This window comes from Planifilum fimeticola (assembly GCF_003001905.1).
Classification (GTDB): Bacteria; Bacillota; Bacilli; order Thermoactinomycetales; family DSM-44946; genus Planifilum; species Planifilum fimeticola.
Genome location: NZ_PVNE01000029.1, coordinates 1 through 48,455, shown reverse-complemented (window position 1 = coordinate 48,455; position 48,455 = coordinate 1). Strand labels below are relative to the sequence as shown.

Sequence of the window (48,455 nt, the reverse complement as noted above, 5' to 3'; positions counted from 1 at the left end):
AACGAAAATCATTTCGATCACCTATGAATCCATTCGACCATGAGGTAACATTTTCCTTCGGAATTTCCCGATCTAAGTTAGTCGACGGGGCACTAGATGGAACGGTGCAAGGCTTTTTCCCCGTGGGACCGGACAGGATCCTCCCTCCCGTAGGCCAGGGGAACGCCGGTCAGACGGGCGGTTTCCGGGTCGAGGGCGACGAGGTCCTCGCGGTTTATGTCGGAGATGGCTTTTTTTCCAAGGCAGATGACCGCCAGTTTCATCTCTTCCACCGATGCCTTGAGCAGATTGGCGACGTATTGGGAGGACATTTCCACGTCAAACCGCTCGGCGACCGATCCGCCGGACCAGATCAGCTGAGTCAGGGGTTCCCAGGGGAGGACCTTCGTGATCTGGGTGTGAATCGCGGCCAACAGGGCGGCGGTTCCCAGGGCGACGGCATCGGCCCCGAGAGCGAGGGCCTTCAGATAGTCCCCGGGGGTATACAGCCCGCCGGAGGCGATCAGGCTGACTCGTTGCCTGGCACGGCGCTTTTCCAGGTGTTCAACGGCGCGGCACAGCCCCCGGATGGTCGGCAGGCCGAAATCATCCTGGAGGATGGTGGCCGTTTCCCCCGTTCCCGCCTGGGCGCCGTCGATGGTGATCACATCGACCCCCGCATCAAGGGCCCGGTCGATATCCTCCTCCACCCGGGAGGGGAGGATCTTCACCCCGATCGGTACGCCGCCGGTTTCGATCCGCAGCTTTTCCACCAACTCCGCCCAGTCGTCGGGATGTTCCACCCCCGGAACGCGGGAGCGAATCCGCGCCTCTTCATCCGGATTCAATCCCATCAGATGGCGCAGGCGTTTGGTGAGCCGCCGCGAGGGGATCACCTGGGAAGAACCGGCGTCTCCTCCCCCGCCCACGGCGATTTCCACCATGTCCGCCTGTTTCAGTTCCTCCGATGTTTTGGCCCAGGGAGCGCGACTGTATTGCAGGATCAGTTTGTCGGCCGCTTTGCGCTCTTCCGGAAGCAGCGGTCCCTGTCCGGTGTTGGTCGCGGTTCCGGCCAGGGAGGCTCCTTTGGCCAGGGCGATTTTGACGGGTTCCGTCAGGGGAACACCCGCCCCCATGCCGCTGATCAATAACGGAATCTCCAGCCGCAAGGGCCGTTTCGCCTGCGGGCCGATCACCGTCCGGGTGTCCACCTTGTGGGTTTCGCGGGTGGTGAGGGTGGCCAGTTGGGCTGGCAGGAAGATCAATCCCTCAAAACCGGCCAATTTTTTGGGAGTGCCCAGGGGACGGGACAAAATTTCCCCGTATTCCGCCCGCAGACCTCCTTCGGCGATCTTCAGGGGTTTGAACCGGCGGACAGAGGAGACGAATTCCCACATGTTTTTCGCGTAGGATTCGGTGAGGAGCAGGCGGAGGACGAACCCCGTCACTCCTTTGAGGATCGGCCGGTACAGGAAAACCAGAAAGACTCCGGCGGCCAGGGCGACGAGAAGCGCGGCGAGCAGGGCCGAAACAAACACATCCATGCTTTCTCCGTCCTTTTTTGGTCTCTGGCTGTTTCGATCCTAGTTTTTCGCTTTTTGCGGGAAAAGATGAATTCCTCAAGTTTTTTCGGGGGAAGGGGATGATAAAGGGGAAGAAAAGGTGGGGATGGGAGGGATGGAGGTGACCTTCGTCTGGATGACGGCGGGCGTCGCCGCCGCCGCTTTGATCGTTGCCGCGGCCGTCCTGCTTCTGGTCCGGCCGACCATCGAAAAACTGGTGGACACGGGGTTGGCCCTGACGGAAACGGAGACCTACTACAGAAACATCATGACGATGGTTTCCCTCTTCCAGCGCATCGATCCCCAAATCCTGGTGGAGAACAGCCTGAGGGCCGACAGCGGAAAAATCCTGAAGCGTCCCTTGGGAAGCCCCAAGAAATTCCCCCATTTTGAAGGAATCATGTTTCTTCCCTGCCAGATGGACCGGCTGCCCCTGAAGGATGCGGAAAAGGTGGATACCCGGACGGTGATCGGTCCGAGGGCCAGGCGACCGCTGGAGCTTAAGATCCCGCTCATCATAAGCGGGATGGCGTACGGTTTGGCCTTGTCCGAAAAGGTGAAGTTGGCCTTGGTCAAGGCGGCCAACATGGCAGGGACGGCCGCCAACTCCGGCGAAGGTCCCGTTCTCCCCGAGGAGCTCCGGGAGGCGAACAAGTACATCATCCAGTACAGCCGGGCCGACTGGGCCAAAGATCCCGAGATCCTGAAACAGGCGGACATGATCGAGATCCACATCGGGCAGGGCTCATCGGCGGGGGCGCCCAGTCAGGTTCCCGCCAAGCACCTGCGGGGAAAGGCGGCCCGGCTGATGGGGGTGGCGCCCGACGGGGAAGCGGAGATCCGCTCCCGGTTTCCGGGGGTGTCCCGGAAGGGCGATTGGCGCCGGTTGGTCCAGGAGCTGCGCTCCCTCACCAAGGGGGTTCCCATCGGGATGAAACTGGCCATCGGCCGCGTGGAGGAGGACTTGGACATCGCTTTGTACGCCGGGGTGGACTTCATCACGCTGGACGGGGCCCAAGCGGCCACCAAGGGAACTCCACCCATCCTCCAGGATGATGTCGGGCTGCCGACGGTGATCGGCTTGTGCCGTGCGGTGGAGTATCTGGAGAAACGGAAGAAGCGGGACCGGGTGAGCCTGATCGTCTCCGGCGGGATTCACACGCCCGGGGAGTGCCTCAAGGCCTTGGCCTTGGGGGCGGATGCGGTCGCCCTCGGCTCTCCCCTCCTGTTCGCCTCCAGCCATACTCAGGGTTCCCAAAAGGTGTTGCCCTGGGAACCGCCGACCGAATTGGCCTTTTACACCGGGGAAAAGAAAGAGCTGTACGATCCGGATGAGGGGGCCGTCTTCGCCGCCCGGTTCCTGCGGTCGACGGTGGAGGAGATGAAGCTGGCCGCCGCCGCCCTGGGCAAAACCTCTTTGCAGGAGGTGGGGAGGGAGGATCTGGTCGCCCTCGATCCCGTCTCGGCGCAAATTACGGGATTGCCGCTCATGTGAACGCTGGTCAGCCTCTTATTCCGGGGCGTTTTTTCCCGTGGTCCCGGGATTTTTTCGATTCCTCCGAGCGCTGAACCAGTGCGATCCCCGTCAGCACGAGGATGCATCCGGCGACCGTCTCCCAGGTGATCGGTTCGTTCATCTGAAGCCAGTCGAACAGCAGGGCGAAGACGGGGACGAGCAGCACGGAGACGGCGGTCTTTCCGGCCGGAAGGCGGGAGAGGGTGTAAAACCACGCGAAAAAGCTGAAGGCCGAGGCCAAGATCCCGGTAAATAGGATGAGGGCAATCAATTCCGGCGTCCACCGCTCCGGAAGCGGAGACGGTTCGAAGAGGAGGGTCAATAGGAACAAACCGACGGCCCCGAAAAACATCTGAATTCCCGTGACCGCCAACATGTCGTACTTGGAAAACCGGGCTTTGGTCAGCACATTGCTGGCGGCCCAGGAGATGGAGCCCAGGAGAACCAGAAAGGCGCCGGACAGATCCTGGCCCGAAGCCGCCGAGGGGCCGGCGATCAGGGCGAGCCCTCCCAGGCCGGCCGCCAAACCCGCTCCCTTTTGAACCGTCAAGGGTTCACCCAGGAACCGATGGGCGAGGAGCATCGTCCACATGGGCATCGTGTAGGCGATCAGCGCGGCGGTTCCTGCCGACACGTCCCGCATGCCGACCATCCAGAAGGAAAAGGTGGCGGTGGTCATTAAGAGCCCCAGCAGGATCAGGGCGGGCAGGTCCTTGACGGCGACGGTCGCGTTTTTTTTCAGCAAGATAAGTCCGATGAGGATGAGGGAGCCGAGGCCGAAGCGAAAAACGGAAAATGAAAAGGGGCCCATGTAATGGAGTCCGAGCTTTTGGGCCACCCACGTATATCCCCAGATGACTGTCACCGCAAGGAGCATCAGATACGATCCCTTGTTTTTCGCGGTCATGGGCGGACATCCTTTCCGACGTTTTGAAAAAGACGGAAACATTCGGAGAGGGGTGTTCCCGCAGTTTCGCCCTATTCCTTTGGCGAAACAAGGGAACACCCCTCGCTTGATTCATCTGAAGAATACGGCGCTATTGAGCTTGTACAAGGGATGAAAATCTATGCGTCAAGCCGCGTCTTCGGTTGCGGCCGACTTCCGGTTTTTCATGGATCCTGCGGCCAGGACGCCGGCGATGATCAGGACGATGATTCCCCATTTCAACAGAGGTTCATCCATCCATTGCTGAAGCAGTTTTTCGTCGGTGATCATCTTGGCGGAGGTCCAAGCGAGCACTCCCCCGCCGAGATATATGATGACCGGAAAGCGGTCGACCAGTTTGATGAACAGCCTGCTTCCCCACACGATGATCGGCACGCTGATCAAAAGGCCCAGGATGACCAGAATGAAATTCCCGTGGGCCGCGCCGGCGACCGCCAGTACGTTGTCGAGGCTCATCACCGTGTCGGCGATGATGATGGTGCGGATGGCCGATCCGAGGGTGGTACCGGCCTGAACCGAGTCGTGCTCTCCCTTTTTCTCCACGAGAAGTTTATAGGCGATCCAGATGAGGAGTATGCCGCCGATCAGCAGAAGGCCGGGGATTTTCAAAATCCAGACGACGAAGATGGTTGCGAGGGAACGGACGGCGATTGCCCCTGCTGTTCCCCAGAGGATGGCCTGCTTCTGTTGTTGCTTCGGCAGGTTCCGGGCGGCCATTCCAATGACGATCGCATTGTCCCCTGCCAGGACCAGATCGATGATGACGATGGAGAAGAGTGCGATGAGAAAATCCAACGAGAACCATTCCATTTGACCATAACACTCCTTTTGATTCGGCGGATTGACCCGGATCCACAAAATAAATAAAGACCTTCACTACCAAGAGTAAAGGTCTTGCCAACAACGGGTTTCCGTTGCCAACAAAGCCGGGGACAAAGGTCCCGAACTGACGACTTTGTTTGTACGGCTACTCCCCTTAGAAATTATGACATTGTCATCCTTTACTATCATATTATGAAAGGGACGATAGATCTGTCAAGACATTTTTTTTCGGGCATGCGCTGGAAAGGTCGAAAGTTCCGTGAGAAATTCCTTTAACGGAAGCAGGGCGGGGCTCGGAGGTGCCCCGCCCCAAAAGGGAACCTTTTTCGTCAACGGTAAAGGCGGGCTCCCGTTTCGCGGAACTCTTTGGCCTTTTCCTTCAAGCCGGTTTCCACGGCTTCTTCGAGGGTGAGCCCCTTTTTCGCGGCGTATTCCCGGAGGTCCTGCGAGATGCGCATGCTGCAGAACTTGGGGCCGCACATGGAGCAGAAGTGGGCGGTTTTCGCCGGTTCCGCCGGCAGGGTTTCATCGTGATAGGCCCTGGCTCTTTCCGGATCGAGGGACAGATTGAATTGGTCCGTCCAGCGGAATTCAAAACGGGCTTTGGACAAGGCGTCGTCGCGAAGCTGGGCGCCGGGATGCCCCTTGGCCAGATCCGCGGCATGAGCGGCGATTTTGTAGGCGATGACCCCTTCCTTCACATCTTCCTTGTTGGGCAGCCCGAGGTGTTCCTTCGGCGTGACGTAACAGAGCATGGCGGTGCCGTACCAGCCGATCATCGCCGCGCCGATGGCGGAGGTGATGTGGTCGTAACCCGGGGCGATGTCCGTGGTGAGGGGGCCGAGGGTGTAGAAGGGCGCTTCGTGGCAGATTTTTTGCTGAATCTCCACATTTTCCCGGATTTTGTGCATCGGAATGTGGCCGGGGCCCTCGACCATCACCTGCACGTCATGTTCCCAGGCGATCTTCGTCAACTCGCCGAGGGTTTTCAGTTCGGCAAACTGCGCTTCGTCGTTGGCGTCGGCGATGGAACCGGGCCTCAGCCCGTCCCCAAGGGAGACGGCGATGTCGTATGTCCGCAGGATTTCGCAGATTTCCCGGAAATGGGTATAAAGGAAATTTTCCTGGTGGTGCGCCAGACACCAGGCGGCCATGATGGACCCGCCCCGGGAGACGATTCCGGTCACCCGGTTGGCGGTCAGGGGGATGTACCGGAGCAGGACGCCGGCGTGGATGGTGAAGTAATCCACGCCCTGTTCCGCCTGTTCGATCAGGGTGTCCCGATAAACTTCCCAGGTCAGCTCCTCCGGTTTGCCGTCCACCTTTTCCAGAGCCTGATAAATGGGGACGGTCCCCACGGGCACCGGAGAGTTGCGGATGATCCACTCCCGGGTGGTGTGGATGTTTTTGCCCGTCGACAGATCCATGACGGTGTCGGCGCCCCAGAAGGTGGCCCACCGCATTTTTTCCACTTCTTCCTCGATGGAGGAGGAGACGGCGGAGTTGCCGATGTTGGCGTTGATCTTGACGAGGAAATTTTTGCCGATAATCATCGGTTCGCTTTCGGGGTGGTTGATGTTGGCCGGAATGATTGCCCGTCCCCGGGCCACCTCCTCCCGGACAAATTCGGGGCTGACGTTCTCCCGGATGGCCACGAATTCCATCTCCGGCGTGATGATCCCCCGGCGGGCGTAATGCATCTGCGTCACCGCCCGTCCCGGCTTGGCGCGGAGCGGGCGACGCTTGAGTCCGGGGTACGGTTGAGAGGGACTTACGGACTTCGAAGAATACCCGTCGTCAATCGGTTGCGGTTGCCTTCCCTCGTATTCCTCCACATCCCCGCGCATTTCGATCCACCGGCGCCGAAGGGGGGGAAGCCCCTTCCGGACATCGGTCTCCACTTCCGGGTCGGTCCAGGGACCGCTGGTGTCGTACACGCGGACCGGGGGATTTTCCCTTTCGCCGAACCGGCCGGTGGTGGGGGAAAGCCGGATTTCACGCATGGGGACGCGGATGTCCGGCCGGGACCCCTGGACGTACACCTTCTTGCTCGCCGGGAAGCTGAATTCTCTGGCCATACCTTCTCCTCCTTCTGCTTGAATGGTTTGAGCGCACACCAACGGAAGGGGCTTGAAAGCCGGATGCTCCTTCCCAGAGGGGAGAAGGCGGTCCATCGGGTTTGGTTCCGAAGGAAAAAGGGTCGATTTTTTTGTTCTTAAAAGAACGGAAACCGCGTCGTGTCCCGCGAAGCAAAGGTCAATAAAAAACCGCATACCCGCAGGGTATACGGCGGCGGAACCCGCATCTCGCCCCTGAACAGGGGGTGCGAGTCCCCTTGGCTCCATCCCTACGCTGGCATTACCCAGATCAGGTTAAACGGTCGGCGGCAGATCTCCCGCCCTCTCAGCCTGGCTTTCCCCAAGCTCCCGTTGATATGCAGTTGCTCGCTTCGAAGGTAACATATTCTCCGCGCAGGGTCAATCGGCCAAAACCTCCTCTATCGACCATAAAAAAATTGAAAGCGCGAAAAAGAGATTTAACAGTGCGAATTTTGGACAAATGCGGAGAAAGACGGCTTTATCCGATGAATCAAGAGATTGGAAAAGCCCCTTCTTTCTGTCCGGGTTTTCGGGTATGCTTAAAGATAGGTGTATCGGAATGAAAGGATGGAAATTCCTTGCGGATTGAGTGGTCTCATCTCAACAAAGTCTATACCTCCCAAAACCGTCCCCGGGCACGCCGGATCGGACTTCTCGATTTTACCGCCGCCGCGAGGAAAGGCATCACTGCGGTTCTCGGCCCCGAAGGTTCCGGGAAAAGCACGCTGTTGCAGCTGACGGCCGGACTTCTGGTTCCTGACGACGGGCGAATCACCTACCAGGTGACGGAAGGGGAGACCGTGATCTGGTCCAAGGGGCGCGCGGCCGCCGTGGGAACCTCCGCCCTGGGAAGTCTGAAATCCCGGATTACATACATCCCGCCCATGCGCCGGATGAACAAGTCCATCTCTTTAGAAAAGTATCTGTTGTACCATGCCCAGCTCGGCCAAATGCCCTACCCGAGGAGGCGCGTCGCCGAGCTGATCGCCGAATGGGGATTGGCCGCCGTCCGGCGCGTCCCCCTCTCCGCCATTCCGGGGGAGATGATGAAGCGGGTGATGCTGGTCGAGATGTTGCTCCGGGATCCTTTGATCGCGCTGTTGGACGAACCCACGGCGGGACTGGACCAATGGGGAAAAAGGCTTCTCTGGCGGGAGTTGCGCCGTCTTGCGCCTCACCGGATCATCCTGATCGCCACCCGGGATCTCCGATGGGCGGAATGCGCAGACGATCTGCTGTTGATGGAGTCGGGTTCCTGTCGCCGGTTGGGACCCAAAAAATTGTTGACCGCCAACGTGCCGGAGGGGACGGTGGCTGCTTGGTACGAAATGATGCAGACTTTTTCCAATCATCGTTCCCGTCCCCGTCGGGGGACCTTTATCGCCGATCGACGGGAAAAGGGGTACTGATCGGATCGCTTCCTCAACGCGGAAGACCCGGCTTCAAGGGGCATGAAGAAAAACATTCCGACCTTGACCATGAGTTCAACAAACCAGCACAACCCGTGCTGGTTTTTCTTTGGAAAAATAAAACCAAATGACCACGGATTCAAACAAATTTCAATTGAAACGATCATAAACAATCAAATATAATCAAAGTAGGTCATCCTGGAGGGGGGGAGGATATATTTTCGCTGAGGAACGGCAGAGGCGCATGATGGAGTACATCTACGAGCGCAAGCGAGCCACCGTGGCGGAATTGAGCGAAGTCTTCCGGGTGTCCGAAGCGACGGTTCGGCGGGATCTGAAGGAATTGGAGGAGGCCAATCGGATCCGGCGAACCCACGGGGGAGCCATTCCCCGGGAGCGGGTGGGTTTCGAACCCAGCATCCAGGAGAAAAAGGATCAGTTCGCCAAGGAAAAACAGCGCATCGCTGAAAAAGCCGTCGAACTGATCCGGGACGGGGAAACGATCCTGCTGGATTCGGGAACCACCACCCATCAACTGGCCCGAATGCTCGGCCGGTTTTCCCGTCTGACCGTCGTGACGAATTCCAACAGCATCCTTCAGGAATTGCAGGGGATGGAGCATCTGGAGCTGATCAGCACCGGCGGCATGGTGCGCCGGGGAATCGAGTCGATGGTGGGGCCGATTGCGGAACAAACCCTGGGAATGATCAAGGTGGACAAAACGTTTTTGGGAACCAACGCCCTGGACCCGGAGGAGGGAATCAGCACGCCCCACCTGTTGGAAGCCCAGGTGAAGAAAGCGATGATTCGCGCGGCGAAGGAAGTGATTCTGCTCTGCGACCGCAGCAAGATCAACCGGGTTTCCTTCGCCAAGGTGGCTCCGCTGTCCTCGGTGAATGTTCTGATCACGGACCAGAAGGCGCCCTCTGATATTCTCGAGCGGATCCAGGAACAGCATGTCCAAGTCATTCGCGCGTGAAAAGGAGTCGGCAGCATGTGCAAAATTGTAACCGTTACCCTCAATCCCGCCGTGGACAAGACGATCCACCTTCCCCGGCTCCGGCCGGGAGATCTGAACCGGGCGGGGCGAGTGCGTCGGGATCCCGGCGGAAAAGGAATCAACGTAGCCCGCGCCCTGAAGCAGTGGGGTGAAAACCCCCTGGCCATCGGATGGGCGGGAGGGTACCCCGGCCGGTGGATCCTGGAGCGGTTGGAGGAATGGGGGATTGAACATCGCTTCGTCGAATTGGAGGCGGAAACCCGAACCAACCTGAAGATCGTCGAGGAAGAGGCCGATCGGGTAACGGACATCAACGAGCCGGGAAATCCCATCGACGAGGAGGCGATCAAGCGCTTTTTGAAGGTGTACGACGCCGCGATAGAGCGGGCGGAGATCGCGGTGTTGTCCGGAAGCCTTCCTCCGGGAGTTCCGTCGGACTTTTACGGAACCTTGATCGACCGGGCCAAGCGCCGCGCGGTGAAGGTGTATCTGGACGCCGACGGGGCTGCCCTGAGCGAAGGAATCCGGCGCGGCCCCTATGCGGTCAAGCCCAATCTGGCGGAGTTGGAGAGGCATGTCGGCCGTCCCCTGAACGATGAGGACGATCGGTTTATGGCGGCGAAAGGGCTGCTGGATCGGGGGGTTCGACTGGTCGCCCTGTCGATGGGGGGCGAGGGAGCGTGGTTTTTCACCGACGGAAAGGCCATCCGGGCCCAGGCCCCCCGGGTGTCGGTCTCCAGTACGGTGGGAGCGGGGGATGCGATGGTGGCGGCGCTGGTGATGGGGCAGCTGCGGAAGTGGCCCCTGGACGAGGTGATCCGCTTTGTCGTGGCCGCCGCATCCGCCGCGGCCTCCAAAGAGGGAACCCAGTTCGCCACCCTGGAGGAAACCCGTTCACTTATGGATCAAGTGAAGTTGTCCTGTCGGTCGATGATCTCCTGCTTAGGGGAAAGGGGGCAGTGAAATGAAAAAATTGGTGGCTGTCACCGGTTGCCCGACCGGAATCGCCCATACCTACATGGCCGCGGAGTCCCTTTCGCGGGCGGCGGAGAAGCTGGGGGTCAGCATCAAGGTGGAAACCCGGGGGGCATCCGGTGTGGAAAACCGGCTGACCCAAGAGGAGATCCGGGAAGCTCACGCCGTGATCCTCTCGTCGGACGTCGATGCGGAGGAGGACCGTTTTCAGGGAAAAACCGTAATCCGCTCCTCCCTGGGGGATGCGATCAAAAACGCGGAGCGCCTGATCGAAGAAGCCCTGTCCAAGCCGTCCTCCTCCTACGAAGAACAGGTGAAGGCCGTGAAACAGGAGCGCGAGCAAAAGCGGAGCGGTCCCTACAAACATCTGATGAACGGCGTTTCCTTTATGATCCCCCTGGTGGTGGCGGGAGGGCTGATCATTGCGCTGTCCTTTACCTTCGGCATCCATGCCGCGGAGGTGGAAGGGTCCCTTGCCGCCAATTTGATGAAGATCGGCGGGGAGAGCGCCTTCGCCCTGATGGTGCCGGTTCTCGCGGGATTTATCGCCTATTCCATCGCAGACAAGGCGGGATTGGCGCCGGGGCTGGTCGGAGGAATGCTGGCGTCCAGTACCGGTTCCGGTTTTCTGGGAGGAATTGTCGCCGGATTTTTGGCGGGATATGTGGCAAAGTGGATGAAGGAGAAGATTCGTCTTCCAAAATCCCTGGAAGGATTGAAGCCGATCCTTCTGATCCCCTTTCTGGCCACCCTCATCGTGGGCCTGCTGATGATCTACGTCATCGGAGCGCCGGTAAAGGGCGTGATGGATTCCCTGACGGCATGGCTTCAATCCCTGGGCACGGCCAATGCGGCCCTGATGGGCCTTTTGCTCGGGGCGATGATGGCCTTTGATATGGGAGGACCGGTAAACAAGGCGGCTTACACCTTCGGCGTCGGCCTCTTGGGGAATGAGATCTACGGCCCGATGGCCGCGGTGATGGCCGCCGGGATGACGCCTCCCCTGGGCTTGTGGCTGGCCACCCGGATCGCCCGTCGGAAGTTCACCTGGGAGGAGCGGGAAGCCGGTAAGGCGGCGGGAATTCTCGGGTTGTCCTTTATCACGGAGGGGGCGATTCCCTTTGCGGCGGCGGATCCTTTACGGGTCATCCCCTCCATCGTCGTCGGATCCGCCGTCACCGGAGCGCTGGCGATGGGGCTCGGATGTACCCTGCGCGCTCCGCACGGCGGGATCTTCGTGTTGCCCATCCCGCACGCGGTGGGGAATCTCGCGGGCTTCCTACTGGCCATCGCCGCGGGTACGGTGGTGACGGCCCTTCTCGTCTCCCTGCTGAAGAAAAATGTTGTCGCACAGGAGGTTGGAGATGGAGATCAATGACCTGATCCGATCGGAATGGATACGGCTGGACATGGAAGGTGAATCGAGGGAGCAAGTGATTCGCGCCTTGGCCGGGATCCTGGACGGAAGCGGGATCTTGAGCGACATGGAGCAGTATCTGGCGGACGTCTTCGACAGGGAAAAGATGGGGTCGACCGCGATCGGCTTCGGTGTGGCCATTCCCCACGGCAAATCCGCGGGGGTGAAAGAGCCGGCCGTCGCCTTCGCCCGCCTGTCGCGGCCGATTCGCTGGGAACCGGAAAAGGATGAACAGGCGCGGTTGGTCTTTTTGATCGCCGTTCCCAAGGAAAAGGAAGGAAATGAACATTTGCAGATCCTGGCGGCCCTTTCCCGAAAGCTGATCGACGAATCGTTCCGTCAGCGGCTGATGGAGCTTTCTTCCCCGGAAGAAGTGGTTCAGGCGTTGCAAAACGGATCGTAACCCCGTAACATTCAGTCATGAACGTCCAAAGTACAGCGATTGAAGGGGTGTCATGAGGATGGAACATTTCAGCGGTGTGGGTGCCGCACCCGGCTTGGCCCTGGGACGCGCGGTTCACTGGAGGAAGGTTCGCCCCCGCGTCGAGGAGAGGCCGGTGGAGGAACCGGAGCAGGAGATCGCCCGCCTGGAACAGGCGGTAGAACGGACGAAGGAACAGATCGGACGGTTGCGCCAGGCGACGGTGGAGCGCATGGGAGAAGCGGAGGCGGCCATTTTCGACGCTCACCTGGCTTTCCTGGACGATCCCGCCTATGTGGGCGAGATGAAAAACCGCATCCGCGATCAGAAGAAAAACGCTGAAGCCGTATGCGCATCGGTGACGGACGAAATGCAGGCCATGCTGTCCTCCCTTCCCGATGAGTACATGCAGGCCCGCGCCGATGACATCCGGGATGTCGGCGACCGTCTGCTGCTGAACCTTTCCGGCGAGGAGCCCTTCGATCCGTCCCTGATCGAGCCGGGAAGCGTCGTGGTGGCGGAAGAGCTGGCTCCCTCCGACACGGCGCAATTTCCCGCGGGGATCGCGGCGATGGTGACGGCCAGGGGGAGCCGGACGGCCCACGCCGCCATCATGGCCCGAACCCTGGGGATTCCTGCGGTGTTGGGCTTGGGACGGACCATCGAGCAGATCCAGGAGGGAGACCTGCTCATCGTCGACGGGGAGGCGGGCCAGGTGACGCTTCGCCCCGATCCGGACACCGAGCGCAAAGCCCGCGAGCAGATCGAAGAGCAGGAAAAGCGGCGGATCGAAGCCGTGAAAAGGGCCGGCGAGGATGCCGTAACGTCGGACGGCCAGCGGATCGAAGTCTTCGCCAACATCGGCAACCTGCAGGATGTGGAGCCCGCCCTCAAGAACGGGGCGGAGGGCATCGGCCTGTTTCGCACGGAGTTTCTCTATCTGGAAAGCCGCGATTGGCCCGGCGAGGAGGAGCAATATGCGGCCTATCGCCGGGTGCTGGAGGCCTTCGGAAAGCGGCCGGTGATCATCCGCACCCTGGACATCGGCGGGGACAAGGATCTTCCCTACGCCGATTTTCCTGAGGAAGAGAATCCCTTCCTGGGCCATCGGGCGATCCGGTTCTGCCTCGATCGGCGAGACATCTTCAAGACCCAGCTCCGGGCCCTTCTCCGGGCGGGGGTGCACGGCAACCTGTGGATCATGTTCCCGATGGTGTCCAGCGTGTCGGAGGTCCGGGAAGCCAAGGCGTTGCTTGCGGAGTGCCGGGAGGAGCTGAAACGGGAAGGGATTCCCGCGGCCGAGAACATCTCCGTCGGCATCATGGTGGAAGTGCCGGCGGCGGCGGCGATCGCCGACATCCTGGCGCGGGAAGTGGATTTCATGAGCATCGGCACCAACGATCTGATTCAATACACCTTGGCCGCCGACCGGGGGAACGAACGGGTGGCCCATCTGTATGACGCCGCGCACCCCGCCGTCCTCCGCCTCATCCGGCAAACCTGTGATGCGGCCCGGAAGGCGGGCATCCCGGTCGGCATGTGCGGCGAATTGGCGGGAGATTCCCGGATGACGGAGTTGCTGGTGGGATTGGGACTAAGCGAGCTTTCTATGAGCGCCGGCGCCATTCCGGAAGTGAAGGAGCGGGTTCGCTCCGTCGACACCTCCGCCGCCCGGGCGCTGGCGGACCGGGCCCTGCAGGAAGCGGATCCGGAAGGAGTTCGCCGGCTGATTCAAGAAGGATGACCGGTAACAGACCGGCTTTCTCTTGACTCCGGTTGAGTACGATTTTTTGCGGGAAGCGATGTCCCGCAGGTCACTGTTAAGACTGCTGATAGGGGTAACAGGTCAGCAGTCTTTTTTTGTCGAAGTAAAAGACAAAATATTATCAATTGAAGGGTTGGTTTGATGAAAAAGAGGAGGAAAAATGAAATGGATATCAATTTATCGGAATATGAAGATCCGATTCTTTATGATCTGGAAAACCCGTCTTCAAGCGAGCTTCCCTTTCTCTTGGATCTTGCTGAAAAGTATGTAAAAAAAGGAGAAAAAATTTTGGAACTGGGCTGTGGAACTGGGAGAATTACCATTCCCATGGCAGAGGCAGGGTATTCCTTGATCGCTGTCGATATACATGAGGAAATGCTCAACAGAGCAAAAGAAAAAATGTCACCCTGTCATTCAATTGATTGGCATTTGCAAGATTGTCGCCAATTACACTTGGATGTGAGAGTACCTTTTGTTTTTATGACCGGACATGTTTTCCAACATTTTCTAACCAATGAAGAACAGGATCAAGCGTTGCAATCAGTATACCGGTGTTTAAAAGATCATGGGGTTTTCGTTTTTGATACGCGTTTTCCTTCCTTTGGGGAACACGCATTGTCAGATCATGAAACATTCTGGCGCACTGTGATTGATGCACAGGGGAGAACAGTACAAATCTATACTAAGGAACAATATGATCCAATTAAACAAATTGAGCATTGCAAAGTGATTCGACGTTTTTTCGATGCAGGACGGTTCGTTGAGGAAAAGGAAAGTTTTATCGATCTTCGCTATACATATCCGCAAGAGATGAAACACCTTTTGGATAAAAATGGATTTACATTGCTTCGCATTTGTGACGGTTGGAAAGATCGGCCAATGACCCAGTACACTGAGTCTATGGTAGTGATTTGCAAAAAGGAGAACAGCAACGTGTAAACCCAGTGGAAAAGCTGCTGGATATGTCCATTCGTTCAACTGATCACGAATCAAAACGATGTGATTTAAGTCTACGCATCGAAAAGCGCCTGAGGGTTCCCGACCGGCCCGTCACGTTGAAAACAGCGTCAAGGGGAAGAAAAGCCGCGTTGAGGGCCTCTTTAAAAACAACAAGTAAAACAGGGGAATCCCTTATAGGGGATTCCCCTGACATCTGCACTTGAAGGCACTTAATCTTTCTGCTCGATCATCTCCACCCGGTTGCCGAAGGGATCCCGGAACTCGAAGCGGTCGTATCCCGGAATCGGGATCGATTCCAGCACGGAGATGCCGTGTTCCGCGAGCTTCTTTCGCCAGCCGGCCAGATCGGTCACTTGATAGGCCAGGTGGGCTTTGGTTTTGCGCCGGTCCACGCCGTCCTCCGTGCCCACATGCACTTCCCGGTCGCCGACCTGAAGCCAGAAGCCCCCTCTTGCCCGGAGAGAAGCGGGCTTTTCGATTTCGGTGAGGCCGAGGACGCCGCAGTAAAATTCCCTCGCCTGCTCTTCCGCTCCCCGAGGAATGGTGATTTGCGCGTGGTGCAAACCGACAATCCGCACGGTGATCCCTCCCGGAAAAGGATTTGTCGAAAAAAAGGCCCGCTTGGATAGCGGGCCTTTCGGATGGGCGGATCAGACGGTCACTTCCTCCTTGTCGTTCAGGATCTGGCGGAGAACCGTCTGCAGAATGCCGCCGTTCCGGTAGTATTCGATGTCCACTTGGCTGTCGAGGCGGAGAATGGTGTCAAATTCGACGGTGGAACCATCCTTTTTGGTGGCCCGAACCTTGATCCGCTGTCCGGGTCGGATTTCATCGTGAAGGTCGAGGATGTCAAAGGACTCTTCGCCCGTCAGGCCGAGGGACTTCCAGCTTTGGCCGTCCGCGAACTGCAGGGGCAGGACGCCCATACCCACCAGATTGCTCCGGTGGATCCGCTCGAAGCTCTCGGCGATGACCGCCTTGACGCCGAGGAGGTTGGTCCCTTTGGCCGCCCAGTCGCGGGAGCTTCCGGTTCCGTACTCCTTGCCGGCGAGGACGACGAGGGGCGTGTTCTCCTGTTGATACTTCATCGCCGCGTCGTAGATGGTCATCGTCTCACCGGTGGGCACATACTTGGTGTAGCCGCCCTCCACGCCGGGAACCATCGCGTTGCGGATGCGGATGTTGGCAAAGGTGCCGCGGGTCATGACGCGGTCGTTTCCGCGCCGGGAACCGTAGGAGTTGAAATCCTTCGGCTTCACCCCGTTTTCCTGCAGGTACTTGCCGGCGGGGCTGTCCGGCGCGATGCTTCCGGCCGGGGAGATATGGTCCGTGGTGACGGAATCGCCCAGCAGGGCCAGAGCCCGGGCTCCGTGAATCTCCTCGATCGGATCCACTTCCGCCGACAGGTTGACGAAGAAGGGCGGTTCCTGGATGTAGGTGGATTTTTCGTCCCAGTCGTACAGGTCGCCCTTCGGAGTGGGCATGTTGTTCCACCGCTCGTTGGCGTCGAAGACGCGGGCGTATTGCCTCCGGAATTGATCCGGGTTCATCGCTTCCTTCATCACCTGGATGATTTCCTCGGCCGAGGGCCAGATATCCTTCAGATAGACGGGCTGGCCGTCGGATCCGGTGCCGATCGGGTCTTTCTCCAGGTCGATGTCCACCGTGCCGGCCAGGGCGTAAACGATCACCAGCGGAGGGGAAGCCAGGTAGTTGGCCTTCACCAGCGGGTGGATCCGGCCTTCGAAGTTCCGGTTTCCGCTCAATACCGAGGCGACGGTGAGATCGTTCTCTTCAATCGCTTTGGCCACATCCTCCGGCAAGGGACCGCTGTTTCCGATACAGGTGGCGCACCCGTAACCGGCCACGGTGAAGCCCAATTTCCCCAGAGGTTCGGTCAGGCCGGCGGTCTCCAGGTATTCGGTGACCACTTTGGAACCGGGGGTCAGGCTGGTTTTGACGTAGGCCGGAACGGACAGGCCCTTTTCCACCGCTTTTTTGGCGACGAGACCGGCCCCCAGCATCACGCTCGGGTTGGAGGTGTTGGTGCAGCTGGTAATCGCCGCAATGACGACGGAACCGTTTTTCAGTTCGTAGGAAGTGCCGTCCGCCCGCTTGACGCTCACGGATTTGGCCGCTTCCTCCTCGGACAGCCCGAATCCGCCCTGATCGATGGGTTTTCTCAGGGTTTCGTTCCAGGCTTCCTTCATGTCCTTCAGTTCGATCCGGTCCTGAGGACGCCGCGGTCCGGCGAGGCTGGGAACGACCGTCGAAAGATCCAGCTCGATGGTGTCGCTGAAGACCGGGTCCGGCGTGTCGTCGGTCCGGAACATGCCTTGGGCCTTGTAGTAGGCTTCCACCAAGCGGATGAGGGATTCGTCCCGTCCCGTCAGGCGCAGGTAGTTGAGGGTTTCCTCGTCCACGGGGAAGAAGCCCATGGTGGCACCGTATTCGGGAGCCATGTTGGCTACGGTCGCCCGGTCCGCCAGGCTCATGTGGCTCAGTCCGGGACCGTAGAATTCGACGAACTTCCCGACGACGCCCTTTTTGCGGAGCATTTCCGTGACGGTGAGAGCCAGGTCGGTGGCCGTCGCTCCGTCGGGGAGTTGGCCGGTCAGCTTGAACCCGACCACTTCCGGCATCACGAAGTAGAGGGGTTGCCCCAGCATGCCGGCTTCCGCCTCAATGCCGCCGACACCCCAGCCGACGACGCCCAAACCGTTGATCATCGTCGTGTGGGAGTCGGTGCCCACCAGCGAATCCGGGAAGACCTGGGTTTCGCCGTCCTGCTCCTTGGTCATGGCCACCTTGGCCAGGTATTCCAGGTTGACCTGGTGGATGATCCCCGTCGCGGGAGGAACGACCCGGAAGTTGTCGAAGGCTTCCTGGGCCCAGCGGAGCAGGCGGTAACGCTCCTCGTTCCGTTCGAATTCCACGTTCATGTTGTATTGCAGGGCATCCGGCGTGCCAAACCGGTCCACCATCACCGAGTGGTCGATGACGAGATCGACGGGAACCAGGGGGTTGATCCGCTTCGGATCGCCGCCGACCCGGGCCATCGCGGACCGGAGAGCGGCGAGGTCCACCACCGCCGGAACGCCGGTGAAGTCCTGAAGGACGATCCGTGCCGGTTTAAAGGGAATTTCCTTCTTCACCCGCTCATCCGCCCAACGGGCCAGCATGCGGACGTGCTCGGCGGTAATCGCTTTGCCGTCGTACTGCCGGGCGGCCGCTTCCAGCAGCACCTTGATGGAGAAGGGAAGGCGGGAGATGTTTCCGAGCCCCTGCTCTTCCAGCCCTTGCAGGCGCCAGTAAACATAGGTGCGGCCATCCACGTCCAGGGTGGAGCGGATGTTGAACCAATCGTCTCGGTTTGCCATGGGGTTTACCTCCTTTGTCGGTGATCGCAAGAAAACAAAAGGAAAGGGAACAGTTCGTTCCACTGTATGAAACAAAGTTTCTTTTTTCGATACCCATTATACAATGGATTGCCGTCGTTGTATAGCCTTATTTTTATCAAAAACCTCTCTTATGATCGCCGCGGAACGTGTTATAATGAAAATTAAAATGAATTTCAACCAGTGAAACCGGAGGATGCTCCTCGATGGAAGATAAGAAATTTACCGTCCGAGCCGCTGAACGGGCATTGGATATCCTGCTCTGCTTTGTGGAGAAGAGCGAATGGAGCCTGACGGAGATCGCCCAGCATACGGGTTTGAACAAAAGCACCGTCTACCGCCTGCTGGTCACTTTGGAGGGGAAGGGCTTCCTCCGGCGCAACCCGGAGACAGAGAGATACCGGTTGGGATTTCGCATTTGGGAACTGTCCGCCAATCTGAGTCAGTCCGATGATCCGGCCGTGCTGTTTCTGCCGGAAATGGAACGGTTGCGGGACGAGTTGGAGGAGACGGTCAGCCTTTACATCCGGGACGGGATGGAGCGGGTCCGCATCCAGGCGGTGGAAAGCCGCCAGACCATCCGCCGCGTGGCACCCATCGGCGACCGGATGCCCTTGACGGTCGGTGCTTCCAGCAAAGTGCTGGTGGCCTATGCTTCCCCGGAGACGCAGAGGATCGTCCTGAACGATCCTTCCTGGCCGGAATCGATTGATCGGGAGCACTACCGCAGGCAATTGGAGGAGATTCGGCGCAAGGGATACGCCACCAGCATGGAGGAGAGGGAAGCGGGCGCCTCGGCCGTAGCGGCTCCCGTGCTCAACCGTTCCGGTGAGATCATCGCCGCCCTGGCCGTATCCGGACCGGTGGGCCGCCTGACTCAAGAGAAGATGGAGGCCTTCGCGCCGCGGATCATGGAGGCGGCCCGAAGAATGGGCAAGATGGTGAAGGGCGGCGCAACGGCCCGGTGAGGGAGGTTCCCGACGAGGGGAATCCATGCATTCATTTGGATAGAGCAAGCCCAAAAGGGGTGTATCGTCAGCCTTTCCGGCGAAGGGTTGCGGTGCGCCCGTTTTTTTGTTCGCCCGGGATTTTTTTCAGATTCCGGGGAATGGTAAGGATGGCGGGGGTCATGGCCGGGAGGGGGGGGTAAAGGCAAAAAAAAGCGAGTCCGCTAAGGACCGCCGAAGGAATGGGGTTGAATCAGGATTGGCAAGGCCCGACAGGGAGCCTTATGCGTAACAGCGTTCAATCTGAAGACGGATCCACTGATCGTTGCAGCAATCGTTTTGGGCCTGTTCGTGGGAATGTTGGATTTCCGAACCGCATTCCGGGCACATCCGGGCATCCGTTGCCGTTTCCGCTTTTGCTGTGACCGCCATTTTTTGACCTCCTCGCCGGGTTTAATTCTATTATATTATAACAATACCCATTTGTTAACGTCTGTATTATAACAAATTTTGTCGGGAGTGCGATTACACGATAGGGGTCGAGTGGACCCCGATTCTTATTTCGGATAGAATGAAAAGAAAAAGGAGGGGTGGTCAATGGTTCAGGATTTTTATTTTCAACAGATGCAAATGATGGTACAACCGATGCGGGATGAACTGACGCGCGTCGGTTTTAAGGAACTTCGCACACCGGAAGAAGTGGTGGAAGCCCTGGAAGGCGAGGGGAAGAAAGGGACCGCGCTGATTGTCGTCAATTCCGTCTGCGGTTGTGCGGCGGGGTTGGCCCGGCCGGCGGTGGCCAAGGCGCTCACCCATGACAAAAAGCCGGATCATCTGTACACGGTTTTCGCCGGTCAGGACAAAGAAGCCACTGCCAAGGCCCGGGAATATTTTGAAGGAGAGCCACCATCCTCCCCTTCCTTTGCCCTGATGAAGGACGGGAAATTGGTGCACATGATTCACCGTCATCAGATCGAAAACCGGGGGTTGGATGAGATCGCCGCCGATCTGACGGCTGCCTTTGACAAATATTGCGGCTGATGGATGTGCCTCCCTCCCGGTCCGGGAATGGGGGGCGTTTGTTTTCGGTGGTATTGTCAAAAGGTTGTTTTTTGTTTGACCGGGAGCGGTTGGAGCTTCTCCGGCGTCAAAGGAGGCGGAATTTGGTGAAAACGGTGCTGTTCTTTTCCCTGGCGGCCGTCGTCATCGCACTCATTGCGTGGATCATCACCGTGCGGCGGGGCAGAGGGTGGAAGAACCGCTCCTGGGAGCTTCCGGAGTTGGGAATCCAGCTTCACGACCAACAAGTGGACCGGGATCTGAGAGACATGATCGGGCGCTTGCAGCAGGTGCTGCCTGAGGGGTATAGTGAACGGGTAAAGCGCCGTATCATGGAAAATTCGGGGATCGGGGAGACGGAATGGCGAAACCGCTGGTTTGAACTGAAGCGGTTTTTTGTGCTGACGGCGATCCTGAGAAACGTCCCCATGTACAGCCGGGACGTGGACAGCGTGTGGCATGAGATGCTCCTGTTTACCCGGGATTACGAGCGTTTTTCCAGGAAGTTCCTCGGGACGTACCTTCACCACAACCCTCATGATCAGCCTGTTTTTGATCCGGGGGAGAGGGCATGGTTTGACTGGACCTACACCCTGTTGTTCCGTCCGACGCCCTACAGCCGGACCGCCTGGGGACCTTTCTTCCGCCATCCCATGCCCCGGGAGCTCCTGAGGGAAATTGAGACGTCTTCGGAGAATCAGCTCCTGGAACGGTATTTCAACCGGGAGAGCGCCCGCCATTTTGAAGAAGCGGAGCGGCTGTGCCGCTTTGTCATCGGCGCGTTCCGCCGCGCCATCCGTGATGCCAGACAGTATGCGGATCTGTATGGCCGGGATGTGAAAACCCTTCGTTCCCACATGCTATCCCGGCGGGGACGGGAGACGGAGCCGTCCGTGTGGATGCTCGGCGCGTTGGCTTATCTGTCGTTGTATCATTCCGCTGACTTTTTGGCGGCGCAAAAGGAATTGTTGAGACGGGCAGCGGACACGGATTCCCGGTATGTGACCCCTTACTGCGCTTCCGGGGGAGTGTGGGGAGGTTTGGACTCCGATTCCGGTTCGGGCGATGCCGATGGCGGCGGCAGCTGCGGCGGGGCCGGATGCGGCGGAGGGGGTTGCAGCGGCGGGTAGTGAACGGGGCTGTGACGATGATGGAGCGGACGGAACGTGAACCCCCCTCTTCCGTCCGCAGCGGAACGCCTTGTGGACGATTCGGTCCTTCCTTGCGGTTCCCATCTCCCGGCCTGAAAAGGAAGCAGACATCGAGAAGGAGGAAGATGGCCGATGAGCCAAACGTTGAGGGATTTGATGCAGCAATCCGGCGAGAAGGAGGCCAAAGAGTCGTTTGTTCTGCAGAACAGCAAGATGCTCAAAGTGCGCGTCACCGATGAGATCTACTGTCGGGCGGGGAGCATGATCGCCTATCATGGAGATTTCAAATTCGAAAGAACTTCGGGCGGGATCGGCAAGTGGCTGAAAAAGACCGTGACGGGAGAGGGGATTCCCCTCATGAGGGCTTCCGGCAACGGAGACCTGTTTCTGGCTCACCAAGCGTCGGATATTACCGTTTTGCGACTCAGTGCGGAGACGCTGTTTGTGGAAGGGCGGCATCTCCTCGCCTTTGAAAATACGGTGGACTGGGATGTTACGGTCATCCGCGGGGCGGGAATGACCTCCGGGGGGTTGTTTACCTGTCGATTGACGGGGACGGGCTTCGTCGCCATCACTTCCCACGGCCCCGTGGCCGTTTTGGAAGCGCCGGTGACGGTGGATCCCGATTCCCTGATCGGTTGGACGGAAGGGCTCGCACCGCAGGTGAAGACGGATGTCAATCTGAAAACCCTGTTGGGGCGCTCGTCGGGTGAAACGTTCCAGCTCCGTTTTGACGGGCACGGCAAAGTTCTGGTTCAGCCTGACGAGCCGGTATTGAAGGAATGAGAGGGGCGCATGTTTTCGGGAAGATTTACACGGATATAGGAGAAAAGACAACGGTTCCCCGTCCATCGCGAGGGGAACCGTTGTCTTTTGAAGCATCGAAAAGGCATCTGCGCCGTGAGACGGTCTTACCTCCCTCTCTTTTCCGATCAGGGTGATGAATCCGCTGTTTTTTCCAAAAAGTAGGTCAGGGCATCCGGAAGATCCTTTTGCCACAGCCCCCAGGTATGCTTTCCTTCCTTCTCCACATATCGCAGAGAGGCTCCCTTCTCCCGCAGCGCCCGGGAAACCTCCCGGTTCCGGGCCAAAAGGTCCAGATTGCCGACATGGGTGGGAACCGCATACTCTTCCAGCCCGATCAATTGGTACACGTCCAGCTCCTCCAGCGAAGGAGTCTGCCGGATCCGGTCCAGGGTCGCTTTGAAAAAGGCGCCGGACTGGGACAGGACGCGGCGGAAACGGTCGGGAAAATCGAGGGCGATGTGAAGGGAGACGGTGGCGCCGAGGGAGGAACCTCCGATCACCCGCCCTTCGGGATCCCGTCTGGCGGCGAACCGGCTCTCGACCCGGGTCAGGACTTCTTCGGCGACAAAGCGGCAATAGGCTTCAAACCGTTCGCCGCCGGGTGCGTATTCTTCGTTTCGCCGCTCTTTATCCACGGGGATCATCACGATGATCGGGGGGTGAATCCGTCCTTCGGCGATCAGCTGGTTGGTCTGTGTGGCGATCCTTCCCAGCGTGAGATAATCGGATCCGTCTTGGAGAAACAGCACCGGGTAGCGGTTTTCGTCGGAATATCCCGGCGGAAGATAGATTTGCAGGACGCGCGTTTCGCTCAGATAATCGCTGGACAATTCTTCCCGGACGATCGTTCGCTTCAGGTAATTGGATTGCAACGGAATCACCACCCGAAGGAATGTCTTTCCCCGTCGGCACGATGGGGTTGTAAACCATTATATCCTATTTGTCGGGTGGTTTTTCCGTTTTTTCTTCGCTCAGGTTGAAACGGACTCTTCCAGGGCCGGCTTTCTCTTCAGGAACCAGCGGTTGACGGTCAGGTACAGGATGGTTCCCGCCGACACCAAGAGGAGTGCCAACCCGATAAAGAGGGGTTTGCCCCCCCAATGGGACAGGATGAAACTCCCGGTGACGGGACCGATGATGTTGGAAACGCTGCTGTTCATGTCGAAGATGCCGAAGAAGCGGCCGCGGAGCGCCTTGGGTGCCAGGATGGAAACCGTCTTTTGTTGATGGGGGCGGACCAGCACGTCCGCGAACGTGTAACAGATCTCCGCGATGATCAGGGTCCAGATGAAGGGAGCCAGCCCGTAAAGCAAGGCGAACAGGGCGAAAGAGAGATACGTGATGAGCAGGATCACCGCGGGACTCGACGATTCCGTCTTTCGGGTGAGGGGCAGCTGGACGAAGACGATCAAGGCCCCCGTGAAGGTTCTCAGAATCCCGTATACCGTGACGTATTCCACAAAATGCTCCTTCAGATAGAGCGGGAAGACGGTATAGATCTGGGTATCCAGCAGGCTGATGGGAATCGCCAGGGCGGTGAAGGCGATCAGGGGAAGGTACACGGAAAAACCCCACCGGGGTTGAACGGCCTTCTCCTGCATTGCCCCTCCGTCCTGCCTGCTCTTGGATCTATTCTCAGGCAGGGTTTCCGGAATCTTGAAATAGGCGAGCACGCCGAAGAGAAATTGGGCCAAGGCTTGGGATAAAAATAAAAAGGTTGGATCGAAATTGTAGACGAATGCACCGAGGGCAGGCCCGATTGCCGCACCCATGTTCCAGCCCATTTCAATCAATGCGAAGGCCTCAGCCCGCCGGTTTTCAGGGACGACGTCGGCCACCTGGGCGTTGGCCGCCGGAAAGAACATGGACTGTCCGAGGGCGTTCAGGGAGTATAAGAGATAAATATGCCAGGCTTTGGTGGCGAAAGCCATGCCGATCATGACGAGGCTTTGGAAAAAGAGGGAGAATAAGATCACCGGCCTTCTGCCGAAGCGGTCGGCGAGGGATCCCACCCACCATTTGCAGGAGAGGCCGACCAATGCGGGGAAAATGGTGGTTGCGGCCGCTGTGACCATGTCCACGCCCATGTGCTCGTGGAGATAGAGCACCACGAGCGGGAACAGCATGAAAGAGGTGGTGGAGACCATGATGGATCCCCAGAAGCGGACCCAGATTGCCGGGTCATACCTCTTCATTATTTTTTCCAGACCTTGCAATGAATACGCCTCCTGAATATTCAAAATCACATTAAGAAGTATATCACTTGAAGTATTTTTCTGCAATATTTCTTTTTTTGATTATACAAGATTTTGTTTCCGTTCTTGTTTTTCTTTGGATAAATATTCATAAACGCTTCCGGGGTGAAGCGCTTTCAAAGGTTGTGCTATACTTTGATTGAGCGCATCGGGCAGGCGATGATACCTGTCTGCGGAGATGAATCGCTGGCCATGCGTCCGGTGCAAAAGCATGCGCCCGGATCCTGGCATTCCGTTTTTTTCGTCTGTAATCGTTCTGAGGATCAAATGCGGGGGAGGGTGCCCATGAGCGAAGCGGTCTGGTTTCCTTCGGAGGAAAGTTCGAAAAAGACCCGGATGTATCGATTCATGCAGAAGTTGGGGTTTTCCGATTATGACGACTTTTACAAGCGTTCCATCCGGGATGTCGGGTGGTTTTGGGAGGAAGTGGTCCGCGATTTGGATTTTCAGTGGATCCGTCCCTACCGACAGGTGATGGACGGATCGAAGGGCGTGCCGTGGACCCGTTGGTTTGTCGGCGGCAAGTTTAACGTCGCCCAGAATGCCCTGGACCGTTTCGTCGAAGATCCCCAGGCGCGGCATCGTCTGGCGCTGATCTGGGAAGGGGATGACGAGACCGTTCAGAAATACACGTATCGGGACCTCTGGGCGGCGGTGAACCGGTTCGCCCACGGGCTGAAGCGGCTCGGGGTGAAGCCGGGGGACCGGGTGGCCATCTATTTGCCGATGATCGCGGAAAACGTGATCGCCATGCTGGCGACGGCACGGATCGGCGCCATTTTCACCCCCTGTTTCTCGGGGTACGGTGCGGAGGCGGTGGCCACGCGGGTGAAGGATTGTGAGGCGAGGGTGCTGATCACGGCGGACGGATTCTTGCGCCGGGGGAAAGTGGTTCCGATGAAGGAGGAGGCCGACCGGGCCGCCGATCTGTCTCCCAGCGTGGAGAAGGTGGTGGTGGTTCGTCGGCTGGGCCGGGACATTCCGTGGAATGAGAAGCGCGACGTGGACTGGAGCGACCTGACGTCGGAATGGAAGACGGTGGCGCCCCAAGAAACCGACGCGTCCGATCCGATGATGATCATATACACTTCCGGAACCACGGGCCGACCCAAGGGAACGGTGCACGTCCACGCCGGTTTCCCCGTCAAGGCCGTCTTTGACGCGGCCTACGGGATGGATGTGGGGCCGGGGGACGTTCTGTTCTGGGTGACGGACATGGGGTGGATGATGGGGCCGTGGATGGTGTTCGGCGCCTTGCTCTCGGGAAGCACCATGTTGGTGTTCGAGGGAACCCCGGATCACCCCGGCCCGGATCGCCTCTGGAAGATCGTGGAGAACCACGGGGTGACCCATCTGGGGCTCTCCCCCACGGTGGTCCGGGCGCTGATGCGGTTCGGGGAGGACCCGGTCCGGCGGCACGATCTCAGCTCCCTGCGCGTCTTCGCCTCCACCGGGGAGCCCTGGAATCCCGATCCCTGGCACTGGTTGTTTGAAAAGGTGGGGGGCAGGCGGGTTCCGATTTACAACTATTCGGGCGGAACCGAGATTTCCGGCGGTATATTGGGAGGAAACCTGCTGAAGCCGATCGCTCCGTGCTCCTTTTCCGGTCCCCTCCCGGGGATGGATGTCGAGGTGTATGACGAAAACGGACAGCCGGTTCGCGGCGAGGTGGGCGAACTGGTGATCCGGCAGCCCTGGGTCGGCATGACGCAGGGATTCTGGAAAGATCCCGAGCGATATGAACGGACGTACTGGGATCGCTGGCCGAACATCTGGGTTCACGGGGACTGGGTCCGTGTGGATGAGGATGGATTCTGGTACATCACCGGACGGTCGGACGATACCCTGAAGATTGCCGGCAAACGGTTGGGGCCTGCGGAAATGGAGTCGACCCTCGTCGATCATCCGGCGGTGCTGGAATCGGCGGTCGTCGGCGTGCCCGACGAGACCAAGGGGGAAGTGGCGGTCTGCTTCGTCGTGACGAGGCCGGGGCACGAGCCGACGGAGGCCTTGCGCGATGAATTGATGGACATGGTGGGACGCCGCATGGGGAAAGCGCTCCGGCCGAAGCAGATCCATTTCGTCGCGGAGCTGCCCAAGACGCGCAACGGCAAAATCCTCCGCCGGGTGATCCGGGCGGCTTATCTGGGACAGGAGGCGGGAGATCTTTCTTCCCTGGAAAACCCGAAGGCGGTGGAAACCATCCGCGGACATCAATTCGGTTGAATTAGGGTCAAGAAAAGGCCCGGCGCGCGCCGGGCTTTTTCGCGGAGGGCTTTACGGCCAACAGGTCCGGGGGGCGGCAGCGGTCTGTTCCCCGGGCAACAATTTTTTGATTCAAAAACGGTTAACTGTTATTCTCCAAAAATAAACATAAATATCGGAATATGGTGATTATTAAAAACAAAAACACCGGAGGCATTCCCATGCTGAAAAAATCCTTGTGGTGGTTGTTCGTTTTTGCGTTGACCTTGTCGATGTCGGTTCTGGATGACCTGTCGACGGCTCAGGCGCTTCCCCCGGGAACTCCGTCCAAGGCCGTCGCCCAATCCGAACTGGACTCGTTGACGGTGAAACCCGAAGATCCGATGGATGGTTACTCCCGCGACAAATTTCCCCACTGGATCGATCAAGGGGGCGGTTGCAACACGCGCCAGGTGGTGCTCAAGCGCGACGCCGATTACTATGAGGGCGACTGCCCCGTCACATCCGGAAAGTGGTACAGTTATTATGACGGCGTCTCCGTTTACTCGGCCTCCGAGATCGATATCGACCACATCGTGCCGCTGGCCGAAGCCTGGCGTTCCGGCGCGAGCAGTTGGACCACCGAGAAGCGGCAGGCCTTTGCGAACGATCTCAGCGGCCCGCAGTTGATTGCGGTGACTTCAAGCGTCAACCGGAGCAAGGGCGACCAGGATCCGTCGACTTGGCAGCCTCCGCGGGCCGGTGCCCGCTGCGCCTATGCGAAGTGGTGGATTCACACCAAGTACCGCTGGGGATTGCACCTGCAGTCCTCGGAGAAGGCCGCACTGCAGAGCATGCTCAACACCTGCTCCTACTGAATTATTGTCGAGAAAGGAGCTCTACGGATGGAAGTGAAGACCTCCACCTTCACCGCGACCCACGGCGTGATGACCGATGAGGTGGGCGTGATCAGCGGGGAGCTCGAACTGCGCACCACCTGCAGTGACGACGGCAGACTGACGCTCGCCATCAGGTATGTCGGCGCTGAGGAGTGGTACACCCTGCCGGGGAAAAACTACCGTCTGCACGATCCGCGTGACCATGAGGTGGTTCACCGCATGCTCGTGGCCGTTTTGAAAAGACCTTGATGGGCGGGCTATGGAGGTTCTTACACGGACGCCCTCCGGCGTCGAACATATGGGAGTTTCTTCCGACAGGACTTGTCTTCGTAGGCTTGAGGCCGTGCGGCCGGTTACGGAATTTGAAGGGAACGAACCGTTCAGGATGCCGGATGCCCATCCCGGAGGAGGCAAAAATCCTGAGCAGGAGCCCGCCGGTGATCGGAATGCATCGTTGGTGCCGTATCATCTATGAGTATCCGTCGCCGCACGAAGGCCGGGATGATATCCCGGCCTTAAACATGGAGGCGGCTCCCTCCCGTGAGGGACTTTATTTTTGGAAACACGCCTCTCATTCGCTTTGAAGCTCTGCCAAAAAGCTGTCCAGATGGTTCCAGGTTTGGTTCACGCCTTCAATTATTCCCATGTCCAGTACCGACTGGAGTGCTTCTTCCGTCGCGTATTGCGTACGGTTGATCAGCTTCGTTCTGCCTCCCAGATCGACGAAGTCCAGGGTAACCCGAGCCTCCGGCATGTTATTGTTGACGTTGCCGTCCGCATCGGAGAACGCGTCGACATACACGATCCGCTCCGGTTCGGCGATTTCGCGGAAAACCGCCTTGCTCCACGATTCTTGACCGAAATATTCCTGGCTTTCGTCATTGCATTTCATGCAGTAGTGCCATACGCCTCCGGGGCGAAAATCGATGTTGCAAACCGTAAGCGGCCAACCGTCTGTTCCGAACCAGCGCATCAAATGTTCGGCCTTTGTGAACGCTTCAAACACCAAAGGGCGCGGCGCGTCAAAAGTCCGTTCGAGTATAAGCTCGCGACCTTCCACATTTGAGACCAGTTTGTTCGTTGCGCGATCTGCCATGATGGTCCTCCTCGCATTTCGAATTGGGACCCGCGCCCCTCCGGGATCCCTGAGGTACCGCTCGAACACCGGATTCGTGACGGGGTGCGGTCTTCTTCTGCCTGGACCAACTTCTTCAACCAAGCCATCTCGACTTTCAACTTCGTGGAAGGCGATGAGAAAAACGCATGTTTTGGTTCCATCGCTTGTAGGGTGGTTGACAAGAATAGGGCAAGCCGCACCGACGAGGCAGAAGATGATGGTTCCAAATTCCACTCATGAAAGAAATATATCACAATGGAAATATTTCTGCAAAGAATATTTCCAGGGATTTTGTTGGTGTACAATCACCTATCATTGGACAGCTTGGCGGGGAACAGCAAAGGAGGGAGCGGCCGGTTTGTTTTCCGCGGACTTTTTTCCTGCCTTTTGAGAGGGACAATCAGGGGGGACCGGGGACGGACAATCGAGGTTAGCGATTGACCAAAAGGGGTGGGCGTCAAAGGAGAAGGATTCCTTCGGATCATCCCAGAAAAGAAAGATATTGGGCGGGGCAGGCTGCCCTCCCATACACGCCGGGAAAGGGGATGGTTATGAAAAGCATCGGTATCGTGCGCAAGGTGGATCATCTCGGTCGCATCGTGCTGCCCAAAGAGCTGCGCGATATGATGAATCTGCGACCTCACGACGGTGTGGAGATTTTTGTCGATGACAACGCGATCGTACTGAAGAAGTATAATCCCAGTTGTGTGTTCTGCGGAGCCGTGGAACATCTGCTCGACTTCCGCGGGAAAATCATTTGCGAGTCCTGTCTGGCGGAAACGCGACGGTACGTATTGTGAACGGTCGCCGGCCGCGAAAAGCCTTCATCGGGAAGGCTTTTTTTCTTTTACAGCGTTAAAGCGAATTCCTGACAGGAGAAAGAAGCCTCTGATAAAATAAAAATGAATATTGTTTCTGAAAAATGGTTTCTTTTTGTTATGTATAAATAAAAGCGCTTTCAAGACGAAAGGGGGAGTGGAATGTACGTCCGTGTGACTAGGCCGGAGGAGGGGATCGGGCGGATTCAACTCCATCGACCGGAGGTGCTCAACGCCCTCAATTTGCAGCTCATGGAGGAGTTGGTGTCGGCGCTGGAGTCGATGGATCGGGACGAGACGATCCGCTGCATCATCCTCACGGGGGATCGGAGGGCCTTCGCCGCCGGGGCGGATATCGACGAGATGAGTGATGCCACTGCGGTGGACATGCTTTTGAAGGACCAGTTCGCCACGTGGGATCGTATCCGTCACGTATCCAAGCCGATCATCGCCGCGGTCAGCGGTTACGCCCTCGGCGGAGGCTGCGAGCTGGCGATGGCCTGTGACCTGATCATCGCCTCCGAGACGGCCAAGTTCGGTCAACCGGAGATCAATATCGGGGTGATGCCCGGAGCAGGGGGAACCCAGCGCCTGACCCGCGCGGTGGGGAAAGCCCGCGCGATGGAAATGGTGCTGACGGGGAATCCGATCAGCGCGGAGGAGGCTCTTGAGGCGGGGCTGATCAACCGGGTGGTCCCCGAAGAGCTCCTGGAGGACGAAGCCCTCAAAATGGCCCGGGAAATCGCGGCCAAGCCGCCGGTAGCCGTCCGACTGGCCAAGAAATCGGTTTTGAAGGCGTTGGATACAACCCTTGAAACGGGACTCGCCTACGAGCAGATGCTCTTTTACCTCCTGTTTGCCACCGAGGATCAGCGCGAGGGAATGAAGGCCTTTTTGGAAAAGCGGAAACCCCGGTTTCGCGGCCGGTAGAGGAGGGATGAAGGATGGAGGAAACGATCCGCACCACCCGGGAGGACGGCGTGGCCGTCATCACGCTCAACCGGCCCCAGGTGTACAACGCCTTCAACAATCAGATGAGCAAGGAGCTGTTGAAAGCCCTGCGGGATGTGGCGCGGGATTCCGGCGTTCGCTGCGTCGTCCTGACCGGTGCGGGAAAGGCGTTTTGTTCAGGACAGGATCTGGGGGACCGGAGCGATCCCAACATCGAAAATTTTTCCCTGGGGGACAGCGTTCGCGGGCGGTATAATCCCCTGATCCGGGCGATCGCGGAGATGGAGAAGCCGGTGCTCGGAGCCATCAACGGGGTGGCCGCCGGTGCCGGATGCAGTCTCGCCCTGGCCTGCGACCTTCGAATCGTGTCCGATCGGGCGCGATTCATCGAAGCCTTCGTCCGGGTGGGCCTGGCCCCGGACAGCGGGTCCAGCTACTTTCTCCCGAAGCTCGTCGGATTGGGGCGGGCGATGGAGTTGGCCATCACCGGACGGGAAGTGTCCGCGCAGGAGGCGGTGCAGATCGGGCTGGCGAACCGCCTGGTGCCCCATGAACGGTTCCAGGAGGAAACTTTGGCCTGGGCGCGTCAGCTGGCCGAAGGGCCGACCCGCGCGATCGGCCTGATCAAGCGGTCCCTGTACAAGGGAGCCGATGCCGCCCTGAAAGAGGTGCTGGAATACGAAGCTTACATGCAGGAAATGGCGGGGCGCACCCGGGATTTCCGGGAAGGGGTCTCCGCCTTCATGGAGAAGAGACCGCCCCGGTTCCGGGGAGAGTGACCGGCCGGGCGGCGCGCGAGGATCGCCCGGGGGAAGGACGGCTCTCTCTGCCGGGTTTCCGGCGGGCGGGGGAGGCGGGAAATGAACCCTCTATCCTCGTTGGGCATATAGTTGAAGTTGACAATCGTTCGCGTTCGGATCACTGCCGGAGGGGCGTTCTCTTCCGGAACTGTCTTCAGGTGATGGACGGAAGCCGGATTTTCAATCATCCTGAGGAAACGGAATGATGGGTATGAAACAATTTAAAGCCGATTGGCCGGTGAAAGAAACGGTAATCCGACCGGTGGATCAAAGGGATTCCGAGGAAACCGCCGGTAAGGACGTCTTTGAAATGATGGATAAGTACGGGCACGAGCAGGTGATCTTTTGCCGTCATCGCGGGTCCGGGTTGAAGGCGATCATCGCCATCCACAACACCACGATGGGGCCCGCCCTCGGGGGATGCCGGATGGCACCCTACGGGTCCACGGATGAGGCGCTGGAGGATGTGCTTCGCCTTTCCCGGGGGATGACGTACAAGTGCGGGGCCGCCGATGTGGACTTCGGCGGAGGAAAAGCGGTGATCATCGGGGATCCGAAGCGGGACAAGAGTCCGGAGCTGTTCCGGGCGTTCGGCCGGTTTGTCGGGGGGTTGAACGGCCGATTCTACACCGGAACCGACATGGGGACCTCTCCGGAGGATTTTGTCCATGCCGCCCGGGAGTCCAAATGCTTCGTCGGCCTCCCCGAGAGTCACGGGGGGAGCGGGGATACATCCGTTCTGACCGCCCTTGGCGTGTTGCAGGGGATGAAGGCGACGGCCGTGGTGCTGTGGGGATCCGAAAGCCTGGCCGGCCGGACGGTGGCAGTCCAGGGAGCGGGGAAGGTGGGATCCCGGCTCGTCCGCCTGCTGGTGGAGGAAGGAGCCCGCTGCTTGGTCGCCGATGTGGACGGGGGGCGCGTCGACGCGCTGCGGGAGGAGTTTCCGGACGCGGTCGAGGCGGTGGATGTGGCGACGGTCCATGCCGTCAGCTGTGACATCTTTGCTCCCTGTGCGGGAGGCGGCGTCATCAACGACAAGACGGTCGAGGAACTGAAGTGTCGGGCCGTGGTCGGGTCTGCGAACAATCAGCTGGAGGACGACCGGCACGGCGATCGCCTGCACGAGCTGGGGATTTTGTACGCCCCGGACTATCTGGTGAACGCCGGCGGTCTGATTCAGGTGGCCGACGAATTGTCCGGATACAACGAGGAGCGCGTCATGGCCAAGACGCGGTCCATCTACGATATGCTTCTGAAGATTTACCGCCTGTCTCGGGAGCAGGACATTCCCACTTACCGAGCGGTGGACCGATTGGTGGCAAAACGGATGGAGCAGGTGGCCGATCTCCGGAGAATCTTTTTGGGGCTTTGACCAGGTCGGTGAGTGGGAGGGGATCGAGATGTTGCAACAGGTGGAAGAAAAACGGCTCAGCTTTTCGTGCATCCTTCCCGACGGCACGCTGACGGATGAAGGGCAGGCCGTGTGGAGAAGGATCGACGACGAGACAAAACGCCTGTTTTACCGATGGATGACGATGGTGCGCCTCTTCGACCGGCGCGCCGTCATCCTGCAGCGCCAGGGGAGAATCGGCACCTTCGCCCCCCTGGAGGGCCAGGAGGCGGCACAGGTGGGGAGCGCCATGGCACTGTCGAAGGAGGATTGGATCTTTCCCACGTACCGGGAGCACGGGGTCCAGATGGTCGTGGGAATGCCGCTGAACCTGATCCTGCTCTACTGGATGGGACGGGTCGAAGGCTGGAGGCCGCCGGATGGGCTTCGTCTCCTGCCGCCCTCCGTTCCCATCGCCACCCAGCTGCCCCACGCCGCGGGGGCGGCCTGGGCGTCCAAACTGAAAGGGGAGCGTTCCGTTGCCGTCGCCTATTTCGGCGACGGGGCCACCTCCGAGGGGGATTTCCACGAAGCGTGCAACTTTGCGGGAGTCTTCCGCCTGCCGGTCATCTTTTTCTGTCAGAACAACGGGTATGCGATCAGCGTGCCCTTCTCCCGCCAGTCGGCGACGCCCACCGTGGCGGAGAAGGCGGCGGCCTACGCGTTTCCGGGCATTCGCATCGACGGAAACGATGTGCTGGCGGTTTACGAGGCGATGGTTCGGGCGATCGAGCGGGCGAGAAGCGGCGAAGGGCCGACGCTGATCGAAGCCGTCACCTACCGCCACGGAGCCCACACCACCGCCGATGATCCCACCCGTTACCGAAGCGAAGAGGAGGCGCGCGAGTGGGTGGAACGGCGCGATCCCCTCAAGCGGTATCGCGCGCTGCTCCGGGCGGAGGGTCTTCTGACCGAAGATGAGGAGCGGGAATGGGAGGAAGAATGCCGCCGCCGGATCGACCGGGCGGTGAAGGAGGCGGAATCGGAAGAGGCGGCTCCGCCGACCCACATGTTTGACCATGTGTTTGCCACACCGGTGGAATCGCTCAGGCGACAGCGCAGTGAATGGGAGGGTGGTAGCGGTGCCGGAACGGACAATGGTTCAAGCCATCAATGACGCACTTTCCGTGGCTCTGGAAAAGGACCCGCGCGTGGTCGTCCTGGGTGAGGACGTGGGCAAAAACGGCGGAGTCTTCCGGGTGACGGAGGGCTTGTGGCACCGGTTCGGGGACGATCGGGTGATCGACACCCCCCTGTCCGAATCGGGCATTATCGGGACGGCGATCGGCCTGGCGGTGGGAGGCATGCTCCCGGTGGCGGAAATCCAGTTCATGGGATTCGTCTATCCCGCCTTCGAGCAGATCGTCAGTCACGCCGCGCGGTTTCGGACACGGAATCAAGGAACCTTTCCCCTTCCCCTCGTGATTCGTGCTCCCTACGGCGGGGGGATCCGCGCTCCGGAACTCCATTCCGATTCGACGGAGGCCCTGTTTGTGCACACCCCGGGTTTGAAGGTGGTGGCTCCTTCGACGCCCTACGATGCCAAGGGGCTGTTGCTGGCTTCCATCCAGGATCCCGATCCGGTCATCTTCCTGGAACCGATGAAGATCTACCGCACCCATCGTCAGGAGGTGCCCGAGGGATGGTACGAGGTTCCCATCGGGAAGGCCCGAAAGGTGCGGGAGGGGGAAGATGTGACGATATTGGCCTGGGGCGCGATGGTGCCGGTGGCCGAAAAGACGGCGGATGCCTGGGAGAAGGACGGGGTCAGCTGCGAAGTGATCGACCTGCGTTCCCTGTATCCCATCGACGAGGATGCGATCATTGAGTCCGTGAAGAAGACCGGCCGCGCGGTGATCGTCCACGAGGCTCCCAGGACGGCCGGGTTGGGCGCGGAACTGACGGCATTGATCAACGAGCGGGCATTCCTCTGGTTGGAGGCGCCCGTTGCCCGGGTGACGGGATACGATGTTCCGGTTCCGTACTTTGCCCTGGAGGATGCCTTCCGTCCCGACGTGCGCCGGGTTTCCGAGGCGGTGCGGCAAGTGATCACCTTTTGATGCGGCGGTGCCCCCGGAAACTTCCGGTTCGGTGGACAAGCCAAAGGATCGATGATTCGACGTCTATTATCGGGAGCATATAGATGGACCAACATCGTTTTTTCGGAAGGGAGGGCATTCTGTGGCCGTTGATTTCAAACTCCCCGATGTGGGAGAAGGGATGGCCGAGGCGGAGGTGGTCCGCTGGCTCGTTCGGGTTGGAGATCGGGTGGAATTGGATCAGCCGGTCGTGGAGATGCAGACGGACAAGGCGGTTGTGGAGCTTCCGGCTCCCGCCGCCGGACGGGTGACGGAGATCCGCTGGCGGGAAGGGGACACGGTGCCCGTCGGCGAGGTGCTGTTGGTGATCGCCGATGAGTCGGGGGAGAAAGGGAAGGAGGAGACGGAGAAGGGCGTACGGACGGAAGCGAACCAAAAGGCTTCCGGTGCCGCTTCGTCCGCTTCGACCTTCACCCGTCGCAGGCGGGTTCCGGCGGCTCCTTCCACCCGTCGGCTCGCCCGGGAGCTGGGGGTGGACATTACCCAAATCAAGGGGACGGGTTCCCAGGGGAGGGTGACGGACGAGGACGTGCGCCGGGCGGCGGCAGCCCTTCAGGAACCGGCGGCGGCTTCTTTGAGGGAGCCCGTCTCCAAGCCGGCGCAACAGGTCGCCGTGTCGGCCGTTTCAACCGAAGCGCCGGCCGATCTTCCCTACCGGGAGGAACCCCTTACTCGAACCCGGCGGGTAATCGCTGACCGGCTGCTCTTCTCGGTGACCCGCAAGCCGCACGCCACCCACTTTGATGAACTCAAGGCGGACGGATTGGTCGAATGGATCCAAAGACGGCGCAGGGAACAGGAATCCTCCGGCCCAAGGATCTCCTTTTTGCCGGTCCTGCTGAAGATGATCGCCGTCACCCTGCGGAATCATCCGGCTTTCAACGCCCATTTTGACGAGGACAGACAGACCGTGCGAACGTATCAATCGGTCGCCCTCGGCATTGCGGCGGACACCCCCCGGGGGTTGCTCGTTCCGGTGATCGCCGAGGTGGAAAAGAAGAGCGTGGAACAGATCGCCGGGGAGCTGGCGGGGTTGACCGAAGCCGCCCGGAACGGAACGATCCCGCCGGAGAGGCTCAAGGGAAGCACCTTTACCGTCAGCAATGCGGGGGCTCTCGGGAGTGGACGATGGGCCACCCCGATCATCAATCCCCCGGAGGTGGCGATTCTCGCCCTGCATCCCGTGGAGCAGCGGCCGGTGGTCCGGGACGGAGAGCTGTCTGTCGGTTGGGTAATGAACGTGTCCCTTTCCTTCGATCACCGGGTGCTGGACGGCGCCGACGCCATTCGATTCACCCAAACCCTGGCCCGCTATGTGGCCGATCCGGGCAGGTTGCTGACGGAGCTGGTTTGAGGGGGCTTTTGACCGGCAAGCGTCGGAAGGGCGCATGTGCGGAGGAAGGATCCCATACCCGCGGGGAGGGGATGCCAGCTTTTGCATCAATTGAAGCGGCAAACTTTCCCTGCGAAAGATCGAAGGCGGCCCGGCGGGTTGCAGGGTTACGATTTTTCAATCGTCCGGGCGAAATATCGCATTAAGGCTCCGAGGCTTTGAGTTGTGCATCTCACCCCGCTTGACAAAGCGGGGTTTCTTCTTTGTTTTCAGGACGCGCGGACCTTGCATGGAAGTTACGGGTTGAGCTTCAACCGGAACCCCGATAAAATAGTGAATGAACATTCAATCAATGCGGTGATCGAGATGCCGAGAGTTCAGGTTGAAACCCGCGTGATCGACGATGTTCACGCGTTCAAGGGACAATACAAACGATACGGGTATCCCGCCCGGTTTTGCCTGTATTATGTGGACGGTCTTCTGATCGATACGGGGCCGCCCCACGCCCGGCGGGCGGTTTGCGAATGGCTGGAAGACAAAGCCCTCGACCGGATCGTCCTGACCCATTTTCACGAAGATCATTCGGGCAATGCGCGGGAGATTTCCCGACGTCACGGTGCTCCCGTCCTGATGGGCGAGGAGACGGCCGGAATTCTCTCCGATCCGCCCCGGCTTCCCCTGTATCGGAGAGCGGTCTGGGGGCAGATGGATGCGGTGTCCGGCCGGAAGCTCCCCGGCTTGTTGGAAACGGCGGGTCACCGGTTTCGGGTCGTCCCCACGCCCGGTCATGCCGCCGACCATGTCGCGCTTATTGAAGAGGAGAAGGGGTGGCTGTTTGCCGGCGATCTCTTCCTCAGCAACCGCTTGATTTACGGTATGCGCGGGGAATCGGTGCCGCAGCTGATCGATTCCCTCCGGCGGGTTTTGGAGTATCCCGTGCACATTCTCTTCTGCGGTCACTCCGGGGTGGTTCCCGACGGCCGGTCCGCACTTGAAAAGAAACTCCGCTTTCTGGAGTGGTTGCGGGAAGAGACATACCACCTCGCGGACCGGGGCTTCACCCCCCGGGAGATCAGCCGCCGCCTCCTCGCCGGCGGGAAGAGGATGGAGTGGCTGACGCTGGGAGAGTTTTCCTCGGTGCATCTGATCCGGTCGATCATGGAAGGAAGGGGATGACCAGATCCCCTTTTTACTTTTGGGTCTGCGAATTCAACAGCCGGTCGATCTCCTGGAGGATCGTCACGAGCGGCACGGTTTCGTCGTAGATCCCGGCCAGGTTTCCCTCCCGGTCGATCAGAACGGAGGCGGGGACGGAGGGGATCCCGTAGGCGTCGTAGGTTTTCCGACCGTCGTCCTTCAATACGGGAAAGGTGTATCCCGCCTTTTCCAGGAAAGCCGAAACCCTGGCGGGGTCCGGCTCCCGGCCCGTCACGTTGATGGTGAAAAAGGCGAAGTCGGGGTGGTTGATCGAACGGTGCAGCACTTCCTTGTTGGGCAGATCCGCCTGGCAGGCCGCACACCAGGTGACCCAGAATGAGAGGAGAACCACTTTTCCCCGGTGGTCGCGCAAGCAGACCCTTTTCCGGTCGTCCCAGGTGGGCAGGCAGAATTCCGGCGCTCGTCGGGCCATGGCATCGGCCTCCTTTCCCTTGATCTCACGATTCTAGCACACTCCATTTGTCTTCCGCAAAGGCGGCCAACCGGTCATCGAGTGAGGTGTCCGCACCTTGGTGTTTTGACGGAAAATTGCTCTGCTCAGATATTGCCGCGGACGAAAAAAACCCGATGCTGTCTTCCGATGAAAGGGTATTTAATAGGAAAAAGAGAGCAAGGAGGTTGCAAGGTGAACGGCGGGACCCATGCGGCGCTGGGATTTGCTTCGGGCGTGGCGGCCCTTTCCGTGCAGGATGCGGAAATCTACGAGGGGTTCGTGGTGCTGTCCGCCATCTTTGCCTCGTTGATGCCGGACCTCGATGAGGAAAACAGCATGATTTACGGGTACACCATGGGGAAGGTATCGCCGAACATGCGCCGCACCCTGGTCGGCGGGCTCGGAGCGGTGTGCATGCTTCTTGCCTTCTTCTTTTCCGGGCCGTTTTTTATGGCGGGGGTCTTTTTCCTGGCCATTCCCTTTTCGGGCCACCGAAGGTTTACCCATTCCCTGCTCGCCCTCGCGATCGTCACCTACATCGCGAAGTCCATCCATCCGGATTTCATGGTACCCGTCATGCTGGGGTATTTGAGCCATCTGCTCGCTGATTCGCTGACCGTCTCCGGAGTTCCCTGGCTGTGGCCCATCACCAAGTCTTTTCGATTCGCCAAACTGAAGACCGGAGGAGTTCCCGATTACCTGATCGGTTACATCGCCCTCTTCTACGCCCTGATCGAGTGGTACCGGATGTGACGCCGCCGACCGGCGGAAGGGGGGGACCGGTCCATTGAAGGGGATTCGGCGTTATGTGCGGTAAAGCGCTCATTTCCACGGAAATGAGCGCTTTTTTATATGATGTGGAAAACGCTTTTAACCCTCGCCGCGTTTTGATATACTTACCATGATATTGAGAATCATTATCAATCAACCCGATATGAGGTTAATCCCGACGGCTCACCTCAAACCGGTCCGGCGAAATACGGGGATGTGCCTGGACGGTCTCTTCATTCGGCTTCGGGACATGGAAGCGGTGTGGAGTCGGAAACCCGAAGGATCCCACCGGCACCCATGTCCTGTTTGCACCGATACCCGGCGAAGATGTCCGGCTGTTGTCCTGCAGTCACCGCCCTCGCCTGGTCGGCCGGGTCGCCCTGTTCGACCTGCATCCGGGCCCGGGATACCGGGCCGCATTGCACGCTTCCCGCCTTCGGATCCGCCAGTTGGAAGGCAGGAGCTTCTCAGGTTGCGATGTAAGACGGGGAGGAAGAGCTCAGATCCGCACCAGCACCAGTCCGGCGAAGAGCAGAATCAGGGAGAGGGTCTGAAGCCGGGAGAGGCGTTCCCGGTAGAAGAGGATGGAGAAAACGGCCACCACCAGGCTGTTGGTGGCGAAGAGGGGAGCGACGATGCTGGCGGGGCCGTCGATCAGGGCAACGGCGTACAGCTGCATCCCCACAAAGGAGAAAATCCCGGCCAGGGCGCCCCACCCCAGTCCGGTGATCGCGGACCGGCGGTCTTCCGCAAGGGTCCCGCGGATCCTGCGAAGCAGATCCTCCGCCAGAAACCAGATCAGGCCCAGCAGATATCCGTAGAACAGGACGAGGGTTCCCGACAGCGCCATTTCCTCGGTCACCTTGAGGCCGCCGTTGCGAAGGGTGAACAGGAGGGTGGCCGCGAAGACGAGGAAATACCACCGGATGTTCTTGATCTTCAGCTCCTCATCGGGATCGAAGGGAATCAGCGAGACCGCGAGGATGAGGAGAATCACTCCGGCGGTCTCCGTCCCGGACAGGCGTTCCCCGTAGACGAGCATGGAAAAGAGAATGATCACGAGAATGTTGGTGTTGACGAGGGGAGAGGTGAGGCTGGCCGGACCCTGGTCGAGGGCCTTCATGAACAGCAGGTTTCCCGCGGCGGAGCCCAGGCCGATGACGAATCCGGCGAGGAGCAGCGGGAGATCGGCGCGCAGGGTTTCCGTCTGCATGGCCCACCAGAAAAAACCCAAGGTGCCCGTCAAGTAGAGCCCCAGGAGAGTGTGGAGCGTCGAGCCGTGCCGGGCCGAACTCACCTTCATCAGAAAGCCGGACATGCCGAAGATGACGGCGCTGAGAATCGCCCAGAGGAACCACATGGTGATTCTATCCTTTCAGCCAGATCTCAAGAAGTGTACAAGCACCAAAATATCATACGGAAAGCGGGTTGAAAAGCCCCTGCTGCGTCGGGACGGCGTCCTCCGGCGCCCCTTTCCGGAAGGCTTGGACAAGCACACAAAGAAGGGGATTCCCATGCGGTCGGTTTTAGAAGCGTTTTGCTTTCTCTGGATGGTGCTGATCGTCCTGTTTTACAACGTGTCGGGACTCTTTCTGTTCCGGACCCGGTTCAAGGAAAAGGTGCTTGTGGCCGTGAAGATCATGTTCTACATTCTGATGGCGATGGTCATCTTCCTCATATACTCGTCGGAGGCGTTCGCGGAAATCGGGGATGTTTTGTTCTGGACATCGGTCTGTCTCACCTTTTCGCTCTACACCTTTGTCCTCCCGATCGGGGATGGGTGTCCGTCCACGTCACACCTTTGGGAGGAGAGCAAAGGATTCGGGAAGCCGATTTTCATCGCCAGCGTGGCTTTTATGATCGGTTTTCTGCTGATTTGCGGTCTCCCGGCTTCCCCTCAATGACCGTTTTCCAGTGCCCGGCTCTTGCGGGGGAAGCGGCCGACAGGCTTTCCCCGCAGGGCGACGCGGGTCCGATTCGTGGTACAATAGACCTGTCAGGCGGCGGGTTCTGAACGTCCCGGGAAAAGATCCGCTCCCGTGAGTTAACAGTTGCCCGCCGGAAGGGATTGCGGCAAAAGGTCGCCTGCTCAGAACGATTTTTGGCGACTACGAGCACATTTATGAGGGAGGCTTTGCAAAGTGGCGCAATTGGTGCGGCTGAAGATCCCGATCGCCCTGAAGGAGTGGGCGGCGGCGGTCCGGGCCCTGGGTGAAGGAAGGCAGATTCTCGTGATGCGCAAAGGAGGCATCCACGAGGAAACCCGTCAGTTTCAGGTGGAGAGCGACACCTTTTATCTGTTTCCGAACGCCTATCATCAGAAAAAGGAATTGATCAAGCCCGCCTTCCACTCTTATGTGGAAGAGGAGCTGACCGGCTCGGCGGAGCAGGAATCGGTCGCCATCCGGTATGTGGCGCGGTTGGCGGAGGATGTGGAAGTGATGGACGAGGCGGAACTGGCTCGGCTTTCACCCTTCCACATCTGGACGGACAATTTTGCCTTTGAGCGGCTCAAGTGGAAGAAGAAGCAGCCGCTTCACGTTTTGCTGCTCCGCATTTTCCGCCTTTCCGCCCCGATCGAAATTCCGATGAGCTCCGATTATCTGGGCTGCAGATCCTGGATCCGCCTGCCCGATGACCTGCCGCAGCGGGAGATGGAGCCGGTGTTGTCCGATGCGGCCTTTGAAGAGGAACGGAGGCGGATCAAAGACGCGTTGAAAGGATGAGTGCCGCCCAGGAGGCGGCCTTTCAAAAGTCGGGAAGGAGGGAGTCCGGTGAAGGCGATCATTGTCCGGGAGCCGGGGGGCGCTGAACAATTGACGATGGGGGAGGCTCCCACCCCCGAACCGACGGAGGAGGAGTTGTTGGTCCGGGTGAAGGCCACCGCCCTCAACCGGGCCGATATCCTGCAGCGGGAGGGGAAGTACCCGCCCCCGCCCGGTGCCAGCCCGCTGTTGGGTTTGGAGATGGCCGGCGTGGTGGAACGGGTGGGGAGCCGTTGCGCCGGCTGGAAGGAAGGGGACCGGGTCTTCGGACTCCTCCCGGGCGGCGGATATGGAGAGTACTGCGTGATTCCCGGGAAGATGGCGATGCCGATCCCGGAAAATCTCTCCTTTGAAGAGGCGGCGGCGGTGCCGGAGGTGTTCCTGACCGCTTATCAGGCCCTGTTTTGGCTGGGATCTCTCAAAAGGGAGCAGCGGGTGCTGATTCACGCCGGTGCCAGCGGGGTGGGAACGGCGGCGATCCAGTTGGTCCGGGAAGCGGGGGCGGAGCCCCTGGTGACCGCCGGTTCCCCGGAAAAGCTGGCGGCCTGTCGGGAACTGGGAGCGGCAGAGGCCTTTTCCTACCGGGAAGGTCCCTTTGCCCCCCGGGTGAAGGAAGCGACCGGAGGCCGCGGCGTGGACCTGATCCTCGATTTTGTCGGAGGCCCGTATTGGGAGCAAAACGTGGAATGCCTTACAACGGACGGCCGGCTGATCCTGATCAGCACCCTGGGCGGGCCCAAGGTGGAGAAGGTGAATCTTCTCGCCCTGATCAGCAAGCGGATCCAGGTGACCGGCACCACCCTGCGCGCCCGCAGCGTCGATTACAAGATCCGGCTGACGGAGGATTTCGCCCGTTTCGCCCTGCCCCGTTTCCGGGACGGACGGTTGAAGCCGGTGATCGACAGGGTTTTTCCCTGGGAGTCGGTGCGGGAAGCCCATCTCCGGATGGAAGAGAACCGAAACATCGGCAAGATCGTGTTAAGGGTCGACTGACGACTGAAGGTTGCGGCCTGAAGCCGCTTCCGCCTGTTGGCGGAAGCGGCTTTTCCGTTTTCTCGGGGCTTCAGCGTGAAGTGGCCGGTTTTTCCTTGAAAAACAGGAGGGTGATCGTTCCCAGCACCGGACCGGCGGCCAGGGTGAGAAACCCGAAGAAAAAGTTCCGGGTGGCGTCGATCACCGTGCCGACAACCACCGGTGAGACGAGGGAACCCAACTGCCAGATCGTGTTGACCAAACCGGTTGCGGTTCCCACCAAATCCCTGTCGACCGCTTCACCGACGGCGGTGTTCATGATCGGGCTGTAGATGTAGGAGGCGATGCCCAGCAGGATCGCCAGAGGATAGATCAGGGGCGCGCTCTGATTCGTGCCGAAGGCGATCAAAATCGGCCCGAAAAGACCGAGCAGAAGGATGAGAAGCGCTTTGTGCCTTCCGCCGATCCAATCCGACAAAATGCCGATCAGCGGTTTGCACAGGATGGAGGCGATCCCGAACAGGGACATGACATATCCCGCCTCGACCAGGGAAAGGTGCAGCCCCTGATTCAGGTAGGAATTGGCCCAGGTGGCCGTTCCCCAGGTGGCCCACATGGCGAAAAAACCGGCCAGGCCCAGGAGCAGGAAGTTGCGGTTGGACAGCAGCCTTTTCAGGTCCTGAAGGAAGGGACGTCTCACCCGGTTTCCTTCGGTTTTCGGCGTTCGCTCCTTCAAAAGGAAGAGGGCGATGCAAAAACCGACGAGGGGAAAGAGACCGGCCGTGTAGAAGGCCGTGTGCCACCCGAAGCGGTGGGAAACGGAGGGGACGAAGAGATTGACCACCGTCACTCCCAGCGAAGAGGCGGTCATGAAAAATCCCATCGCCGTTGCGCGGGAGTTTTGCCGGAACCAGTCGAAGATGGCCCGGACGCCGGCGGAAAACACGGCCCCCGATCCCATGCCGGCAAGGATCCTGAGCAGGAACCCGGAGGCGTAATGTTCAACCGAGCCCATCGCCGCGGTGAAGGTCCCCATCACCAGAAAGGAGATCAGCAGCACCCTTCGGTAGCCGAATCGATCGGTCAGATAGCCGCCGGGCAGCTGCGTCATTACGTATCCGATATAAAAGGCGGTCATATAACCGCCGGCTTGCGCCGCCGAAATGTTGAGATCCCTGGAAGCGAGGGGAATGATCGGAGGCCATGTGAGGCGGTCCACAAAGGAGAGCAAAAAGGCGCTCCAAACAACAAAAAGCACCCCGAAGGGCATCCAATGTTTGCGCACGGACTGATCCTCCCTTTTTCCTGTTCTTCCGGAACAGCCCTTTGGCAGACCGGTTTTTGATCCTCCCTCTACTCTAACGGATTTGAAGAGAATTCGACAGGGATTGGATGGAAAATCCTTTTTTACAGCCGACGGATACATGCTTCCTTCCAAACGGGCAACAATGGAGGGCGAAGCATTTTTTCATAGGGGGGTACGGAAATTCGCAAGGCACTCAGGGGTCGAGGAATGGAATAAGTCGCCTTGAGGGGAAATTCACGGAAAAATTAAGGTACATATTGAACCTTATTGTGAAAAAGCGTATACTAATTAAAGTACAAAGTGTACCTTAAGGGAGTGGGTATATGAAAGAAAAATTGCCAAGAGGAATGGTCGGCATCCTGCTGATCTTGGTGTTTGGGGCACTTCCCCCCATGCTGGACACCACGATTGTCAATATCGCGGTGAACGACCTGGCAGAGATGTTTTCGGCTGGTTTTGCCGTCACACAATGGGTGGTAACCGGATATACGCTCGCCTTGGGAATTGCGGTCCCGTTCTCCGGATGGCTGATGAAAAGATATGATGGCAAGAAGGTGTTTATGGGCGCGCTGAGCCTGTTTTTGGCCGGTTCACTGCTTTGCGGCCTTGCATGGAATATGCCGAGTTTAATTGCCTTCCGCGTGTTGCAGGGGTTTGCTTCCGGTCTCCTGATTCCAACGGTAACCGCATTGGCTGTGCAGGTTGCAGGTAATGATTACCTCGGCCGTGCCATGTCCGTCGTTGGGATACCGGTCGTCTTTGCCCCGATTATCGGTCCGGTCGTCGGAGGACTGATCCTGCAATATTTGTCCTGGCACTGGCTGTTTTTTGTCAACCTTCCTTTCGGAGCAGTCGCACTCATGATGATGCAATGGAAACTGCCCCGATTTGAGGCGCTGGAAAAATCCGCAAAACTGGACTGGCTCGGCATTTTGCTGTTGGCGCTGATATCGGGAATGTATATCTTCGGCGTGACGGAAATCAGGACAGAGGGGGCCGGTGCACTCGGCATTTTCGCGTTTGTAGCCGGTACCGCCTCCCTGATCATGTACTTGCTTTATGCGGGGAAAAAGAAGGATTTGGCGTTGATTCCGCTGGATCTGTTCAAATCGAAAAATTTCAGCGCATCGTTTCTTTCTCTGTTTTTGGCGGGATTTGCCACCAACGGACCGATGCTTCTTTTTCCGTTGTTTTTTCAGAATGTGCTCGGCCTGAACGTCATCACGTCGGCGCTTTGGCTGATACCACAAGGACTGGGGATGCTGGTGACACGGCCACTCATCGGCAGAATGACGGACAAATTGGGAGCCCGGTTCGTCGTGCTGCCCTCGATTGTCATCACCATCATCGGCACGCTTCCCTTTGCCTTTTTTGATTTCGGGACAGACCAATGGATGGTATGGCTTGTCCTGTTCATACGGGGTATGGGCGTCGGAGGTTTTACAATCGCCGTAATGAGCGATGCCTATGTAGGGGTTCAAAAACCGCTCGTCCCGGCCGCCAGCGTTGCCACCCGAATCATCCAAAACGTGGGTGCTGCCTTTGGCTCCGCAATTCTGGCGACGGTTGTGAGCAACGCCCTGAACGGGCAGGAAAGCGCGGTAAGCGATGCCGGCGCTTATCACGCAGGATTCATTACCAGCTTGATTTTCATGGTGATCAGCATTCTGCCCGCTCTGTTTTTGACCAACAGGATGAGGATGGACGACAGGGAAGTTAAAACAGAACCATAAACGCACGTACCGGAGAAATTGATGGAAGCCGTTGCCTCTTTGCAAAGGCTGCCCCGTTTGAAGACACAATATAGTTATGCCCGAAAAACCGGAAGCAATATTTCATCAACCAGCATCTCAAGCCGGTTTTTGTCAATATCATCTTTGCGCAGGAAATTTTCCACGCGGATCAAGTCAAAGGGCAGGGTCAGCGTCGCATCGCTGACCTCTTTTATCTTTTCACCCCTGGCTTTGGCGAACCCAAGCAGTTTCCGCATGGTCAGGATATTTTTCGTTATAGCCTCCTCTTTCAACTCGTTCATTTTTTTGTTGTCCTGCCCCATTTCAAATAAAATCGCGTTCATGATTTCCGGCCCGACCTCTGTGAATATTTTTTGGTAGAGCGTCATCAGCTGCAACAAGTCGCTGCGCAGGCTCCCTGTGTCTTCAATCAGGTCGATCAATTCACCTCCCAGCGCTTTCCCGGTTTTGTACAGCAAAATTTCATAAAGCAGATCGAATTTGCTTTTCCAGCGGCGGTATATGACGGTGCGGCTCGTTTTTGCAGCCTGAGCGATTTGTTGAAATGTGAGATTGGTATAGCCCGCCTTTTTGATCGTCTCAATCGTGGCGTTATAAATGCTTTCGCTCAAGGCGTCTCCACGTCTGCGCTTGCCTGATTCCTTCATTTCTTACCCCACCCATCCGGAAAGCGTCAATGAAGTTTTTCAAGATGATACCCGATGCGAGTTCTAAAACATTATAACATTTGTTTTGAGGCAGCCGCCGCGTCCGGGACCTTCGGGGGCGGAGCCGCCATGTTCCAGGCGGTCACTCGGGTTCGGGAAAGGATTCAGGTTTTCCGAAGTTCCGGATTTCAGGGGATGGTTGCAAACTTCCCAAGGAGCCCGGTTGTACGCGTGATATCTTTCTCCGCTATGGAGAGGGGGGCTTTTTTGTTCAGAAGGGAATGGCGACCTCCGCCAAGAAAGGGGCCGCTTCGTAGCGGAACGGTGGGGAGGGAGGCCGCTTTTTTTCGAGAGCAACAGGACAAACGGGGAGGGTTATCGAACTTTCCTTTCATGTGGATTCGGTCAAGGAAATAAGATTTGGTGTAAGGGCCTGATCCGTGGCGTTTCCCTTGATCCGATCCGTTATCGAAGCCATCTCGTTGATGAAGGAGGGTCCAAATGGCGGCAAAATACGCAATCAACTGGGATCTGGACGTCTTTTTTCCCGGCGGGAGCCGCTCCCCGGAATTTCGCCGGTTCGTCGAGGAGCTGACCCGGGATGTCGGAAATCTGGAGAAGAAGATCAAGGATTTGGATTCCGCCGGGCGGGAAGAGCGGCCAAGGGATTGGAGCAAGTTGATCGGCGATGTGCAGGAGCTGGGCAAGCGGCTCCGACAGGCGGGAGCCTTCGTGAGTTGCCTTGCGGCCCAGAATGTCAAGGATGAACAGGCCAAACTGCTGCGGGGGCGACTGACCCAGCTTTACGCCTCTTACGGGGCCGCGATGACCCAGCTGGAACGGTGCATCCTGGAGGTGCCCGATGCGGAGTGGCAGGAGCTGATCAATCACCCGGAGATTCAACCGGTCGCCTTTTCCCTGGAGGAACGCCGCCGGCGCTCCGCTGAACAGTTGCCACCGGAACAGGAAATCCTGGTGGGCGATCTGGCGGTGGATGGTTACCATGCCTGGGGCGAGCTGTACAATACCGTAGTGGGGCGGATCACCATCCCCTTTGAGGAGGATGGAGAAGTCAAACAGCTTTCCGTCGGGCAGGCGCGGAACAAATTCTCCAGTCCGGACCGGAAGGTGCGGGAAAAGGTTTTTGAGCGGTGGCAAAAAGCCTGGGGAGAGCATGCCGAGCTCTTCGCTTCCGCTCTCAATCATCTCGGCGGATTCCGACTCAATTTGTACCGTCACCGCGGATGGGATTCGGTCCTGAAGGAACCCCTGGACAACAACCGGATGACTCAGGAGACCCTGGAGACGATGTGGGGGGTGATCGACCGGAACAAGGAGCGGCTGATCCCCTATTTCGAGCGGAAGGCGAAGCTCCTCGGCCTGGATGTTCTCCGCTGGCGCGACCTGGATGCCCCGATCCCCGGCGGAGAGAGGTCGGTCAGTTACGATGAGGCGGCCGATTTCATCATTGAGCAGTTCGGTCACTTCGATCCGAACCTCGCCGATTTCGCCCGGACAGCCTTTGAAAACCGGTGGATCGAAGCGGAGGACCGTCCCAACAAGCGCCCGGGCGGATTCTGTACGGCTTTTCCGGTGAGCGGCCAGTCACGGATTTTTATGACCTTCGGGGGAACCACCGGCAACATTTCCACCCTGGCCCATGAGCTGGGGCACGCCTACCATCAGCAGGTGATCGGGGATTTGCCCTACTGGTCCCAACTGTATCCGTTAAACCTGGCCGAAACCGCCTCCACCTTTGCGGAGATGATCGTCACCGACGCGGCGATCCGACATGCCTCCTCCGACGCGGAACGCCTCGGCCTGCTGGAGGAGAAGCTGCAACGGGCTGCGGCCTTTTTTATGGATATTCGTGCCCGCTTCCTGTTTGAGACCCGCTTTTACGATGAGAGGAAAGAGGGACCCGTCAGCGTCGACCGGTTGGGCGAGCTGATGGTGGCCGCGCAAAGGGAGGCTTTCGCCGACGCCTTGGGGGATTACGATTCCACCTTCTGGGCCTCCAAGCTGCACTTTTACATTACCGGCCAACCCTTTTACAACTTCCCTTACACCTTCGGCTTCTTGTTCAGCGCCGGCATTTACGCGCGGGCGCAGAAGGAAGGGGCGTCCTTTGCCAAGAAATATGCGGACCTGCTACGGGATACCGGGCGCATGAACGTGGAGGATTTGGCCGCCCACCATCTCGGCGTCGACCTGAGGCGCCCGGAATTCTGGCAGAGCGCGGTGGACGAGGTTCTTTCCGACGTGGAGCTGTTTTTGCGCCTGTCGGAGAAGGGATGATCTCCAGGGGATATCCTGGTGTGGAAACAAAGACCCGGTATGGGCCGGGTCGAGATTGATGACAAACCCCCTGGCTCTTTTCGCAAGAAAAGCGCCAGGGGTTGCATGTTTATGGGAAATAAACAGATAAAGGAAATTAGATTTGGTAAATTAGGCGGATCACAAAGCCTTTTCCTCTCTTCGAGAGGAGCAAGGCCATTTTTTTGATGTTT

43 protein-coding genes and 1 riboswitch are annotated in these 48,455 nt (G+C 58.8%); of the genes, 29 read left to right on the top strand and 14 right to left on the bottom strand.

Translation table 11 applies throughout. The features are described from left to right. Positions 1-92 precede the first annotated feature (92 nt). Positions 93-1,523 (bottom strand): FMN-binding glutamate synthase family protein, encoded by a 1,431-nt coding sequence (locus CLV97_RS15105; RefSeq protein WP_106346357.1) that lies wholly within the window; start codon positions 1,521-1,523, stop codon positions 93-95. 139 nt (positions 1,524-1,662) lie between these two features. Here CLV97_RS15105 and CLV97_RS15100 point away from each other — a divergent pair, with 139 nt between their 5' ends. Beyond that, positions 1,663-3,036 (top strand): FMN-binding glutamate synthase family protein, encoded by a 1,374-nt coding sequence (locus CLV97_RS15100; protein ID WP_170070562.1) that lies wholly within the window; start codon positions 1,663-1,665, stop codon positions 3,034-3,036. Positions 3,037-3,043: 7 nt separating this feature from the next. On the opposite strand, the gene CLV97_RS15095 is transcribed toward CLV97_RS15100, so the two are convergent. The 3 genes from CLV97_RS15095 to thiC all read right to left on the bottom strand — a co-directional run bounded on the left by CLV97_RS15095 (position 3,044) and on the right by thiC (position 6,903). Beyond that, the gene (locus CLV97_RS15095) at positions 3,044-3,964 is read right to left on the bottom strand and encodes a DMT family transporter (RefSeq protein WP_170070561.1); all 921 of its coding nucleotides are present in this window, start codon (positions 3,962-3,964) and stop codon (positions 3,044-3,046) included. Positions 3,965-4,129: 165 nt separating this feature from the next. Further along, positions 4,130-4,813, bottom strand: a complete 684-nt coding sequence (locus CLV97_RS15090) for a TerC family protein (RefSeq protein WP_106346364.1) — start codon at positions 4,811-4,813, stop codon at positions 4,130-4,132. A gap of 341 nt (positions 4,814-5,154) precedes the next feature. Beyond that, complete coding sequence (gene thiC / locus CLV97_RS15085) at positions 5,155-6,903, bottom strand: phosphomethylpyrimidine synthase ThiC (protein WP_106346354.1); 1,749 nt, start codon at positions 6,901-6,903, stop codon at positions 5,155-5,157. 249 nt (positions 6,904-7,152) lie between these two features. Further along, positions 7,153-7,265, bottom strand: a riboswitch (TPP riboswitch). Between the two features lie 237 nt (positions 7,266-7,502). Here thiC and CLV97_RS15080 point away from each other — a divergent pair. The 7 genes from CLV97_RS15080 (at position 7,503) to CLV97_RS15050 (ending at position 14,850) form a co-directional block, all read left to right on the top strand. Further along, positions 7,503-8,333, top strand: coding sequence for an ABC transporter ATP-binding protein (locus tag CLV97_RS15080; RefSeq protein WP_106346353.1), 831 nt, complete (start codon positions 7,503-7,505; stop codon positions 8,331-8,333). Positions 8,334-8,505: 172 nt separating this feature from the next. Next, on the top strand, positions 8,506-9,312 hold the full coding sequence (locus CLV97_RS15075) for a DeoR/GlpR family DNA-binding transcription regulator (protein WP_342749808.1): 807 nt from the start codon (positions 8,506-8,508) through the stop codon (positions 9,310-9,312). A 15-nt stretch (positions 9,313-9,327) separates the two neighbouring features. Then, a complete protein-coding gene (pfkB, locus tag CLV97_RS15070; RefSeq protein ID WP_106346351.1) occupies positions 9,328-10,296 on the top strand; it encodes a 1-phosphofructokinase in 969 nt (322 codons plus the stop codon). Between the two features lies 1 nt (position 10,297). Beyond that, positions 10,298-11,686, top strand: a complete 1,389-nt coding sequence (locus CLV97_RS15065) for a PTS fructose transporter subunit IIC (RefSeq protein ID WP_106346350.1) — start codon at positions 10,298-10,300, stop codon at positions 11,684-11,686. After that, complete coding sequence (locus tag CLV97_RS15060; protein WP_106346349.1) at positions 11,673-12,128, top strand: PTS sugar transporter subunit IIA; 456 nt, start codon at positions 11,673-11,675, stop codon at positions 12,126-12,128. Before CLV97_RS15065 ends, CLV97_RS15060 begins: the two co-directional genes overlap by 14 nt. 58 nt (positions 12,129-12,186) lie before the next feature. After that, positions 12,187-13,890 carry a phosphoenolpyruvate--protein phosphotransferase gene (ptsP, locus tag CLV97_RS15055; RefSeq protein ID WP_106346363.1) on the top strand — a complete coding sequence of 568 codons (1,704 nt, stop codon included), beginning with the start codon at positions 12,187-12,189 and terminating at the stop codon, positions 13,888-13,890. 186 nt (positions 13,891-14,076) lie between these two features. Beyond that, complete coding sequence (locus CLV97_RS15050) at positions 14,077-14,850, top strand: class I SAM-dependent methyltransferase (RefSeq protein ID WP_170070560.1); 774 nt, start codon at positions 14,077-14,079, stop codon at positions 14,848-14,850. A 230-nt stretch (positions 14,851-15,080) separates the two neighbouring features. On the opposite strand, the gene CLV97_RS15045 is transcribed toward CLV97_RS15050, so the two are convergent. Together CLV97_RS15045 and acnA are read right to left on the bottom strand one after the other, a co-directional pair. Next, a complete protein-coding gene (locus CLV97_RS15045) occupies positions 15,081-15,449 on the bottom strand; it encodes a VOC family protein (RefSeq protein WP_106346347.1) in 369 nt (122 codons plus the stop codon). A gap of 72 nt (positions 15,450-15,521) precedes the next feature. Then, positions 15,522-18,251, bottom strand: a complete 2,730-nt coding sequence (acnA, locus tag CLV97_RS15040; protein ID WP_106346346.1) for an aconitate hydratase AcnA — start codon at positions 18,249-18,251, stop codon at positions 15,522-15,524. 224 nt (positions 18,252-18,475) lie between these two features. On the opposite strand from acnA, the gene CLV97_RS15035 reads away from it, so the two are divergent. Next, positions 18,476-19,237 carry an IclR family transcriptional regulator gene (locus tag CLV97_RS15035; protein WP_106346345.1) on the top strand — a complete coding sequence of 254 codons (762 nt, stop codon included), beginning with the start codon at positions 18,476-18,478 and terminating at the stop codon, positions 19,235-19,237. A gap of 261 nt (positions 19,238-19,498) precedes the next feature. Here the strand turns inward: CLV97_RS15035 and CLV97_RS18255 are convergent, their stop codons facing one another. Continuing rightward, positions 19,499-19,648 carry a hypothetical protein gene (locus CLV97_RS18255; RefSeq protein WP_170070559.1) on the bottom strand — a complete coding sequence of 50 codons (150 nt, stop codon included), beginning with the start codon at positions 19,646-19,648 and terminating at the stop codon, positions 19,499-19,501. A 165-nt stretch (positions 19,649-19,813) separates the two neighbouring features. Between CLV97_RS18255 and CLV97_RS15030 the strand changes: the two genes are divergently transcribed. The 3 genes from CLV97_RS15030 (at position 19,814) to CLV97_RS15020 (ending at position 22,212) form a co-directional block, all read left to right on the top strand. Continuing rightward, entirely contained in the window at positions 19,814-20,257 is a 444-nt protein-coding gene (locus CLV97_RS15030) for a BrxA/BrxB family bacilliredoxin (protein ID WP_106346344.1), read from the top strand. A 125-nt stretch (positions 20,258-20,382) separates the two neighbouring features. Continuing rightward, positions 20,383-21,405, top strand: a complete 1,023-nt coding sequence (locus CLV97_RS15025; protein WP_146130520.1) for a glycine-rich domain-containing protein — start codon at positions 20,383-20,385, stop codon at positions 21,403-21,405. Between the two features lie 153 nt (positions 21,406-21,558). Continuing rightward, entirely contained in the window at positions 21,559-22,212 is a 654-nt protein-coding gene (locus CLV97_RS15020; RefSeq protein WP_211295768.1) for an AIM24 family protein, read from the top strand. Between the two features lie 146 nt (positions 22,213-22,358). Here CLV97_RS15020 and CLV97_RS15015 read toward each other — a convergent pair whose 3' ends face one another. After that, positions 22,359-23,105, bottom strand: a complete 747-nt coding sequence (locus CLV97_RS15015) for an alpha/beta hydrolase (RefSeq protein WP_106346361.1) — start codon at positions 23,103-23,105, stop codon at positions 22,359-22,361. 99 nt (positions 23,106-23,204) lie between these two features. Then, the gene (locus CLV97_RS15010; RefSeq protein WP_106346342.1) at positions 23,205-24,449 is read right to left on the bottom strand and encodes an MDR family MFS transporter; all 1,245 of its coding nucleotides are present in this window, start codon (positions 24,447-24,449) and stop codon (positions 23,205-23,207) included. Positions 24,450-24,773: 324 nt separating this feature from the next. Here CLV97_RS15010 and CLV97_RS15005 point away from each other — a divergent pair, with 324 nt between their 5' ends. The 3 genes from CLV97_RS15005 to CLV97_RS14995 all read left to right on the top strand — a co-directional run bounded on the left by CLV97_RS15005 (position 24,774) and on the right by CLV97_RS14995 (position 27,820). Further along, positions 24,774-26,714: an acetate--CoA ligase gene (locus CLV97_RS15005; protein ID WP_106346341.1), complete on the top strand. Its 1,941-nt coding sequence runs from the start codon at positions 24,774-24,776 to the stop codon at positions 26,712-26,714. A gap of 200 nt (positions 26,715-26,914) precedes the next feature. Next, positions 26,915-27,550 carry an HNH endonuclease family protein gene (locus CLV97_RS15000; RefSeq protein ID WP_106346340.1) on the top strand — a complete coding sequence of 212 codons (636 nt, stop codon included), beginning with the start codon at positions 26,915-26,917 and terminating at the stop codon, positions 27,548-27,550. A 27-nt stretch (positions 27,551-27,577) separates the two neighbouring features. Beyond that, positions 27,578-27,820: a hypothetical protein gene (locus CLV97_RS14995; protein WP_106346339.1), complete on the top strand. Its 243-nt coding sequence runs from the start codon at positions 27,578-27,580 to the stop codon at positions 27,818-27,820. A 322-nt stretch (positions 27,821-28,142) separates the two neighbouring features. Here CLV97_RS14995 and CLV97_RS14985 read toward each other — a convergent pair whose 3' ends face one another. After that, on the bottom strand, positions 28,143-28,667 hold the full coding sequence (locus CLV97_RS14985) for an SRPBCC domain-containing protein (protein WP_106346337.1): 525 nt from the start codon (positions 28,665-28,667) through the stop codon (positions 28,143-28,145). Positions 28,668-29,239: 572 nt separating this feature from the next. Here CLV97_RS14985 and CLV97_RS14980 point away from each other — a divergent pair. From CLV97_RS14980 to CLV97_RS14940, 8 genes are all read left to right on the top strand, one after another. Further along, on the top strand, positions 29,240-29,488 hold the full coding sequence (locus CLV97_RS14980; protein ID WP_106346336.1) for an AbrB/MazE/SpoVT family DNA-binding domain-containing protein: 249 nt from the start codon (positions 29,240-29,242) through the stop codon (positions 29,486-29,488). Positions 29,489-29,668: 180 nt separating this feature from the next. Continuing rightward, complete coding sequence (locus CLV97_RS14975) at positions 29,669-30,436, top strand: enoyl-CoA hydratase-related protein (protein ID WP_106346335.1); 768 nt, start codon at positions 29,669-29,671, stop codon at positions 30,434-30,436. Positions 30,437-30,450: 14 nt separating this feature from the next. Continuing rightward, positions 30,451-31,236, top strand: coding sequence for an enoyl-CoA hydratase-related protein (locus CLV97_RS14970; RefSeq protein ID WP_106346334.1), 786 nt, complete (start codon positions 30,451-30,453; stop codon positions 31,234-31,236). 331 nt (positions 31,237-31,567) lie between these two features. Further along, positions 31,568-32,629: a Leu/Phe/Val dehydrogenase gene (locus tag CLV97_RS14960; protein ID WP_245891632.1), complete on the top strand. Its 1,062-nt coding sequence runs from the start codon at positions 31,568-31,570 to the stop codon at positions 32,627-32,629. A 28-nt stretch (positions 32,630-32,657) separates the two neighbouring features. Further along, positions 32,658-33,764: a pyruvate dehydrogenase (acetyl-transferring) E1 component subunit alpha gene (gene pdhA, locus CLV97_RS14955; protein ID WP_106346332.1), complete on the top strand. Its 1,107-nt coding sequence runs from the start codon at positions 32,658-32,660 to the stop codon at positions 33,762-33,764. Next, complete coding sequence (locus CLV97_RS14950; protein ID WP_281257616.1) at positions 33,745-34,707, top strand: alpha-ketoacid dehydrogenase subunit beta; 963 nt, start codon at positions 33,745-33,747, stop codon at positions 34,705-34,707. The genes pdhA and CLV97_RS14950 overlap by 20 nt, the downstream gene beginning before the upstream one ends. A 121-nt stretch (positions 34,708-34,828) precedes the next feature. Continuing rightward, positions 34,829-36,100 carry a dihydrolipoamide acetyltransferase family protein gene (locus tag CLV97_RS18810; protein WP_106346330.1) on the top strand — a complete coding sequence of 424 codons (1,272 nt, stop codon included), beginning with the start codon at positions 34,829-34,831 and terminating at the stop codon, positions 36,098-36,100. 345 nt (positions 36,101-36,445) lie between these two features. After that, the gene (locus CLV97_RS14940) at positions 36,446-37,255 is read left to right on the top strand and encodes an MBL fold metallo-hydrolase (RefSeq protein ID WP_146130518.1); all 810 of its coding nucleotides are present in this window, start codon (positions 36,446-36,448) and stop codon (positions 37,253-37,255) included. A 13-nt stretch (positions 37,256-37,268) separates the two neighbouring features. Here the strand turns inward: CLV97_RS14940 and CLV97_RS14935 are convergent, their stop codons facing one another. Further along, entirely contained in the window at positions 37,269-37,709 is a 441-nt protein-coding gene (locus CLV97_RS14935; RefSeq protein ID WP_106346328.1) for a TlpA family protein disulfide reductase, read from the bottom strand. A 213-nt stretch (positions 37,710-37,922) separates the two neighbouring features. Between CLV97_RS14935 and CLV97_RS14930 the strand changes: the two genes are divergently transcribed. Next, entirely contained in the window at positions 37,923-38,483 is a 561-nt protein-coding gene (locus tag CLV97_RS14930) for a metal-dependent hydrolase (RefSeq protein WP_170070558.1), read from the top strand. Positions 38,484-39,000: 517 nt separating this feature from the next. On the opposite strand, the gene CLV97_RS14920 is transcribed toward CLV97_RS14930, so the two are convergent. After that, entirely contained in the window at positions 39,001-39,861 is an 861-nt protein-coding gene (locus CLV97_RS14920) for a DMT family transporter (protein WP_106346325.1), read from the bottom strand. Positions 39,862-40,015: 154 nt separating this feature from the next. On the opposite strand from CLV97_RS14920, the gene CLV97_RS14915 reads away from it, so the two are divergent. The 3 genes from CLV97_RS14915 to CLV97_RS14905 all read left to right on the top strand — a co-directional run bounded on the left by CLV97_RS14915 (position 40,016) and on the right by CLV97_RS14905 (position 42,259). After that, positions 40,016-40,405, top strand: coding sequence for a hypothetical protein (locus tag CLV97_RS14915; RefSeq protein WP_146130517.1), 390 nt, complete (start codon positions 40,016-40,018; stop codon positions 40,403-40,405). A gap of 237 nt (positions 40,406-40,642) precedes the next feature. Further along, positions 40,643-41,227, top strand: coding sequence for a DUF1802 family protein (locus CLV97_RS14910; RefSeq protein WP_245891627.1), 585 nt, complete (start codon positions 40,643-40,645; stop codon positions 41,225-41,227). Between the two features lie 48 nt (positions 41,228-41,275). Then, the gene (locus tag CLV97_RS14905) at positions 41,276-42,259 is read left to right on the top strand and encodes an NAD(P)H-quinone oxidoreductase (protein ID WP_106346323.1); all 984 of its coding nucleotides are present in this window, start codon (positions 41,276-41,278) and stop codon (positions 42,257-42,259) included. A 70-nt stretch (positions 42,260-42,329) separates the two neighbouring features. Here CLV97_RS14905 and CLV97_RS14900 read toward each other — a convergent pair whose 3' ends face one another. Continuing rightward, the gene (locus CLV97_RS14900; protein WP_245891625.1) at positions 42,330-43,523 is read right to left on the bottom strand and encodes an MFS transporter; all 1,194 of its coding nucleotides are present in this window, start codon (positions 43,521-43,523) and stop codon (positions 42,330-42,332) included. Positions 43,524-43,867: 344 nt separating this feature from the next. Here CLV97_RS14900 and CLV97_RS14895 point away from each other — a divergent pair, with 344 nt between their 5' ends. Further along, entirely contained in the window at positions 43,868-45,277 is a 1,410-nt protein-coding gene (locus CLV97_RS14895; RefSeq protein WP_106346322.1) for an MDR family MFS transporter, read from the top strand. Positions 45,278-45,351: 74 nt separating this feature from the next. On the opposite strand, the gene CLV97_RS14890 is transcribed toward CLV97_RS14895, so the two are convergent. Further along, positions 45,352-45,945, bottom strand: a complete 594-nt coding sequence (locus CLV97_RS14890) for a TetR/AcrR family transcriptional regulator (RefSeq protein WP_106346321.1) — start codon at positions 45,943-45,945, stop codon at positions 45,352-45,354. 501 nt (positions 45,946-46,446) lie between these two features. Between CLV97_RS14890 and CLV97_RS14880 the strand changes: the two genes are divergently transcribed. Beyond that, entirely contained in the window at positions 46,447-48,243 is a 1,797-nt protein-coding gene (locus CLV97_RS14880) for a M3 family oligoendopeptidase (RefSeq protein WP_106346319.1), read from the top strand. Positions 48,244-48,455: the final 212 nt, after the last annotated feature.

Bases quoted from the DNA above. Each gene is read 5' to 3' on its own strand.
- CLV97_RS15105 (WP_106346357.1), bottom strand. From the start codon at position 1,523: ATGGATGTGTTTGTTTCGGCCCTGCTCGCCGCGCTTCTCGTCGCCCTG.
- CLV97_RS15095 (WP_170070561.1), bottom strand. From the start codon at position 3,964: ATGACCGCGAAAAACAAGGGATCGTATCTGATGCTCCTTGCGGTGACA.
- CLV97_RS15090 (WP_106346364.1), bottom strand. From the start codon at position 4,813: ATGGAATGGTTCTCGTTGGATTTTCTCATCGCACTCTTCTCCATCGTC.
- thiC (WP_106346354.1), bottom strand. From the start codon at position 6,903: ATGGCCAGAGAATTCAGCTTCCCGGCGAGCAAGAAGGTGTACGTCCAG.
- pfkB (WP_106346351.1), top strand. From the start codon at position 9,328: ATGTGCAAAATTGTAACCGTTACCCTCAATCCCGCCGTGGACAAGACG.
- CLV97_RS15065 (WP_106346350.1), top strand. From the start codon at position 10,298: ATGAAAAAATTGGTGGCTGTCACCGGTTGCCCGACCGGAATCGCCCAT.
- CLV97_RS15060 (WP_106346349.1), top strand. From the start codon at position 11,673: ATGGAGATCAATGACCTGATCCGATCGGAATGGATACGGCTGGACATG.
- ptsP (WP_106346363.1), top strand. From the start codon at position 12,187: ATGGAACATTTCAGCGGTGTGGGTGCCGCACCCGGCTTGGCCCTGGGA.
- CLV97_RS15050 (WP_170070560.1), top strand. From the start codon at position 14,077: ATGGATATCAATTTATCGGAATATGAAGATCCGATTCTTTATGATCTG.
- acnA (WP_106346346.1), bottom strand. From the start codon at position 18,251: ATGGCAAACCGAGACGATTGGTTCAACATCCGCTCCACCCTGGACGTG.
- CLV97_RS15035 (WP_106346345.1), top strand. From the start codon at position 18,476: ATGGAAGATAAGAAATTTACCGTCCGAGCCGCTGAACGGGCATTGGAT.
- CLV97_RS18255 (WP_170070559.1), bottom strand. From the start codon at position 19,648: ATGGCGGTCACAGCAAAAGCGGAAACGGCAACGGATGCCCGGATGTGC.
- CLV97_RS15030 (WP_106346344.1), top strand. From the start codon at position 19,814: ATGGTTCAGGATTTTTATTTTCAACAGATGCAAATGATGGTACAACCG.
- CLV97_RS15020 (WP_211295768.1), top strand. From the start codon at position 21,559: ATGAGCCAAACGTTGAGGGATTTGATGCAGCAATCCGGCGAGAAGGAG.
- CLV97_RS15005 (WP_106346341.1), top strand. From the start codon at position 24,774: ATGAGCGAAGCGGTCTGGTTTCCTTCGGAGGAAAGTTCGAAAAAGACC.
- CLV97_RS15000 (WP_106346340.1), top strand. From the start codon at position 26,915: ATGCTGAAAAAATCCTTGTGGTGGTTGTTCGTTTTTGCGTTGACCTTG.
- CLV97_RS14995 (WP_106346339.1), top strand. From the start codon at position 27,578: ATGGAAGTGAAGACCTCCACCTTCACCGCGACCCACGGCGTGATGACC.
- CLV97_RS14985 (WP_106346337.1), bottom strand. From the start codon at position 28,667: ATGGCAGATCGCGCAACGAACAAACTGGTCTCAAATGTGGAAGGTCGC.
- CLV97_RS14980 (WP_106346336.1), top strand. From the start codon at position 29,240: ATGAAAAGCATCGGTATCGTGCGCAAGGTGGATCATCTCGGTCGCATC.
- CLV97_RS14975 (WP_106346335.1), top strand. From the start codon at position 29,669: ATGTACGTCCGTGTGACTAGGCCGGAGGAGGGGATCGGGCGGATTCAA.
- CLV97_RS14970 (WP_106346334.1), top strand. From the start codon at position 30,451: ATGGAGGAAACGATCCGCACCACCCGGGAGGACGGCGTGGCCGTCATC.
- CLV97_RS14960 (WP_245891632.1), top strand. From the start codon at position 31,568: ATGATGGATAAGTACGGGCACGAGCAGGTGATCTTTTGCCGTCATCGC.
- pdhA (WP_106346332.1), top strand. From the start codon at position 32,658: ATGTTGCAACAGGTGGAAGAAAAACGGCTCAGCTTTTCGTGCATCCTT.
- CLV97_RS14950 (WP_281257616.1), top strand. From the start codon at position 33,745: ATGGTTCAAGCCATCAATGACGCACTTTCCGTGGCTCTGGAAAAGGAC.
- CLV97_RS14940 (WP_146130518.1), top strand. From the start codon at position 36,446: ATGCCGAGAGTTCAGGTTGAAACCCGCGTGATCGACGATGTTCACGCG.
- CLV97_RS14935 (WP_106346328.1), bottom strand. From the start codon at position 37,709: ATGGCCCGACGAGCGCCGGAATTCTGCCTGCCCACCTGGGACGACCGG.
- CLV97_RS14920 (WP_106346325.1), bottom strand. From the start codon at position 39,861: ATGTGGTTCCTCTGGGCGATTCTCAGCGCCGTCATCTTCGGCATGTCC.
- CLV97_RS14915 (WP_146130517.1), top strand. From the start codon at position 40,016: ATGCGGTCGGTTTTAGAAGCGTTTTGCTTTCTCTGGATGGTGCTGATC.
- CLV97_RS14895 (WP_106346322.1), top strand. From the start codon at position 43,868: ATGAAAGAAAAATTGCCAAGAGGAATGGTCGGCATCCTGCTGATCTTG.
- CLV97_RS14890 (WP_106346321.1), bottom strand. From the start codon at position 45,945: ATGAAGGAATCAGGCAAGCGCAGACGTGGAGACGCCTTGAGCGAAAGC.
- CLV97_RS14880 (WP_106346319.1), top strand. From the start codon at position 46,447: ATGGCGGCAAAATACGCAATCAACTGGGATCTGGACGTCTTTTTTCCC.